The organism is Streptomyces sp. NPDC093064 (assembly GCF_044754605.1).
Classification (GTDB): Bacteria; Actinomycetota; Actinomycetes; order Streptomycetales; family Streptomycetaceae; genus Streptomyces.
Map to the genome: position 1 here is coordinate 113,089 of NZ_JBIVPK010000016.1, position 55,742 is coordinate 168,830.

Below are 55,742 nucleotides of genomic sequence, written 5' to 3' on the forward strand. Positions count from 1 at the left end.
GCCCCGGTCGGCAAGGTCTTCTTCGACTCGCCCCAGGGCTCGATGGTCTGCTCGGGCACGGTCGTCAAGGACGTCAACCACCCGGGCAAGTCCAACCTGGTGTGGACCGCCGGCCACTGCGTGCACGCCGGCCGGGACGGCGGCTGGTACCGCAACATCGCGTTCGTCCCGGCCTACAACGACCTCGGCAAGTCCGCGCCGCAGCTGAGCAACGTGAAGGCCTCCGAGGTCGCCCCGTACGGCGCCTGGTGGGCGGACTGGGCATCCACCTCCAACCAGTGGATCCAGGGCGGTGCGGAGACGGGCGGCGCGGGCGCCGCGTACGACTACGCCGTGCTGCACGTGAAGCCGGAGTCCGGTTCCCGCTCGCTGGAGGAGACCGTCGGGGCGGCGCTGGACGTGGACTTCTCCGCGCCGCCGGCGGCGCAGGTCGCCACGATGGGCGCCTGGGGCTACCCGGCCGCGCCTCCGTACAGCGGTCTGAACATGTTCCGCTGCGTCGACCGGCCGGGCCGGCTGTCGCTCAGCCCGTCGCTCCCGACGATGTACCGCATCGGCTGCACCATGACCGGCGGCTCCTCCGGCGGCGGCTGGTTCCGTGTGGTGGACGGCAGGACGAAGCTGGTGTCCAACACCTCGATCGGCCCGGCGGACCACACCTGGCTGGCGGGTCCGCAGCTGGGGCAGGGCGCGGAGGCGCTGTACCAGAACATGAGCAGGACCTACGGCGGCCGGTGACCCGGTGACGAAGCCGAGGGCCCGCCCCCTTCGACAGGGGGCGGGCCCTCGGGCCGTGCGGTTGTGGGTCAGAGCGCGGTGGCGGGCACGTACGGCGCCAGTTCCGCCGCGAGCTCCTCGTGCACCCGGGCCTTGAGCAGGGTGCCCTCCGCGGTGTGCTCCTCGGAGATCACCTCGCCCTCGGTGTGGGCACGGGCGACCAGCTTGCCGTGGGTGTACGGCACCAGCGCCTCGATCTCGACGGACGGCCGGGGCAGCTCGCTGTCGATCAGCGCGAGCAGCTCAGTGATGCCCTGCCCGGTGCGGGCCGAGACGACGATCGAGCGCTTCTCGATCCGCAGCAGCCGCTGGAGCACCAGCGGGTCCGCCGCGTCCGCCTTGTTGACCACGACGATCTCGGGTACGTCGGTGGCGCCGACGTCCCTGATCACCTCGCGCACCGCGGCCAGCTGCTCCTCCGGGTCGGGGTGGGAGCCGTCCACCACGTGCAGGATGAGGTCGGAGTCGCCGACCTCCTCCATGGTGGAGCGGAAGGCCTCGACCAGGTGGTGCGGCAGGTGCCGGACGAAGCCGACGGTGTCCACCAGCGTGTAGAGCCGCCCGCTCGGGGTCTCGGCCCGGCGCACGGTCGGGTCCAGGGTCGCGAACAGGGCGTTCTCGACCAGGACACCCGCGCCGGTGAGCCGGTTGAGCAGGGAGGACTTGCCGGCGTTGGTGTAGCCGGCGATGGCGACGGAGGGCACCTTGTTGCGGCGCCGCTCCTGGCGCTTGATCTCGCGGCCGGTCTTCATCTCCGCGATCTCCCGGCGCATCTTCGCCATCTTCTCGCGGATCCGCCGCCGGTCCGTCTCGATCTTGGTCTCACCGGGACCGCGTGTGGCGAGGCCGCCGCCGCTGCCGCCGCCCATCTGCCGGGACAGCGACTGACCCCAGCCGCGCAGCCTCGGCAGCATGTACTGCATCTGGGCGAGCGCGACCTGCGCCTTGCCCTCTCGGGACTTGGCGTGCTGGGCGAAGATGTCCAGGATCAGGGCCGTACGGTCGATGACCTTGACCTTGACGACGTCCTCGAGGTGAATCAACTGGCCAGGGCTGAGCTCACCGTCGCAGATGACGGTGTCCGCGCCGGTCTCCACGACGATGTCCCGCAGCTCGTTCGCCTTGCCGGAACCGATGTAGGTGGCCGCGTCCGGCTTGTCACGGCGCTGCATGACGCCGTCGAGCACGACCGCGCCCGCGGTCTCCGCGAGGGCGGCCAGCTCGGCCAGGGAGTTCTCCGCGTCCCGCGCGGTCCCCGAGGTCCATACGCCGACGAGCACGACCCGCTCCAGGCGGAGCTGGCGGTACTCGACCTCGGTGACGTCCTCGAGCTCGGTGGACAGGCCCGCGACACGGCGCAGCGCCGCCCGCTCGGAACGGTCGAACTGATCGCCGTCCCGCTCTCCGTCGAACTCGTGGCTCCAGGTGACGTCCTCTTCCATCAGGGCATCGGCCCGGAGACCTTCGGGGTAGGAGTGCGCGAGGCGCTTGCCGTCCTGGGACGCCTCAAACGACTGGGAAGAGGAAGAAGAGGAGGTCATTTGGTCCTTACGTGGTGGGAGAGTCCTTCACCGGTCACAACGTACGGGCGCCCCGGGAGATTCCCGTGGCCCCGTGCGGCGCCGGTCTGAAGATGGTCGCACGGTACGGCCCGTCTCGTCACTGCGTTATTCCTCCGGGTGCCACCATCGGGTTCCTCCATTCGCGTCCCGCCACGTCCATTCGCCTCCGTTCACGTCCACTCACTTCTTCGCCGCCCGAGGCGGCGGGGCGGGCTTCCAGTCGGGGTGGCCGGGCATCGGCGGGGTCTTCTCGCCGTACAGCCAGGCCTGGAAGAAGCCACTCAGGTCACGTCCGGCGATACCCGAGGCCAGGCGCTCGAAGTCGGCCGTGGTGGCCGTGCCGTCCCGGTGGGCCCGCACCCAGGCGCGCTCCAGGCGCTCGAAGTCCGGCTTGCCGATCTCCTGTCGCAGCGCGTACAGGACGAGCGCGGCGCCGTCGTAGACGTTCGCGCGGAAGACCCCGATCTTCTGGCCGGGCTTCGGCGGCTTGGGCAGCGCGGGCGGTCCGCCGGCCTCGCGCCAGCGGTCCGAGGCGCCGTAGGCGGCCTTCATACGGGTCTCCAGCGGCCTCTTCGCCTTCTCGTCGGCGTACAGGGCCTCGTACCAGGTGGCGTGGCCCTCGTTGAGCCACAGGTCGGACCAGGTGCGAGGGCTGACACTGTCGCCGAACCACTGGTGGGACAGCTCATGCACCATGATCGACTCGACATACCACCGGGGGAGGGCGGGTTCGGTGAACAGCTTCTTCTCGAAGAGGGACAGGGTCTGCGTCTCGAGTTCGAAGCCGGTGGCGGCGGAGGCCATGAGCACGCCGTACGTCTCGAAGGGGTACGCCCCGACCTTGCTCTCCATCCAGGCGATCTGGTCGGGGGTCCTGGCCAGCCACGGTTCGAGCGCCTCACGGTCCTCGGTGGGCACGACGTCGCGCAGGGGGAGGCCGTGCGGGCCGGTGCGGTGCACCACGGTGGAGCGGCCGATGGACACCTGAGCCAGCTCGGTGGCCATGGGGTGCTGGGTGCGGTACGTCCAGGTCGTCGTTCCGCCGGTCCGGGTGACACCGGCCGGGAGGCCGTTGGCGACGGCCATGTACCCGTCGGGCGCGGTGACGTGGAAGGTGAACATCGCCTTGTCCGAGGGATGGTCGTTGCACGGGAACACCATGTGGGCGGCGTCGGCCTGGTTGGCCATGGCGAGACCGTCCGCGGTGCGGACCCAGCCGCCGTCGCGGCCCTTCATGGGCACGGGGTCGCTGGTGTGGTGCACGGTGATGCGCATCCAACTGCCCTGTGACAGCGGGATCTTCGGGGTGACCACGAGATCCTCGCCCGCGGTGGTGAACTCGGCCGGCAGGCCGTCGACCTCGACGGCGTCGACCGTGCCGTGCGCGAAGTCGAGGTTCACGCGCTCCAGGTTCTCGGTGGCCCACGCGTCGATCGTGGTGACGGCCTGGAGCGGCTTGCCGTTGTCACCGCCATAGGTGAACGACAGGTCGTACGACGACACGTCGTACCCGGGGTTGCCCAGGTACGGGAAGAGCCGGTCACCGACGCCCAGCGGCTCGGCCGGAGCGCTCGCGGCGACGAGACAGACGGAGACGGCGGACGCGAGGAGTGTCGCCTTCAGGCGACGGGGGACACGTGATCCAAGGCTGAGCGGCATGGACCACGGCTACCAGCGGCCACCCGCCCCACAGCGCCGACGCGCGTCCAACCCACCCGAAAGAGCCCCACGGGAGCACGCCGAGGGCCGCGGAGGCGCGGGAGCCTACCGCTCACACCCCTGGCGGCTGAGGCTGGGTGCGGCTCACGTCGTAGACGCCCGGGACGTTGCGCATCGCGCGCATCAGGGCCGGGAGCCCGGCCGCGTCGGGGAGTTGGAGGGTGTACGTGTGGCGGACGCGCTGCTGGGCCGGCGGGGCCACGGTCGCGGAGACGATCTCGACGCCCTCGAGGGCGATGGCCTCGGTGAGGTCGGCCAGCAGGTGGGGGCGGCCGAACGATTCCGCGAGCAGCGTGACACGGCACGCGGCGGTCTCCCCCCAGCGCACGCCGAACTCCGCGCGCCCCGCGTTCCTCATCCGCGCGACCGCGGCGCACTCCACGCGGTGCACGGTCACCATTCCCCCGCGCACGGCGAACCCGGTGATCTCGTCGGGCGGCACGGGCGTGCAGCAGCCCGCGAGCCGTGCGGCCGCGTCGGGCCGGCCGACGACCACGACGCTCGCCGTGTCCGGCCCGAAGGCGGCCGGCACGTCGAGCCCGGCCGGCGGAGCCGCTCCGGCGGGCATCGGAATCGGCGGCGTGCCGGAATCCGCAGCGGCCCGCTCGGCCGCGGCGGAGCCGGCACGCACGGGGCTGTCCGCGGCCGGTGCGGCGTCCCCGGCGGCGTCCTGGGCCCGGTCCGGGGCGGGCTGACGGGTGGCCAGACGGCGTTGGATGGCGATGCGGGCGGCCGGGGTGTGGGCGTGGTCCAGCCATTCCTCGGACGGCTCGGAGGCCGGGTCCTGGCCCATCAGGAGCTGGACGGTGTCGCCGTCCTTCAGGACGGTGCTCAGCGTCGCCAGGCGGCCGTTGACGCGGGCGCCGATGCACGCGTGCGCGTCCTCGCCGTACTGGGCGTACGCGGCGTCCACGCATGTGGCGCCCTCGGGCAGGCCCAGGGTGCCCCCGTCGGGCCGGAAGACGGTGATCTCGCGGTCCTGGGCGAGGTCTTCGCGCAGGGTGGACCAGAAGGTGTCGGGGTCCGGCGCGGCCCGCTGCCATTCGAGGAGGCGGGAGAGCCAGCCGGGGCGGGTGGGGTCGGCGCGCTCGCCGTCGCTCGCGGAGTGCTCCTCCGCGGGAGGGGCGTAGGGGTTGCCGAGCGCGACGACCCCGGCCTCGGCGACCTTGTGCATCTGGTGGGTGCGGATGAGGACTTCGACGACCTGTCCGTCCTCGCGGGCCACGGCGGTGTGCAGCGACTGGTACAGGTTGAACTTGGGTACGGCGATGAAGTCCTTGAACTCCGAGACGACGGGCGTCAGGCAGGTGTGCAGCTCACCGAGGACGGCGTAGCAGTCGGCGTCCTCGCTCACCAGCACCAACAGCCGTCCGAAGTCGCAGCCGCGCAGCCGGCCGCGCTTGCGGGAGACCCGGTGCACGGAGACGAAGTGCCGTGGTCTGACGAGCACTTCGGCGGGAACGTCCGCCTCGCGCAGCACCCCGCGCACCTGCTCGGCGACCTCGGTGAGCGGGTCGCCCGGGCGGCCCGCGTTCTCCGCGATCAACTCCCGCGTGTGCGCGTACTCCTCGGGGTGCAGGATCGCGAAGACGAGGTCCTCAAGTTCGGTCTTGAGCGCCTGCACGCCGAGCCGTTCGGCGAGCGGGATGAGGACGTCCCGGGTCACCTTGGCGATACGGGCCTGCTTCTCCGGGCGCATCACGCCGAGGGTGCGCATGTTGTGCAGCCGGTCGGCGAGTTTGATCGACATCACGCGGACGTCGCTGCCGGTGGCGACGAGCATCTTGCGGAAGGTCTCGGGCTCGGCGGCCGCGCCGTAGTCGACCTTCTCCAGCTTGGTGACGCCGTCGACGAGGTAGCGGACCTCCTCGCCGAACTGCTCGCGGACCTGGTCCAGCGTCACGTCGGTGTCCTCGACGGTGTCGTGCAGCAAGGACGCGGTCAACGTCGTCGTCTCGGCGCCGAGTTCGGCGAGGATGAGGGTCACGGCGAGCGGATGCGTGATGTAGGGCTCGCCGCTCTTGCGCATCTGGCCGCGGTGCGAGGACTCGGCCAGGACGTAGGCGCGGCGCAGCGGTTCGAGGTCCGCTTCCGGGAAGTGCGCGCGATGGGCCTCGGCCACGTGGCCGATGGCGTCCGGCAGCCGGTCGCGGGCGGCCGGGCCGAGCAGTGCGGCACGGCCGAGCCGGCGCAGGTCGATCCGCGGGCGGGCCCTGCGCCGTGGCCCCACGGGAGCCACCGGGCCCGGGGCCGCAGGATTCGTGGCATCCGCACTCATGGGCACCTCCGGCTGCGTGGACCGGCGGACGGGGCGCCCCAGGGCGTACGCGGCACAGGGGTTGGCTACGGATCCCCCGTCCGGGCCGGTGATTGATGCTACCGAGCCCAGCACGCCCGACCGGCCGTCTCTCGGTGAGCGTGAAACGGATCACCCATTCGAGCGATGGCCAGGAGGTTTACGGCTTTCAGTCACCTGACAGGCGGTCAGCCGTGGATTCGCCGCCCGTACCCGCCTCCGGGCATACATATGACCTTCCCATGGGCCGTCCGGGCTGCGATACCCAGCCGACCGACCGTCAGCCGGCCGCTGTTTCCAGCCACTTCGCGTCGATCTCGCCCTCGGCGACGATCACGGCGGAGCCGGTCATCTCGATCTCGCCGTCCGGCCGCTCAGTGATCACCAGCGTTCCGCCGGGGAGGTCCACCGTGTACGTCGTCGGGGTCCCGGTGGCCGTCGGGTCGGCGCCGTCACGCCGGGCGGCCGCCACTGCGACGGCACACGCGCCCGTGCCGCACGAGCGGGTCTCGCCCGAGCCGCGCTCGTGCACGCGCAGGGCGACGTGGCGGGGACCGCGGTCGACGACGAACTCGACGTTCACGCCGTCCGGGTAGGCGGAGGCCGGACTGAAGGGCGGCGGGGAGAACAGGTCGCCGGCGTCGGCGAGGTCGTCGACGAAGGCGACCGCGTGCGGGTTGCCCATGTTCACGTTGCGCGCGGGCCAGCTGCGCCCGCCGACGCTCACGGTGACGTCCCCCTCGGGGAGCCTCGCCCTGCCCATGCCGACGGTGATGTCACCGTCCTTGGCGATGTGCACCGTCTTCACGCCTCCGCGCGTGGCGATCGCGAGGTCGCCCTCCGTCGTCTGTCCGGCGTGCTGGAGGTAGCGCGCGAACACCCGCACGCCGTTGCCGCACATCTCCGCGACGGAGCCGTCGGCGTTGCGGTAGTCCATGAACCACTCCGCCTCGGCCGCCATGCCGCGGGCCTCGGGGTGCGCGGCGGAGCGCACGACGTGCAGCACCCCGTCCCCGCCGATGCCCGCGCGGCGGTCGCACAGGGCGGTGACGGCCGCCGGGGACAGCTCGACGGCGTTCTCCGGGTCCGGGACGATCACGAAGTCGTTCTCCGTGCCGTGGCCCTTGAGGAAGGGGATGCGCGTGCTCATGGCTCGATCGTACGGGGTCGCTCCGGCGACCCGGTGATCATGTCCAGCGGCCGCGGGGCCGGTCCGCGGTACGGGCGGTGCCCGGGTCCTGGTGAAGCCGGGGGCCGGTGCGCGGCCTAGCGCAGCCGGGCGACCCGCCAGACGGCGAGCACCACGACCACGGTGACGACGAGGGCGTACGCGCCGATCACCCGCCAGTCCAGGCGCCGCCCGGAACCACGCGGCGGCAGGCCCGGCCAGGTGTGGCCGACGCGGCGGGCGGCCATCATGCCCCAGCCCGCCGAGCAGGAGCAGATCAGCAGCCCCAGCATGGCGATCACGGCGCCGTTGTCGCCGTCGAAGGCCAGCGGGAAGGCGAACATCAGGGAGCCGACGACGGCCAGGCCCACGATCGGGGCCAGCTGCCAGATGCGCAGCCGGCGCTGCGGGCGCAGCTCGACCTCCACCTCGGGCCCGGCGAACATCTCCTCGGGCCCGGGGCCGTCCGCGGTCACGCTGCCCTGCGTCTCGTCGGGCCCGTCGGGGCTCAACGAGCCGTCGTCCGGTTCCGCGCCGCCGCGTTCCACGGTGATGCGGTCGGTGTCTTGTGCGGTGTCGCGAGGGCCGGCCTCCATCGCCACGCGCCCTCCCAACTAGGTCTTCACTCGGTCGATCCGAGCTTGATGATGGCACGGCGCCGGAGGCCTGGATGACGGCCTGGGCGTCCCGATGCCATGACGTGATCAGGCTGTAACCGGTCGTTCGACCAACGCCAAGGCGAGATGCGGAAGTTCTGTGAGATCCGCCGCAGCCCCGCTCAGCCAGTGCACACGGGGGTCCCGCCGGAACCACGAGTCCTGGCGCCGCGCGAAGCGTTTCGTGGCGCGTACGGTCTCCGCGCGCGCCTCGTCGAGCGTGCACTCCCCCGCGAGCGCCGCGAGCACCTGCTGGTAGCCGAGCGCGCGCGATGCCGTACGCCCCTCGCGCAGGCCCCGCGCCTCCAGCGCGCGCACCTCGTCCACGAGCCCCGCCTCCCACATGCGGTCGACCCGGCGCGCGATGCGTTCGTCGAGTTCGGGGCGGGCGACGTCGACGCCGATCTGAACGGTCTCGTAGACCGAGTCGTGGCCCGGGAGGTTCGCGGTGAAGGGGCGGCCGGTGATCTCGATCACCTCGAGGGCCCGGACGATCCGGCGGCCGTTGCTGGGCAGGATCGCCTGCGCGGCCTCGGGGTCGGCGGCGGCGAGGCGGGCGTGCAGCGCGCCGGAGCCGCGCAGCGTGAGCTCGTCCTCCAGCCGGGCGCGCACCTCGGGATCGGTGCCGGGGAACTCCAGGTTGTCCACGGCCCCGCGGACGTACAGGCCGGAGCCGCCGACCAGGACCGGCCAGCGCCCCTCGGCGAGCAGCGCGTCGATCCGCTCCCGGGCGAGCCGCTGGTACTCGGCGACGGACGCCGTGACCGTCACGTCCCAGATGTCCAGCAGATGGTGCGGTATGCCACCGCGCTCCTCGGGCGTCAGCTTCGCGGTGCCGATGTCCATGCCTCGGTAGAGCTGCATGGAGTCGGCGTTGACGACCTCGCCGCCGAGGCGCTGGGCCAGAAAGACGCCCAGATCGGACTTTCCGGCCGCAGTGGGGCCGACGACGGCGATGACGCGGGGGGCGGAGGGTGCGCTGCTCACCGCACCAGTCTCCCAAACCCCGCAGGAGGTGCCTCGCACGAGTCGCGTGACGGCGGGTGACGGGGTAGGACGAGTAGGGTATCGAGTGAGTATGGGCGTTTTTGCGCGACTCCTTCGGTGGTCGAAGGGCCGGAGGGGAACTCGACCGCCGGGGGAAAGGAATCCGCCCCGTCAGGGAAGGTGAACCATGGGTCTGCTGGACAACATGAAGGCCAGGATCGGCCCGGCGAAGGAGAAGGTGTCGGATCTCGCCCAGCGCCACGGGGGCACGATCGGGCAGAGCCTCGACAAGGCCGCGAAGGTGGTCGACGAGAAGACCAAGGGCAAGTACAGCGACAGGATCCACGCGGGTACGGGCAAGGCCAAGGACGCCATGGACCGGCTCGCCCACAAGGGCGGGACGAGCCCGGAGACCCGTACGGCCCCGGAGGCGGGCACGAGCCCGGACCAGGGCACCGGCACGGAGCCGGGCGGCGCTTCCGCTCCGACGCCGCCGGAGGGACCGCCACCCACGTCCTGAGGGGCGTCGGCGGACGGCCGGGAGGCGCGATGCCTCCCGGCCGTCCGCCGTGTCCGCCGCGTTTCACTCACGACCAGGCCGCGACCAGGTACCCCACTCCGTACGGCGCGTCGTCGTAGAGCAGCGTGCCGGAGAGACCGGCGCCCTCGGCCGCGCCGGCCAGCACCTGCCAGGGGGCCCGGCCCGACGCCTTCAGTTCGTGCGCCGTCTCCACGTCGAGCGCCAGGAGAGCCGGTGTGTCGGCCTCCCCCAGTGCCCGGGCGACGCCCGCGTCGAAGGGTTCGGCCCGTTCGTCGAGATAGCCCGGCGCCTTGAGCGTGCGCCGCGCGCTGGCGTCGCCCATCACCAGCAACGCCACACGGCCGGCCCGGGCGGCGAGGTCCCGGCCGGCCGCCGCGCACCGCTCGGGTGCCAGTGCCTCCCCCACACAGAGTCCCTCGACGGGGATGTCGGACCAGCCGGTGCGCTCCAGCAGCCAGGCGGCGACAGCCAGCGAGGGCGGCAGCTCGCGCCCGGCCCCGGTACCCGTGTCCTGTCCGAGCCGTACCTCCAGGTCCACGCCGAAGCCGCGGAACGAGCCACGGGTGCCCTCCGGACAGACGCCGCGCCCGGAGGCCTCCGCGGGTCCGACGACCACCAGCAGGTCGGGCCGGGCGGCGGCGAGCACGCCCAGCGCGTCCGCGCAGGCGGCCCGGGCGGAGTCCAGCTCGGGTGCGGCTCCCGCGGCCACCTCGGGCACGAGGAGGGGCGGGCAGGGGCAGACAGCGGCGGCGACAAGCATGATCCGCAGGGTAACGGCGCCGGACGGCCGGTCGTCGGGCGGCCGGTCGCTCGACGGGTCAGTCGCAGCCGCAGCCGCTGTTCGCGGCGACCGGCAGCGGCTCGGGAACGCCCACCTTCGGCAGGCCGAGCATGACCCCGGCCGGCTGGGCGGCCTCGGCGGCGATGCGCTTCTCCCATGCGTCACCCGCGCGCGTGCGGCGCACACCGAGCACTGGACCCTCGGCAAGGAGGTGGTGCGGGGCGGCGTAGGTGATCTCGACCGTGACCACGTCGCCGGGGCGCACGTCCTGCTCGGGCTTGGTGAAGTGGACCAGGCGGTTGTCGGGGGCGCGGCCGGACAGGCGGTGGGTGGCGCCGTCCTTGCGGCCCTCGCCCTCGGCGACCATGAGCTCCAGCGTGCGGCCGACCTGCTTCTTGTTCTCCTCCCAGGAGATCTCCTCCTGGAGCGCGACCAGCCGCTCGTAGCGCGCCTGGACGACCTCCTTGGGGATCTGGTCCTCCATCTCGGCGGCCGGGGTGCCGGGACGCTTGGAGTACTGGAAGGTGAACGCCTGCGCGAAGCGCGCCTCGCGCACGACGTGCAGCGTCTGTTCGAAGTCCTCCTCGGTCTCGCCGGGGAAGCCCACGATGATGTCGGTGGTGATCGCGGCGTGCGGGATGGCGGCGCGGACCTTCTCGATGATCCCGAGGTAGCGCTCCTGCCGGTAGGAGCGGCGCATCGCCTTCAGCACCGTGTCGGAGCCGGACTGCAGCGGCATGTGCAGCTGCGGCATGGCGTTCGGGGTCTCGGCCATCGCGGCGATCACGTCGTCGGTGAAGTCGCGCGGGTGCGGCGAGGTGAAGCGGACCCGCTCCAGGCCGTCGATGTTCCCGCAGGCCCGCAGCAGCTTGCTGAACGCCTCGCGGTCCCCGATGTCGGAGCCGTAGGCGTTGACGTTCTGGCCGAGCAGCGTGATCTCGGAGACGCCCTCGGCGACCAGGGCCTCCACCTCGGCGAGGATGTCGCCGGGGCGGCGGTCCTTCTCCTTGCCGCGCAGCGCGGGGACGATGCAGAAGGTGCAGGTGTTGTTGCAGCCGACAGAGATCGAGACCCAGGCCGCGTACGCGCTCTCGCGCCGCGTCGGCAGCGTGGAGGGGAACGCCTCCAGGGACTCGGCGATCTCCACCTGCGCCTCCTGCTGCACGCGGGCGCGCTCCAGCAGGACCGGCAGCTTGCCGATGTTGTGCGTGCCGAAGACGACGTCCACCCAGGGCGCCCTCTTCACGATGGTGTCCCGGTCCTTCTGCGCCAGGCAGCCGCCGACCGCGATCTGCATCCCGGGCCGCTTCGCCTTCTGCGGCGCCAGGTGGCCCAGGTTGCCGTACAGCCGGTTGTCGGCGTTCTCCCGGACGGCGCAGGTGTTGAAGACGACGACGTCCGCGTCGCCGTCCGCCCCCTCCGGCGCCCGCACGTAACCGGCGTCCTCGAGCAGGCCGGCCAGCCGCTCGGAGTCGTGGACGTTCATCTGGCACCCGTAGGTGCGGATTTCGTAGCTCTTGGGTCCTTGAACGTCCACTGCGGGGCTCCGGTCGCTGCTGCTGGTCATGCATCAAGGGTAGGTGGTTCCCGGACGGCCCCGGGACGGCGGAGCGTCACGCCCTCCAGGCCGGGGCGTCACGGACTTCCAGGCCGGGCAAGGCCGTGCACCGCGCGGATCCACGGGAGCGGCGGCCCGGCCGGAGGGCTTTGCGCCCTCGTGACGGCGACACGACCGGCCACTTCCTCCCTCATGGGGGCAACTGGCCCAAAATGACACGCGTGACGGAGCTTCGTGACGCCCTGCGGGCACCCGCGCCGGAAGTGTCCCCGACCGCGGTGCTGCGCGCATGGCTGCTGCGGCCGGCCGGTCCTGTCCCGGTCGCCCTCCTCGCCGTCGTCCTGTGCGCATGCGCCGCGCGCGTGGCCGTCATGTTCACCCGGGGAGGCATGGACAATGCCTTCGTCGTCCATGCCGGGCAGATCTGGCTGGGCGGCGGCGCTCCGTACGCCGACCGGCGCTTCCTGTACCTGCCGAGTGCCGTGCTGTTCGCCGCCGGGCAGGCCGCGCTGCCGACGGCCGTGGTGCGCGTCGCCGCGCCGCTGGTCTGCGTGGCGCTGATCGCGGGCGGCTGGTGGTGTGCGGTGCGCCTGTTCCGGGGGCCGGCGTGCAGCCGGTTCGCGGTGCTGGGGCTGCTGGGGCTGGTGCTGTGCTGGGCGCCGGTCGGCCACCTGGTGAACCTGGGGAACTGGACGGCGGTCAGCGCCCTGGCGTTGCCGCTGGCGCTGCTGCTGGCCGACCGGGGCCGCTGGGACCTGGCCGGGGTGGTCCTGGGCCTCTCGGTGGCGGTGAAGCCGCTGCTGCTGCCCGTGGTCGTCCTGCTGGTGCTGGCCCGGCGGTGGCGGGCGCTGGCCTGGATGGTGGCGGTGCCCCTGGCCCTGTCGTTGGGCGCGGCCCTGATCATGCCGGACCCGGGCGGCTTCTTCACCCGCACCCTGCCCTTCCTGCTCAAGGGCGGGGACGGTCTGATGCGGCCGTTCGACTCCTCCCTGCCGGCGGTGCTGCCCCGGCTGGGGCTGCCGCCCGTTCCGGCCCAGGTGCTGGCTTTGGCCGCTGCGGCGGCGGGTGTGCTCTGCGCCCGGCTGCGCTGGCGGCGCGCCGATCCCGGTCCGGCGCGGCTCGCGGACACGGCCGCGCTGCTGATGCTGGCCTCCTACCTGGTGTCCCGGCCGTCCTACGACCACTACCTGGTCGTCGTGGTGCCGCTGCTGGTCGCCGGGGCGCTGGAGGCGGACTCGGTGACGCGTTCGCCGTGGTTCTGGGTCGCGCTCGTCCCGCAGGTGCCCCAGTTCGCCTTCCCGCAGCTGGACGCCTCGACCCGCCGGGCGTTCAAGGACGCGGCCACGCTGTCCGGGCTCGCGGTGGTGCTCGCCGTGCGGTGCGCCCGGTCCTCCCCGCGATGGCCCGCCGGCTCGGACGTACGCAGCCCGCGTCAGGCGCCGTCGGGGACCCAGCCCTGCCGACGCAGCACGGCCGACACGTCGGGCGCCACGTAGTGCTCCCCCTTGAGCACCTTGCCGTCGGCGCGGCGGGCGACCCGGCCGTCCGGGCCGAGCTTGGTCATGTTGGCGCGGTGGATCTCGGCGATCACCTCGTCGAGGTCGATGCCGTGCACCAGGGCGGTGCCGTACGCCACGTACACGACGTCCGCCAGCTCGTGCGCGAGCTGGTCGAGCGGGCCGCCGACCGAGACCTCCGCGACCTCGGCCGCCTCCTCCGCGAGCAGTTCCCCGCGGTGGGCGGCGAGCTCCGGCGGCACCCGGGTGGGCGTGGGGCGGGCGTCGAGCCCGAAGGCACGGTGGAACTCACGGACCAGTTCGGCGGGCGAGGAACTCATACCCGCGAGGTTAGCCGCAGGCTCGGACTGCACCGGCCGCCCGCCGGACCGCTCGCCCCTGGTCAGCGGGGCGTCCCGCTGGCAGGATCGCGCGCATGCCAAAGCCGTTCCCCCGCATCGGACGACGCGGCCTCCAGGGCACGGCCGCCGGGGTCGTGGTCCTCGGACTGCTGCTGTGGTGGCTGCTGCCCCTGGGCGACGCCCCGCCGAGCGGGACGATCACCTTCAGCACGGGAACCCTGCGCGGGGTCTACCAGGAGTACGGCGTGCGGCTGCGCACCGCGTTCGCCAAGGACATGCCCGATCTGGAGGTGCGGCTGCTGACCAGCGACGGCTCGCAGGAGAACGTCGCGCGGGTGGCGACCGGCCGGGCCGACTTCACCATCGCCGCCGCGGACGCGGTGGAGACGTACGAGGTGAACCACGGCCCGGGTGCCGCGCGGCTGCGCGGTGTGGCCCGCCTCTACGACGACTACGTGCAGCTCGTCGTCCCCAGCGACTCGCGCATCCGCTCCGTATCGGACCTGCGCGGCAAGCGGGTGTCGGTCGGGCCGCCGGAGTCCGGTGTCCGGCTGATAGCCGAGCGGGTGCTCAGGACGGCCGGGATCGACCCGGAGTCGGACATCCGCCCGTTGGGCGACGGCATCGGCACCGCTCCGGACCGCCTGCGGCGGGGCGAACTCGACGCGTTCTTCTGGTCGGGCGGACTGCCGACGGACGGTCTGCGGCGGCTGGCCGAGAAGTTCGCGTTCCGTTTCGTGCCGATCGAGGCCGAGCTGGTGGCCAGGCTGCACGCCGAGGGCGGCGCCACACGCTACTACCGCGCCACCAACATGCCGGAGTCGGCGTACCCGTCGGTCCAGAAGGGCCAGACCGTCCCGACGATCGCCGTGTCCAACGTGCTGATGACGCGCAAGGACATGGACCCGAGGCTGACGGAGTGGGTGACCCGCACCGTCATCAAGAGCCGCGACGGCATCGGCGCCCACGTCCACTCCGCCCAGCTGGTCGACCTGCGCACCGCGATCTACACCGACCCACTGGCTCTGCACGAGGGCGCGCGGCGCTACTACCGCTCGGTCAAGCCGTAGGCACCGACCTCGGCACAGCCACGGTCACCCGCAGTCCGCGCGGCTCCTCCTCCCGGTGCCGGGCGTAGGAGATCGAGCCGCCGCCCGCCGCGAGCAGCGCGCGGGAGATGGACAGGCCGAGTCCTGAGCCGTTGATGTTCTGGTGGCGCCCGCTGCGCCAGAAGCGGTCGCCGACGCGGGCGACCTCCTCGTCGGTGAGGCCGGGACCGTGGTCGGCGACCACGATCGTCGACGTGTCGCGGTGGAAGGAGACCGTCACCTCGACGCTCTCGCCGCCCGGTGTGAACTTCACCGCGTTGTCGATCACCGCGTCCAGCGCGGAGGACAGTGCCACGGGGTCGGCCCAGCCCGTGGTGGCCGGGCAGTCGCCGGCCAGCCGCACCCCCTTGGCCTCGGCGGCCGGCGCCCAGGCCGCCACCCGCTCGGCGGCCAGCTCCCCGATGTCGATGAGCTTCAGATCCGGCTCCGCGTGCTCGGCGAGCGCCAGGTCGAGCAGATCGTCCAGGACCTGGGCCAGGCGCTTGCCCTCGGTGCGCACGGAGGCGATCTCCTCGTTGTCCTCGGGCAGTTCGAGGGCGAGCAGCTCAATGCGCAGCAGCAACGCGGAGAGCGGATTGCGCAACTGGTGCGAGGCGTCGGCGACGAAGGCCCGCTGCTGCTCCAGCACGTCCTCGACGTTGTCCGCCATCTCGTTGAACGACCGGGCGAGCCGCTGCAGTTCGGGCGGCCCACCGGCGGCCGCCACCCGGGACTTCAGCCGCCCGGTGGCGATGTCGTGGGTGGTGGCGTCGAGGATCCGCACGGGTCTGAGCACCCAGCCGGTCAGCCGCAGCGCCGCGCCGACGGCGAGCAGCATCGCGGCGATCTCGCCGGTGCCGACGAGCAGCCAGCCGTGCAGGGTCCGCGAGCGCATCTGCCCGGTCGGCGAGTCGGTGACGACGACCGCGACGACGTCGCCGTCCCGGATCACCGGGGAGGCGACCACGAGCCGATGGCGCTGCCAGGGCCAGACCTGTTCCGGGTCGTGGCTGCGCCGGCTCAGCAGCGCCTCGTCGAAGGCGTCGCGGACCTCGCCGAACTCGGGCAGCGACCAGTCGTCCGGGGCGTTGGCCATCGGGACGCCGGTCCGGTAGAAGACGCCGGCCCGGATGCCGTAGACCCCGTGGTAGCTGCCGAGTTCGCGGCGGAGGGTCTCCAACCGCTCGTCCGGGACCGTGCGCCGGGAGCCGCTGGCCCTGTCCGTGACGAACTGGGCCAAGGCTGCGAAGCGCGCGGTGTCGTCGATGCGGTCCACGACCGCCTTCTGCTGCTCGGCGCCGGCGACGCTGACGGCGAGCGGGACGCCGAGGGCGAGCAGGACGGCCGCCATCAGGACGATGAGCAGCGGCAGCAGACGTGAGCTCACCCGTCCCCGCTAGGCGGCCGGGGCGACGAGGCGGTAACCGACGCCGCGTACGGTCTCGATGAGCGCCGGTGTGCGCAGCTTGGAGCGCAGGGAGGCGACGTGCACCTCCAGGGTCCGTCCGGTGCCCTCCCAACTGGTCTGCCACACCTCGCTGATGATCTGCTCCCGCCGGAAGACCACCCCGGGGCGCTGGGCGAGCAGCGCGAGCAGGTCGAACTCCTTGCGGGTGAGCTGGACGACCGCGCCGTCCACGCTGACCTGACGGGTGGGCAGTTCGATGTGCACGGCGCCGAGGCGCAGCGTGCTCTCGCTGCCGGCGTTCGCGTCCTCGTGGGCGGTGCGGCGGCTGACGGCGTGGATACGGGCGAGCAGTTCGCCGGTGTCGTAGGGCTTCACCACGTAGTCGTCGGCGCCGAGGTTGAGGCCGTGGATGCGGGAGCGGACGTCGGAGCGGGCGGTCACCATGATCACGGGGATGCTGGTGCGCTTGCGGATCCTGGCGCAGACCTCGTAGCCGTCCTGGTCGGGCAGGCCCAGGTCGAGCAGGACCACGCCGAAGCAGGCGCTCTCGGGGACGAGCGCCTGGAGGGCCTCCTCGCCGCTGCGGGCGTGCGTGACGTCGAACCCGTGCCGCGCCAGGACCGCGGACAGGGCTGCGGCGACGTGGTTGTCGTCCTCGACGAGGAGCAGTCGCATTCCGGCCCCCTCCGGTTCATGTGTCATACGGTCACGGCATGTAAACGTCGTGCACGGGCGCGTGCACCATGGCAGTGACGCCGATGGACGAGGACGGCGTCAAGAGGGTTCCGGTTGCGCACCGTGTGTCGTTATCCAGCCGGTACGCGCCCCGCCCGGTCACGCTACGACATGTGTGCGGCCGCTACCGGATCGTGATGCTCAGATCTCCCTCAGATGTAATGACGCTGGTCGCATCGGTCGTTACTGTCCCCCGAAACCGAGGAGGACGGAGCCTGAAAGCGATGACCGAAGTATCGATGGCCAAGGAGGACGTGGCCTCGACCGCCGATCTGGTCGTCCTGAAGAGCGTCAACAAGCACTTCGGCGCGTTGCACGTACTCCAGGACATCGAGTTGACGATCGCCCGCGGCGAGGTCGTCGTGGTCATCGGGCCCTCCGGGTCCGGCAAGTCCACCCTGTGCCGCACCATCAACCGTCTGGAGACCATCGACTCGGGCACCATCTCGATCGACGGCAAGCCGCTGCCCCAGGAAGGCAGGGAGCTGGCCCGGCTGCGCGCCGACGTGGGCATGGTCTTCCAGTCCTTCAACCTCTTCGCGCACAAGACCGTGCTCGAGAACGTGATACTCGGCCAGGTCAAGGTCCGTCGCGCGGACAAGAAGAAGGCCGAGGAGCGGGCCCGGGAACTGCTCGACCGGGTCGGAGTGGGCGCGCAGGCCGACAAGTACCCCGCGCAGCTCTCCGGCGGCCAGCAGCAACGCGTGGCCATCGCGCGGGCGCTGGCCATGGACCCGAAGGTGATGCTCTTCGACGAGCCGACCTCCGCGCTCGACCCGGAGATGATCAACGAGGTGCTGGAGGTCATGCAGCAGCTCGCCCGGGACGGCATGACGATGGTCGTCGTCACCCACGAGATGGGTTTCGCCCGATCGGCTGCAAACCGGGTGGTCTTCATGGCCGACGGCCGGATCGTCGAAGAGGCTGCGCCCGACCAGTTCTTCAGCAACCCGCGCAGCGACCGGGCCAGGGACTTCCTTTCGAAGATCCTGCACCACTGACGCGACGGCCCGCCGGTGGCGCCGTGCGCCACCGGCCCGTGATTGTGCCGTCGCCGTGCCGACGGCTCCGCATCTCCTCAACACCGAAGGAAGTTCACATGAAGCTCCGCAAGGTCACCGCCGCCTCGGCCGTCGTCCTCGCCCTCGCCCTCTCGGCGACGGCGTGCGGCTCGAACGACAAGAAGGACGAGGGGTCGTCGGGCGGTGGCGGCAAGGTCAAGGTCGGCATCAAGTTCGACCAGCCCGGCCTGGGCCTGAAGCAGCCCGACGGCTCCTACGCCGGTTTCGACGTGGACGTGGCCACCTACGTGGCCAAGGAGCTCGGCTACAAGCCCGACCAGATCGAGTGGGTCGAGACCAAGAGCGCCGACCGTGAGAACGCGCTGGCCCGCGGCGACGTGAAGTTCATCGTGGCCACGTACTCGATCAACGACGAGCGCAAGCAGAAGGTCGACTTCGCCGGCCCGTACCTGCTGGCCCACCAGGACCTGCTGGTCAAGGCCGACTCGGACATCTCCAAGGGCACGGACCTCAACGGCAAGAAGCTGTGTTCCGTGACCGGCTCCACCTCGGCGCAGAACGTGCAGAAGTCGATCGCCCCGAAGGCCAACCTGAAGGAGAACGCGGGCTATTCGGAGTGCATCGCCGGCCTGCAGAGCGGTGCCGTCGACGCGGTGACCACCGACGACTCGATCCTCGCGGGCTTCGCCTCCCAGGACAAGTACAAGGGCCAGTTCAAGCTCGCCGGGCTCAAGCTGAGCAACGAGAACTACGGCATCGGTGTCAAGAAGGGCGACACCGCGACCGTGGACAAGATCAACTCCGCGCTGGAGAAGATGGTCAGCGACGGTTCGTGGGACGCCGCGGTCAAGAAGAACCTCGGCCCCGCCGACTACAAGAACGAGCCCGCGCCGAAGATCGGCAACATCGTCAAGTGACCCGGCTCGTCCGGTAAGCAGGGATCCGCAGGCATAGCAGGGTTCCAATGGGCGCGCCGCCGCCCGCCGCGCTCACGGCGGCGGCGCGCCACGCCCTCCTCGTAGGCCACACACCCGGAAGCGCGGGAGATCGTGTTCGACTTTCTTCAAGGTTACGACGTCCTAGGGGCGTTCTGGATGACGGTGAAACTCACCGTCCTCTCCGCCCTGGGCTCGCTGGTCTGGGGCACCCTGCTGGCCGCGATGCGGGTCAGCCCGGTTCCGTTGATGCGCGGCTTCGGCACCGCCTACGTCAACATCTTCCGGAACATCCCCCTGACGGTGCTCATCGTCTTCACCTCCCTCGGCCTCGCCGACATCTTCGGGGTGACGATGGGCGCGTCCGACTTCAAGATCCAGGGCTTCCGGCTGGCGGTGCTCGGGCTCGCCGCCTACCACGCGGCGTTCGTCTGCGAGGCGCTGCGCTCCGGCATCAACACCGTGCCGGTCGGGCAGGCGGAGGCGGCGCGCGCGATCGGGCTCAACTTCAGCCAGTCCCTGCGGCTCATCGTGCTGCCGCAGGCGTTCCGCGCGGTGATCGGACCGCTGGCCAACGTGCTGATCGCGCTGACCAAGAACACGACCGTGGCGGCCGCGATCGGTGTGGCCGAGGCCGCCTACCTGATGAAGGCAATGATCGAGAACGAGGCCCAGCTGGTCGCCATCGGCGCCGTGTTCGCCTTCGGATTCGTGGTTCTGACCCTGCCCGTCGGCCTCTTCCTCGGCTGGCTCGGCAAGCGACTGGCGGTGAAGCGATGAGCTCCGTTCTCTACGACGCCCCCGGCCCCCGGGCCAAGCGGCGCAATGTGGTTCTCTCCGTGGTCTTCGTCGTCCTGCTCGCACTGTTCGTGTGGTGGATCTGGTCGACGATGAACGACAAGGGCCAGCTCAACTGGTCCCTTTGGCAGCCCTTCACCACCGCCGCGGCCTGGACGACCTACCTGCTGCCCGGCCTGGCCAACACCCTGAAGGCCGCGGCACTCGCCATGGTCATCGCTCTTCCGCTGGGCGCGGTCTTCGGCATAGCGCGGCTGTCCGACCACCGGTGGATCCGGGTTCCGGCCGGAGCGGTGGTCGAGTTCTTCCGGGCGATCCCGGTGCTGCTGATGATTCTGTTCGCCAACGAGTTCTACGTCCGCTCCACGGGCATCCCCAGTGACGAGCGGCCCCTGTACGCGGTCGTCACCGGCCTGGTGCTCTACAACTCCTCGGTTCTCGCCGAGGTCGTACGTGCCGGCATTCTGGCCCTGCCCAAGGGACAGACGGAGGCCGCCTACGCGATCGGTCTGCGCAAGGGCCAGACGATGAGCGGCATCCTGCTGCCGCAGGCGGTCACCGTCATGCTGCCTGCCATCGTCAGCCAACTGGTCGTCATCGTGAAGGACACCGCGCTGGGCGGCGTGATGCTCGGATTCCCCGAGCTGCTGAGCGCCCGCAGCACACTCGCGGCCAACTACGCCAACGTCGTGGCCAGCTTCATCGTGGTGGCCGTCATCTTCATCCTGCTGAACTTCGCCCTCACCAGCTTCGCGAGCTGGCTCGAGCGCAGGTTGCGCCGCAGCAAGCGCAGCACCGGCGTCGTCCTTGCCGCGGATGACGAGGAGATCAACCCCGCCCAGGTCGGCGGCACCTACGGAACGGGTGCGGGCGGCTCGACCTGACGGGGCGTTCTGGCCCTTTTGAGGCACCCGATGGGGGTGTGGTGGCTCGTGCCGCCGCACCCCCATCCGCGTTCTGGACCGAGAAGGAGCACGGCGGTCGGCCGCGCTCACGAGCCGCTGCGCGGCGCACGCCACCGCGCACCTGGAGTACCGGCGTGCGTCCCGCTTGACCGGCTGGCGCCCAGTCTGTTGCATACGTTCTGTGATCGTGCACCGTGCTCCGGCTTCCTGTTCACCTGTGACCCCCAGGACACCACTGCTGGCAGGGGGCGCCGCGCCGTGGACCCGGTGATCGTTGTCGGAGCGGGGCCCGTCGGGCTCACGCTCGCCCTGGCGCTGGCGCGTCAGGAGGTGCCCTCCGTCGTGCTCGACGAGGGACCCGGCACGGACGCGCCGCGCGCCGCGCGCACGGTCGTCCTGCGCGAGGACACCGCCGCGCTCGTGGAGCGCCTGGCCGGTACGCCGCTCGGCGGGGCCGGGCTCCGTTGGACCGGATGGCGGTCGTTGCGGCGCAAACAGGTGATGCGCGACATCGCCTTCGCCGATGACGACCCCGCACCGCTGCACATCGCCCAGCACGTGCTGACCGGCGCCCTGCGCGCCGCCGTCGCCCGCGAACCGCTGGTCGAACTCGTCGTGGACAGCCGCCTCGACAGCATGGAGCAGGAGTCCACGGGGGTCACCGTCCACACCCGCGACCCGGGCGGCACATGGTGGCGCGGCAGTTACCTGGTCGGCTGCGACGGCCCGCGTTCGACCGTGCGCAAGCTCCAGGACATCCGCTTCCCCGGCCGTACGGCCGTCGAGCGGCACGCCGTCGCCGCGGTGCGCTCCGAACTGCCCCGGCCCGGCGAAGCGTTCCTCCACCGGCTGCCGCCGTGGCGGACGACCGGCCCCTTCGCCGGGGAGATCGCCGCCCGTCCGCTCCCGGACGACGTGTGGCGGCTGGACTGGCTGCTGCCGCCCGGCAAGGACCTGGTCACACCCGAACTGCTGCTCGCCCGCATCCGGGAGACCCTCATCGGCTGGACCGGCGAGACCTCCCCGTCGTACGAACTCCTCGACACCGGAGTCCACACGGTCCACCACCGGGTGGCCCGCCGCTGGCGCGCCGGGCGGATCTTCCTCGCCGGGGACGCGGCCCACCTGCTGGGCGCGCTCGGCACCCAGGGTCTCGACGAGGGCCTGCGGGACGCCGACAACCTCGCCTGGAAGCTGGCGCCCGCCTGGCACCACGGGCCGCACGAGGGACTGCTGGACAGCTACCAGACCGAGCGGCGCGCGATCGTCGCCGCCCGGCTGCGCGCCGCCGACCAGCTGCTGCCGGTGCTGCGCGGGGGCGGCGGACTGCGGACTCTGGTGCCCGGGTCCGGCCGTGGACACGACGCCCTGCTGATGGATGGCCATCTGGGGCGCGGGGCGCTGGGCGCGCCGGGGGCGTACGCGGACTCGCCGCTCACTCCCCCGCCCCTCGACGGGGAGATCCTCGTGGACACACCGGCCGGCGCCCCGGTCGCCGACGTGCTGGTGACCACGGAGGACGGCTCCTTCGTGCCGCTGCGCGAACGGCTGGGCCGGGGGGCGCTGCTCGTGGTGCTGATCGCACCGGGTACGGGCGTGTGGGAGCGCCGGCACTGGGTGAGCGCCGGCATCATGCCCCGGCTGGCCGCCGCGGTGACCGCGCTGCCGCACCCCGCCGAGCTGCTGGTCGCCGAGAGCTACCCGGGCGCCGCTCCCCACACCGTCCTCCTGGTACGGCCCGACGGGCACCTGGTCACCGCGCTGAGCGGGGTGCGCCCGGCCGACCTGTACACCGCGGCGGAGACGGCGCTGGGCGGCGCCGGACATGCCGAGGACCGTGCCGAGGCGAGCGCGCGCTGACCGCCGAGCCCCGTGGACCGTACGCGCCGTGCGGTCCACGGAGAGACGACGAGTTGACCGGCCGGTACCGCCGTGGTCTACTCCGGAACGTGACCGACACCGATGTGCGCCTGTGGCGGAGGGTCCACATGGACCTCGTCCGCTATGCGGGCTGCGTGTGTCGTCCGGCCTGTTGAACTCGCCTTCCCTCCACCGGCGCGCCGCCTCACTCGCACACTCCCGTACGTCCTTCGTCCGTACCCTGTGCCGCCGCGCGCCTTTCGCGAACGCTCTTCAGGACGGTGCACGTGTCTGTCTCGCCCCTCGGACCCCCGGCTCAATACCTCTCCCCCGACTTCTCCCCTGACACCTCCTCACCCGCCGGGTCCGCGCCCTCCGTGCAGGCGCCGACACAGGCGGAACTCCTCGACTTCGTACGGCGCGCCGCCGCCGACGCCGGGCTGATCGCCTCGCTTCCGCTCGACCCGGAGGGCCGCACCTGGGTGCGCCTGGAGGGGCCCGGCGGCAGTGAGGCCTGGCTGATCGGCTGGCCGCCCGGCACCGGCACCGGCTGGCACGACCACGCCGACTCGGTCGGCGCCTTCGTCACCGCGGCGGGCGAGTTGAAGGAGAACTCGCTCGCGGCCCGGCTGCCCACCGATGGGTGGAAGACCCTCGAACTCACCGAGGGGGTGGACCGCGAACGGCGGCTCCCGGCGGGGCGGGGCCGCTCCTTCGGCCGCCACCACGTGCACGAGGTGCTCAACGAGTCCACCGACCGGCACGCCGTCTCCGTGCACGCCTACCATCCGCCGCTGCCCCGCATCCGCCGCTACAGCCGCACCGGGCAGACACTGCGCCTGGAACAGGTCGAGCGCCCGGAGGACTGGCAGTGAGCACACCCCAACCACCCGTCGGAATCGACGAGTTCCTGGAGCGGGTCCGCCAGGGCTACGAGCGCGTCGAGGCGCGCGAGGCGTACGCGGCCGCCCGCGCCGGCGGCGCCCTCCTGGTGGACATCCGCTACGCCGCGCTGCGTTCGAGGGACGGCCTGATACCGGGCGCCCTCGTCGTGGAGCGCAACGAGCTGGAGTGGCGGCTGGACCCGCTGGGCAGCCACCGAGTCGCCGAGGCCAGCGGCCACGATCTGCGCGTGGTCGTCGTCTGCAACGAGGGCTACGCGTCGAGTCTCGCGGCTGCTTCCCTGCACCAGCTGGGGTTGCTCCGGGCGACCGACCTGGTCGGCGGATTCCAGGCCTGGCGCTCGGCCGGACTGCCGGTGACGCCGTGGGACGGCCGAGGATGAGCGGGCCGCCGTGGGTGTTCGTGGCGCCGGGCCGCAGGCCGCAGCCGCCGAGCAGCAGGCCGGCCGCCAGGAGCCGGACGACGACCAGCGGTCTCCGGGAGGGTGCGGGCACAGGCACGGACGGGCCGCCTGCCGAGCAGAGGACGAGGGGACCGGCCGAGGCTGTCGTCGGCCCGCACCGTCGGCCCCTCCCGGAATCGCACGCTGAGCCTGCGCACCCCGTGGTGTTCGTGTTCCCCGCGCCGGCCGCCCGGCGGGCGCCGGCTCAGTACCCCTCGTCGGCCAGGAAGTCCGTGTCCTCGCCCTCCTCCTCCAGCGCCTGCCGGACCACGCGCAGGGCCAGGCCCTCGGAGTAGCCCTTGCGGGCGAGCATCCCGGCGAGGCGGCGCAGCCGTTTGTCGCGGTCGAGGCCGCGAGTGGAGCGCAGTTTGCGGGCGACGAGTTCGCGCGCGGTGGCCTCCTCCTGATCGGCGTCGAGCCGGCCGACCGCCTCGTCGATCAGTGCCGCGTCAACGCCCTTGGTCCGCAGCTCCCGGGCGAGCGCGCGCCGGGCCAGTCCGCGCCCGTGGTGCCGGGACTCCACCCAGGCGTCCGCGAACGCGCTGTCGTCGATCAGCCCGACCTCCTCGAACCTGGACAGGACCTCGTCCGCCGCCTCGTCCGGGATCTCCCGCTTGCGCAGGGCGTCCGCGAGCTGCTTGCGGGTGCGCGGGGTCCCGGTGAGCAGGCGCAGGCAGATGGCGCGCGCCCGCTCCACCGGGTCCCCCGGAGGCTCCCCCTGCTCAGCCCTCGGCAAGGAGAAGGTGCCCCCGTCCTCGGCGGACGCCTCGCCGAAGCCGCGCCGACGGCGTCCGCGTCCACCCTGCGACCCGCCGTCACGCGAGCCGCCCCGGCGCGCACCACCCACGGGTGGGCCACCCGCGCGCCGCTGTCCGTCGTCGTCCCAAGGCACACCACCGTCCGGCTCGGCATCCCCGTGCACGCCGTCTCCGTCCGTGCCCGAGCCGAGCGCGTCCCCGGTGCCCCTCCCCCGTGGGGCACCGAAGGCGGCGTGTTCGTACGCGTGCTCGTGCTCGTACTCGGCCCAGTCGGTTCGCCGCGTCACGGGTCAGCTCTTGGCCGAGGCGGCCTTGGGCTTGGTGGCCTTGGCGGGTGCCGTCTTGGCCGCCTCGTCCGCGGTGGTGGTGACCGCGGCGTCCGTGCCCGGCTCCGCGGCCGGCTCCTCCGGCCGCACGCCGACGCCCAGCTTCTCCTTGATCTTCTTCTCGATCTCGTTGGCCAGGTCGGGGTTGTCCTTGAGGAAGTTGCGCGCGTTCTCCTTGCCCTGGCCGAGCTGGTCGCCCTCGTACGTGTACCAGGCGCCGGCCTTGCGGACGAAGCCGTGCTCCACGCCCATGTCGATCAGACCGCCCTCGCGGCTGATGCCCTGGCCGTAGAGAATGTCGAACTCGGCCTGCTTGAAGGGCGGCGCGACCTTGTTCTTGACGACCTTGCAGCGGGTCCGGTTGCCGACCGCCTCCGTGCCGTCCTTCAGGGTCTCGATACGCCGAATGTCGATGCGCACCGAGGCGTAGAACTTCAGGGCCCGGCCACCGGTCGTGGTCTCCGGGGAGCCGAACATCACGCCGATCTTCTCGCGGAGCTGGTTGATGAAGATCGCGGTGGTCTTGGACTGGTTGAGCGCGCTGGTGATCTTGCGCAGGGCCTGGCTCATCAGCCGGGCCTGGAGACCCACGTGGCTGTCGCCCATCTCGCCCTCGATCTCCGCGCGCGGGACGAGCGCGGCGACGGAGTCGATGACGATGAGGTCGAGGGCGCCGGAGCGGACCAGCATGTCCACGATCTCCAGGGCCTGCTCGCCGTTGTCCGGCTGGGAGAGGATCAGGTTGTCGATGTCGACGCCGAGCTTCCTCGCGTACTCGGGGTCGAGGGCGTGCTCCGCGTCCACGAACGCGACCTGGCCGCCCGCCTTCTGCGCATTCGCCACCGCGTGCAGGGTCAGGGTCGTCTTACCGGAGGACTCCGGTCCGTAGATCTCCACGACTCGGCCGCGCGGCAGGCCACCGACGCCGAGGGCCACGTCGAGCGCGGTCGATCCGGTCGGGATGACCTCGATCGGCTCCCTCGACCGCTCGCCCATGCGCATGACCGCGCCCTTACCGAATTGTCGTTCAATCTGTGCGAGCGCGGCGTCGAGCGCCTTCTCGCGGTCGGTTCCTGCCATGGGTTCCACCCGGTTTGCTTGAGTCGATCGCTTCACGTCAAAGACGCTAACGCCTGCCACTGACAATGCGCCCCGACGCACGTCCGGCCTGTGGATAACTCAGGCACTTCTCCCCCCGAACGGGGCGAAATCCCCTCCGTTGAGCCTCGCCGGAGCTCCCATAAGAATGGATGTTCGATTTTCGTGTCAAGCGCACCGACGGCACCGGAGCACGCCCGTCCTTCGTGGGGACGCACATCGGCAGGGCGCCGCAACGCCCTGCCGATCACGTCCTGCCTCGTACGTCCTGCCGAGTACGCCCTACCGGGCCCGCCACAGCCGGCGCGCGCGGTCGAGCAGGCCCGGCACCGGACCGCGTCCGCGGTGGCCGTGGACGCGGGGGTCGTCCGTGACGGCGTACCGCTTCACATAGGCGCCCAGGAAGGCCTGGAGGGTGGCGACCGCGGGAATGGCGATCAGCGCGCCCACGGCGCCGAGCAGGGCGGTGCCGGCGATGACCGAGCCGAAGGCGACCGCGGGGTGGATGTCCACGGTCCGCGCGGTCAGCTTGGGTTGCAGCATGTAGTTCTCGAACTGCTGGTAGACCACCACGAAGACCAGCACCCACAGCGCGTACCAGGGGTCGACCGTGAAGGCGATCAGCATCGGCAGGGCGCCCGCGAGATAGGTCCCTATGGTGGGGATGAACTGCGAGACCAGGCCCACCCAGACACCGAGCACGAGCGCGTACGGCACTCCCAGGGCCTGGAGCAGGACGTAGTGGGCGATCCCCGAGACGAGCGCCATCAGGCCGCGCGAGTACAGATAGCCGCCGGTCTTGTCGACCGCTATCTCCCACGCGCGCAGCACCTCCGCCTGGCGGGCGGGCGGCAGCAGGGAGCAGATGGTGCGGCGCAGCCGCGGACCGTCGGCGGCGAAGTAGAACGAGAACAGCGCGATCGTCAGCAGCCGGAACAGGCCTCCGAGCACCTGGGCGGACACGTCGAGCACGCCCGCGGCGCTGTTCTGTGCGTACTTGCGCAGCCAGTCGGAGTGGAGCAGGCCCTCCTGCACGTCCACCCGTCTGACCTCGGTGTGGAACGTGGTGTTGACCCAGTTGATGACGGAGTCGAGGTACTCCGGGAAGCCCTCGACCATCTTGATGATCTGCCCGGCGAGCATCGAGCCGAGCAGCGTCACGAAGCCCGCGGACGCGATCGCCAGACCGAGGAAGACCAGGAAGGTCGCGAGCCCCCGCCGCATCCCGCGGTCGGCCATGCGGCTGACCGCGGGCTCGATGGCGAGGGCCAGGAAGAACGCGATGAGGACGTTGAGGAGCAGGCCGGTCAGCTGGTGGAAGGCCCAGTTGCCGAGCTGGAAGGCGGCGACGAGGCCGACCGCGAGCACCATGGCCCGCGGCAGCCAGCGGGGCATGCGGGCGCCGGGCCCTGCTGCGCCCTCGGCCGGTACCGGAGACCGGGGAGGCGGCGTCGTAGCGAACGGGGATGCGTGCGGGGCCGTCTGCCCGGTCTCGTCAGTGGGTGCCACGGTGCAAGTCTCTCCGACGCCGCCGGCGGCCCGGCACCGGCCCGCGGTCCTCGGGCCCGGTCAGTGCCTCTCCCGTGGAACGTTCATGACCTGGCACACCACGCGCCACACGTCCTTCGCGTCCCAGCCGGCCGCCAGCGCCTCGTGCACCGTGCGCCCGCCGAGCTCCGACATCACGTGGTCGCGCGCGAAGGTGTCGGCATACCCCGTGCCGAAGTGCTCCGCCATCCGCTCCCAGAAGACCGTCAACCGCATGATCCCAGTATCCCGCCCCTGCGGGTGACCTCGTTCCGGGGCCACCGGGCGAGACCGCTTTCCGCCCTACGGTCGGACGCATGGCCGAGACCGGAACTCCCCCTTCTCCCCCGCCGCCCCCGTCGTCCTCCCCGCTGTTCCGCGCCGAGCACTTCGTATGGCTCACCGCGCGCGTGCTGGAGCAGCGGCTGTTCGCGTACCACTTCCTGAACGGCGGCGCGGATCCGGTGGAGACCGCGCTGGACGCCTACCGCAACGAGGACGGCGGGTACGGTCACGCGCTGGAGCCCGATCTGCGCGGCCCCGTCAGCCAGCCGCTGCACACCGCGCACGCGCTGCGTGTGCTGGACACCGTCGGCCGCTGCGGCGGACAGCGGGTGGAGCGCGTGTGTCGCTACCTGACCTCCGTCTCCACTCCCGACGGCGCGCTGCCCGCGGTCCATCCCGGCCAGCGCGGCTATCCGGCGGCCCCCTTCGTGCCGATCGTGGACGACCCGCCGAGCGACCTCCTGGCCACCGGACCGGTGGTGGGCCTGCTGCACCGCAACGAGGTGTGGCACGCCTGGCTGTTCCGGGCCACCGACTTCTGCTGGCAGCGGGTCGAGTCCCTGGCTACCTCCCACCCGTACGAGATCGAGGCGGCCGTCACCTTCCTGGACTCGGCACCCGACCGCACCCGCGCGCGTGCGGCCGCCGACCGGCTCGGCCGTCTGGTGCGCGATCGGCGCCTGGCGCTGCTGGACCCGGAGCGGCCGGAGGCCTACCCGGTCGCACCCGGCTACGCCCCCGGGGAGCACCACTTCCCGCACGACTACGCGCGGACACCCGGCTCCCTCGCGCGCGCGTGGTTCACGGAAGAGGAGATGAAGCGCTCCCTGGACCACCTGGCCGGCCGCCAGGAGGAGGACGGCGGCTGGCCGGTCACGTGGCAGCAGTGGGCTCCGGGCACCGCGCTGGAGGCACGCCCCATGGTCACGATCGAGGCGCTGCGCACCCTCAGGGCCTACGGCCGGCCCATCGGCTGAACCACCGCCGGTACGCGCCCCGGCTCACCCCGGCTCACCCCGTCAGGGCCCGCACCCCGGCCGTCACCAGCACGGCCGCCCCGACCACGACCAGGAACGGTGCCCGCAGCAGCAGCGCCACGGCGGCGGCCGCGACCCCGGCCGCCCGCGCGTCCAGCACGAGCGTGTGCCCGTCGGCGAACGTCTGCTGGGCGGTGAGCGCGGCCAGCAGGGCGACGGGCAGCAGCGCGGCGAGCCGCTTCACCAGCGGCCGCTCCAGGGCACCCGCCGGAACGAGCAGCCCGGCCAGCTTGACGGCGTAGCAGCCGACAGCGGTCACCGCGACCGCGATCCAGATGTTCAACGATCTCCCTCTCGTACGTCGTCACGGCCGCCGCTCCCGCGGCGACCCCGCAGGTACAGCACGGCCGGCGCGGCGAGCGCGGCCGCCAGGACCGGCACCCCGGCCGGCAGCACGGGCAGCAGACCGAGCCCGAGCATTACGGCCAGAGCGGCGACGGCCCGCTCGGTGGCGGTCTTCAGCATCGGCGCCAGCAGGGCCAGGAACACGGCCGGCCCGGCCGCGTCCAGGCCCCACGCGTCGGTGTCGCCGAGGGCCTTGGCGCCCAGCGCGCCCAGCAGCGTGGTGAGGTTCCACAGCACGTAGAGGGTGACCCCGGTGACGGTGAAGCCGATCCGCGCGCTGCGCCGCGTGGGCTGGGCCAGCGTCACCGCGGTGGTCTCGTCGATGACCCATTGGGCCGCGAAGGGCCGTACCGCGCGCGGGAGGGCCAGCAGCTGCGACAGGCGCAGCCCGTAGAAGGCGTTGCGCACGCCCAGGAAGAAGGCGCCCGCGGCCGCCGTGTACGGGTTGCCTCCGGCGGCCAGCGCCCCCACCAGCGCGAACTGGGAGGCCCCGGTGAACACCAGCAGGCTGAGCGCGCACGTCTGCCAAAGCGTGAGCCCGCTGCCCGCCGAGGTCACCCCGAAGGCGAACCCGGACAGTCCTACGGCGACCCCGACTCCCAGGGCGTCCCGTACGACGGCGGCGTCGGGCTTTCCTCCGTCGTCGGCGCGTATGTCTGCGAGAGCTGTCTGTTCTGCCACGGCGTCGAGGGTAGGAAGAGCCGGGCCCCGGAGTCTTGTACGTTCTTGCGCTCGCGCTGGTAGGCGCCCGGGGGCACGCCCACGATCCGGGTGAAGTGCCGGCTCAGGTGCGACTGGTCGGTGAAGCCGACGGCGACGGCGGTCTGGGAGGGCGCGGTGCCCGCGTCCAGCAGCCGTCTGGCCCGGCGCACCCGGGCGTCGGTCAGCCAGGTGTGCGGCGGCATTCCGTAGGCGTTGCGGAAGGCCCGCAGCAGCGCGAACGGGCTGCTGCCCAGGTCGGCCGCCAGCCTCTCCAGGCTGGGCGGCTCGGCCATCCGCTCCTCCAGGACGGCACGCGCGCGTGCCGCGGTCCTCGCGCCCGCCGTCCGTATCTCCCGCTGCGGCAGCGTCCCGCCGTTGAGCCGCAGCAGCCGCGTCACGGCGACCCGCAGCAGGGTGTCGGCGGCCAGCGCGTTGCCCTCGTCCGTGGCGCGCAGCACCTGGTGCACCAGTCCGACGGCGTACGGATCGTCGAACACGGGACGGACGAAGCCCGGCGTTCCGCGAATGCCCGTGGTCTCCGCGGCGATCCCGGCGACCAGCTCCGGCGACGGATACACAGCGCCATACCGCCACCCCTCGGGCACCGCCGCCCGTCCGGTGTGCGGGGTGTCGGGATTGACCAGCGCCAGCATCCCCGGGCCCGCGTACTGGTCGGACCCCCCGTGGTGGAACACCTCCACGCCCTCGACGACGGCGGCGATCACGAAGTGCTCGTGGGTGTGCCGCACGAACTCCTTGCGGACGTAGCGGGCCCGCAGCAGATCGACACCCGGCAGTTCCTCGTACTGCCAGTGCCGCGCCCGCTCCTCACCCGCTGCCGCCATACCCCCGATTCTCCGTTGTCGGCGCGGCTCCACCAGTGTCGGGGCCGCCTCGGACGACCGAGGGCACGCCCAGGTCGCAGGGCGTTGTCAGTGGCCGGGTGCACGATGGATTCATGGTCAGCGACGCACTCCGGGCCCTCGACGGCTTCTCCCCCGCGACCCGCGGCTGGTTCACGGGGGCCTTCTCCGCGCCCACCGCCGCCCAGGCGGGGGCGTGGCAGGCCATCGGCGAGGGCTCGGACGTGCTGGTGGTCGCCCCGACCGGCTCCGGAAAGACCCTCGCCGCCTTCCTCGCCGCACTCGACCAGCTCGCCTCCATCCCGCCCCCGGCCGATCCGAAGAAGCGCTGCCGGGTGCTGTACGTCTCCCCGCTCAAGGCCCTCGCCGTGGACGTGGAACGCAACCTGCGCAGCCCGCTGACCGGTATCCGCCAGGAGTCCGTCCGCCGCGGCCTGCCCGAACCGGAGGTGAAGGTCGGCATCCGCTCCGGCGACACCCCGGCGGCCGAGCGCCGCGCCCTGTCCACCCGCCCGCCGGACATCCTGATCACCACACCCGAGTCGCTGTTCCTGATGCTGACGTCGGCCACACGGGACGCGCTGACCGGTGTGGAGACGGTGATCCTGGACGAGGTGCACGCGGTGGCCGGCACCAAGCGCGGCGCGCACCTCGCGCTGTCCCTGGAGCGCCTGGACGAGCTGCTGCCGAGGCCCGCCCGCCGCATCGGCCTGTCCGCGACGGTCCGCCCGGTCGACGAGATCGCCCGCTATCTGTCGCCCCGCCGCAAGGTGGAGATCGTCCAGCCGGAGTCCGGCAAGGAGTTCGACCTGTCGGTGGTCGTCCCCGTCGAGGACCTGGGCGAGCTGGGCGGTTCCCCGGTCGCCGACGGCGGCGACCGGGCGGAGCGGCCCTCGATCTGGCCGCATGTCGAGGAGCGGATCACCGACCTGGTCCAGGCGCACCGCTCGACGATCGTGTTCGCCAACTCCCGCCGGCTCGCCGAGCGCCTGTGCAACCGGCTCAACGAGATCGCCTACGAGCGGGCCACCGGCGAGTCCCTGGACGAACACCACTCTCCCGCCGAGCTGATGGGCGGCTCCGGCGCGGCGCACGGCGCGCCGCCGGTCATCGCCCGCGCGCACCACGGCTCGGTCTCCAAGGAGCAGCGCGCCCTGGTCGAGGAGGACCTCAAGGCGGGCCGGCTCCCCGCGGTGGTCGCCACCTCCAGCCTGGAGCTGGGCATCGACATGGGCGCCGTCGACCTCGTCGTCCAGGTCGAGTCCCCGCCGTCCGTGGCCTCCGGACTGCAACGGGTGGGCCGCGCGGGACACCAGGTCGGCGCGGTCTCCACCGGCGTGGTCTTCCCGAAGTACCGCGGCGACCTGGTCCAGGCCGCGGTGGTCACCGAGCGGATGCGCTCCGGCTCCATCGAGTCCCTCAAGGTGCCCGCCAACCCGCTGGACGTCCTCGCCCAGCAGCTCGTGGCGATGACGGCGATGGACACCTGGCAGCTGGACGACCTGCTCGCCCTGGTCCGCCGGGCGGCGCCGTTCGCCTCACTGCCGGAGTCGGCGTTCACGGCCGTCCTGGACATGCTCGCCGGCCGCTACCCGTCCGACGCGTTCGCGGAGCTGCGCCCGCGCGTGGTGTGGGACCGCGTCGCGGGCACGATCACCGGCCGTCCCGGCGCGCAGCGCCTCGCCGTCACCTCCGGGGGCACGATCCCCGACCGCGGCCTGTTCGGGGTGTTCCTCGCCGGCTCGGACCCCAAGAAGGGCGGCGGCCGGGTCGGTGAGCTGGACGAGGAGATGGTCTACGAGTCCCGGGTCGGCGACGTCTTCACGCTCGGCACCAGCTCCTGGCGCATCGAGGACATCACGCGCGACCGGGTCCTGGTCTCGCCAGCGCCGGGCGTGCCGGGCCGACTGCCGTTCTGGAAGGGCGACCAGTTGGGCCGCCCGCTGGAGCTGGGTCGCGCGGTGGGCGCGTTCCTGCGCGAGGTCGGCTCCCTGGCGGAGGAGGACGCCCGGCTGCGTCTGCTGGCCGCCGGCCTCGACGCGTGGGCCGCGGACAACGTCCTGTCGTACCTGGAGGAGCAGCGCGCGGCCTGTGGGCATATCCCCGACGACCGGACGATCGTCGTGGAGCGCTTCCGCGACGAGCTGGGCGACTGGCGGGTCGTGGTGCACTCCCCCTTCGGCGCCCAGGTGCACGCCCCCTGGGCGCTGGCGCTCGGCGCCCGCCTGTCCGAGCGGTACGGCATGGACGCGCAGGTGATGCACGCCGACGACGGCATCGTGCTGCGCCTGCCCGACGCCGATCTGATGGGCCTGGACCTGCTCGACCAGGAGCCGGTGAAGGCCGGCCTGGAGTACGACGCGGAGCAGGCGCCCGTCGGGGCCGCGGACGTCACCTTCGACAAGGGCGAGGTCGACCAGGTCGTCACCGACCAGGTCGGCGGCTCGGCCCTGTTCGCCTCCCGCTTCCGCGAGTGCGCCGCTCGCGCGCTGCTGCTGCCGCGCCGCAACCCGGGCAGGCGCACCCCGTTGTGGCAGCAGCGCCAGCGCGCCGCCCAACTGCTCCAGGTGGCGAGCGAGTTCGGCTCGTTCCCGATCGTGCTGGAGGCGGTCCGCGAATGCCTCCAGGACGTCTTCGACGTGCCGGGCCTGGTCGAGCTGATGGGCGACGTCGAGTCGCGCAGGGTGCGCCTGGTCGAGGTCACCACCCCCGAGCCGTCCCCCTTCGCGCGATCGCTGCTGTTCGGGTACGTCGCCCAGTTCCTGTACGAGGGTGACTCGCCGCTCGCCGAGCGCCGCGCCGCCGCGCTGTCGCTGGACTCGCGGCTGCTGGCCGAGCTGCTGGGCCAGGCGGAGCTGCGCGAACTGCTCGACGCCGAGGTACTGGTGGAACTGGAGCGCGAGCTGCAGTGGCTGACCGAGGACCGCCGTGTGAAGGACGTCGAAGGCGTCGCCGACGTACTGCGGCTGCTCGGGCCGCTCTCGGAGGCCGAGCTGGCCGAGCGGGGCGCCGAGCCCGGCTGGGCGCGGGAGCTGGCCGGGGCCCGCCGTGCCATCCGGGTCCGGATCGCCGGAGCCGACCACTGGGCCGCGATCGAGGACGCGGGCCGGCTGCGCGACGCGCTCGGCACCGCCCTGCCGGTGGGCGTCCCGGAGGCGTTCACCGAGCCGGTGAAGGACCCCCTGGGCGACCTCCTGGCGCGCTACGCCCGCACCCACGGCCCGTTCACGTCGGCGGTGGCCGCGGCCCGCTTCGGCCTGGGCGTGGCGGTCACCGAGGGCGCGCTCCAGCGGCTCGCCGCGGGCGGCCGTGTCGTACAGGGCGAGTTCCATCCGGCCGGCATCGGCCAGGAGTGGTGCGACGCGACCGTGCTGCGTCGGCTTCGCCGGCGCTCGCTGGCCGCGCTGCGGCACGAGCTGGAGCCGGTGCCGCCGGCCGCGCTCGCGCAGTTCCTGCCCCAGTGGCAGCACATCGGCAAGGGGCACGGACTGCGCGGCGTCGACGGACTGGTGCGCGCCGTCGAGCAGTTGCAGGGCGCGTCCGTACCCGCCTCCGCGCTGGAAAAGCTGGTCCTGCCGTCCCGCGTGGCGAACTACACCCCGTCGATGCTGGACGAACTCACCGCGGCCGGCGAGGTGGTGTGGGCGGGCGCGGGCGCGCTGCCCGGAAAGGACGGCTGGGTCTCCCTGTACCTGGCGGACACGGCCCCGCTGCTCCTGCCCCCCTCGCACCCGCTGGAGCCGACCGCGCTCCACCAGTCGGTCCTGGACTCCCTCTCCGGCGGATACGGCCTGTTCTTCCGTCAGATCGCCGACCAGGTCCGCGCGACCACCCACCCCGAGGCCACGGATCCCCAACTGGCCGACGCGCTGTGGGACCTGGCGTGGTCCGGACGGCTCACCAACGACACGCTCGCCCCGATGCGCTCCCTGCTGGGCTCGGGCCGCACCGCGGGTTCCACCGCGCACCGGGCCAAGCGCGCGGTCCCGCGCGGGCGTTACGGATCGCTGACGGCCGCCGCCCGGACCGCGTCCCGCAGCGGCCCGCCGACCGTCGCCGGCCGCTGGTCGCTGCTGCCGGTCCGCGACCCCGACCCCACCGTGCGCGCCCACGCCCTGGCCCGTACGCTCCTCGACCGGCACGGCGTGATCACGCGGGGCGCGGTGGGGGCGGAGGGCGTCGAGGGGGGCTTCTCGGCGGTGTACCGGGTCCTGTCCGCCTTCGAGGACAGCGGCCAGGCCCGGCGGGGCTATGTGGTGGAGGGCCTGGGTGCCGCGCAGTTCGCGATGGACGGCGCGGTGGACCGACTGCGCGCGGTGGCGAACGCCCGTGAGCGGGGCGAGGGCCTGCCCGGCGCGGTCTCCGGGGGCGGTGGTCCCGACGGCTTCGGCTCCCCCGACGGCTCCCGGGGCCCCGGTGGCCTCGACTCCGGCTTCCCCGCCGCCGAACTCGGCGATGACTTCGACGGTGACCTCGGCGGCGACGTCGGCGGCGACGTCGACTGGCTGGACTCCGGCCGCCCGGCCCCCGGTGACTACGTCTCGCCCCGGGACCTCGCCGCACCGGGTCGCGGTGGCCCGAGGGGCGGCGGGTCGGCCTTCCCGTACGGCAACGGCTTCGGTGACCACCGTGCCCGTACCGCCGCCACCGGGCCCCGAGGGGCCGTCCTCGCCGCCGCCGACCCCGCGAACGCCTACGGCGCCGCCCTGTCCTGGCCCGAGCCGCCGACCGGCGCGGGACACAAGCCGGGCCGCAAGGCCGGCTCCCTGGTGGTGCTCGTCGACGGCGAACTGGCGCTGTACATGGAGCGCGGCGGCAAGACGCTGCTGGCCTGGCCGGCCGACGCGGACGGCGCGGCCGGTGACGACTCGCGTCTGCGGGCGGCCGCCGAGGCGCTCGCCGCGGCCGCCCGCGCGGGCTCGCTGGGCACGGTGACGGTGGAGCGGATCAACGGGGCCTCGGCCCTGACCTCCCCCCTCGGCGCCCTCCTGGAAGGAGCGGGTTTCATAGCGACCCCGCGCGGACTGCGCCTGCGCGCCTGATCCGGGCCGCGGGAGCCACCCCCACGCGCACCCGTACGTGTCGCCCACCCGCACGTGTCACCCTTGACCCATGCCCGAAGGCGACACGGTCTGGCAGACCGCGAGGCGGTTGCACGACGCCCTCGCGGGCAAGGTGCTGACCCGCAGCGACTTCCGGGTGCCGAAGTACGCCACGGTCGACCTCACCGGCCGGGCCGTCCTGGACGCCGTCTCCCGCGGCAAGCACCTGCTCACCCGTTTCGAGGGCGGTCTGACGCTGCACTCGCACCTGCTGATGGAGGGCGCCTGGAAGGTGTACGGCACCGGCGAGCGTTGGAAGGGCGGCCCCGGCCACCAGATCCGCGCCGTGCTCGGCACCGCCGACCGCGCGGCCGTCGGCTACCGCCTCCAGGTCCTGGAACTGCTGCGCACCTCGGAGGAGGACCGCACCGTCGCCCACCTCGGCCCGGACCTCCTCGGCCCCGACTGGGACCCCGACCTGGCCCTGGCCAACCTCCTGGCCGACCCGGGCCGCCCGCTCGGCGAGGCCCTGCTGGACCAGCGCAATCTCGCCGGCATCGGCAACGTCTACAAGAGCGAGCTGTGCTTCCTGCTCGGCGTGACCCCGTGGCTGCCTGTGAGCGCCCTGCCCGCCGACCGCGCCGCGAAGCTGCCCGCCCTGGCCAAGAGGCTCCTGGAGGCCAACCGCGACCGCGTCGTCCGCCGGACCACCGGCCTGCGAGGCCAGGACCTGTTCGTGTACGGCCGGGCGCCGCGCCCGTGTCTGCGCTGCGGCACCTCCGTCCGGGTGGCCGACCAGGGCGACGGCTCCCAGGAGCGGCCCACGTTCTGGTGTCCGAGCTGCCAGGCAGGCCCCGCACCGCCGCCGGGCACCGCGCAGAGGTGGCGGGACCGCTATCACCGCGCCACGGGCTGATATCGCCGCGCCACCGCTTGACCAGTCCCGTCCTTCACGACGTCCCGGGTTCCTCGTCCGAACGGTGAGGCGGCGATGACGTCGCGGCGCCGAACGGCCATCCCCCGCCGGCGGACGGCGGCCCCCCGAAGACGCCGTACGGCCACTCTCCGGAGGCGGGAAACAACGCCCCACCGCCGTCCGCGGGCGCCGACGCCTCAGGCCCCTTGTCCACCTCCACGTCCGGCCCCACGTCCGGCCCCACGTCCGCCCCCACGTCCGCCCCCACGTCCGGCTCTTGTTTCGGCCCCACCTTGCGGCCCTCCTTGGGCACGCAGTGCACGGGCAGCAGGCTCAGACCCCATCCCCCGGCTGTGACAGCCCCCTCCAGCACCCCCGCCTCGCCCGACAGCAGCAGCCGCAGCACCGCCCACCACCACACCGCGCCGAGCCCCAGAGCGGCCCCCCAGCGCACTATCGGCCCCGCCATCGCACCCACCGCCACCTCCAGCCGACGCCGGACCGCCGCACTGGCCTCCACGATGGCGGCACCGCCCGGCACCGGCAAACGGGCGCGGCGAAACCCGCCGTAAACCCCCGGACAAGGTGAAGGCCCCGGCCGTGCCCCTCCGGGTCTCCCCGAAGAAGCCCCGACCGGGGCCTCACTCACGTGTGCGTAGGTTCACGCGCGCGTGCGACTGGTCACGCGGCGACCACGTCCACCGCCTCGGCGGCGGGCGCCTTGATGGTCACCCGTTCCGGTGGCACACCGGTCACCGACACGGAACCCAGCATCGGGCGAACCGGCGTGGGCACGGGCTCGGTGGCCGCAGCAGACTGGGCCAGCTCGGCGAGGGCGAGCTCGTCGCTCACTTCCCGCATGAGCTCGGACATCCGTACGTCCAGCGCGTCGCAGATGGCGGCGAGCAGCTCGGAGGACGCCTCCTTCTGCCCCCGCTCCACCTCGGATAGATAGCCGAGCGAGACTCGGGCGGACGAGGAGACTTCGCGCAGAGTACGGCCCTGGCGCTGGCGCTGCCGACGCAGCACGTCACCCAGCAGGCGACGGAGCAGAATCATCGGTGGCTCCCTCCTCGGACCGCGTAGCCGCATCCTTCACGCCCCACCGTACCGCCTTGCGCCGCGGCCGTGCGGGGAGCGATGTCGTGTTCACTCAGGGCTGCAAACATCAAAACCCCCCGTTCCGTTCCGTATCCTGTGCCCGCTCATTTCCGGTCTGTTCGCCCGCGATCTGCTCCAAAAGCAGTGCGAGCACGCTCCGTACACTCTCCATACGAATTTCCGCCCGGCCGCCGTTCAACCGCAGTGCGGACGTTTTCCCGCCATGTTCGGCGCCGGTTTCCGTCACGCGCGGACCGGCCACGGCCACGAAGACCGTCCCGACCGGCTGCCCGTCCTGGGGGTCGGGACCGGCGACGCCGGTGGTCGCGATGCCCCAATCGGCTTCCAGGGCCTTCCGCACCCCGGCCGCCATCTGGGCCGCGACCTGCGGATCCACCGCTCCCCGCTCGGCCAGCAGGGTGGCGTCGACGCCGAGCAGCCGGTGCTTGAGCTCGGTGGCGTAGGCGGTGACCGAGCCCCGGAACACCTTCGATGCCCCCGGCACCGCGGTGATCTCCGCCGCGACCAGGCCACCGGTCAGCGACTCGGCCACGGCGACCGTCTCGCCCCTCACCGTGAGTAGTCTCACTACATCGACGGCCGGCGAACTCACGCTTGCGACTCCTCCAACGCGGCACGCTGCTCGGCGATTCCCCGCCTGCGCAGCACGATGGCCTGTCTCACATAGTCGAGGCCCGTGACCACGGTCAGCACGACCGCCGCGGCCATCACCCAGAACCTCAACGTGGCCAGCCAACCCGTCAGCGCCAGTACGTACATCCCGACGGCCACGCCCTGCGTGAGCGTCTTCAGCTTGCCGCCGCGGCTCGCGGGGATGACGCCGTACCGGATGACCAGGAAGCGCAGGAGCGTGATCCCCAGTTCCCGGCCGAGGATCACCCCGGTCACCCACCAGGGCAGATCGCCGAGCCCGGAGAGGCAGATCAGCGCCGCCCCCATGATCGCCTTGTCGGCTATGGGATCAGCGATCTTCCCGAAGTCGGTGACGAGGTCGTACGTCCGCGCCAGATGGCCGTCGAACAGGTCGGTGATCATGGCGATGGCGAAGGCCGCCCAGGCCAGCGACCGCCACGCCGGGTCGTACCCGCCCTCGGCCAGCATCAGGGCCACGAAGCAGGGCACGAGAAGCAGCCGGAGCATGGTCAGCAGATTGGCGACGTTCCACACACTCGCCTGGTTCACGGCGGCGGCCGCGATCTTTCCGCCCCGCGGTGCCTTGCCGGAGCCCTGCGCCGTCGCGGTCTCACCCGTCGCGTCCGTCGCACCGGAATCGGCAGGAGTGGCGGAAGCGGCAGGACGGGAGACCTGGGAGGCGCGGGAAGCGCCCGAAGCCCCGTCGGCACCGGCGCGGCGCGAAGCCGCCCCTGTGGCCCTCCCCTGTGCGCTCGAGGAGCCGCCCGCGGCGGATGCCGGGACTCCCGTCATCTGCCCGCCTCCTCGCTCCACGCGAACGCGCCCGCCAGCGGCTCGGCCACCAGGTCGACGCCTTCCGTACCGACCACCTTCGCCTCGACCATACGACCCACGTCCAGGTCCTCACCGCCGGCGAGCACCACCTGGCCGTCCGTCTCCGGTGCCTGGTGCGCCGCCCGGCCGCGGACGCCCTCCTCGGCGTCCACGGACTCGACCAGCACGTTCACCGTCTGACCGACGCGCTCCTCGGCCCGCTGGGAGACGAGCTCCTCGGCCAGCCGGGAGACACGCGCCAGCCGCTCGGCGACGACGTCCTCGTCGAGCTTGCCGTCGTACGTCGCCGCCTCCGTGCCCTCCTCGTCGGAGTAGCCGAAGACGCCGATGGCGTCCAGCCGCGCACCGTTCAGGAACCGCTCGAGCTCGGCCAGGTCGGCATCGCTCTCGCCGGGGAAGCCGACGATGAAGTTGGACCGCACGCCGGCCTCGGGGGCCTTGGAGCGGATGGTGTCGAGCAGCTCCAGGAAGCGGTCGGTGTCGCCGAAGCGGCGCATGGCGCGCAGCACGCCGGGCGCGGAGTGCTGGAACGACAGGTCGAAGTAGGGGACGACCTTCGGGGTGGAGGTCAGGACGTCGATCAGCCCGGGACGCATCTCGGCCGGCTGGAGGTAGCTCACCCGCACCCGCTCGATGCCCTCGACCTCGGCGAGCTCGGGCAGCAGGGACTCCAGGAGGCGGATGTCGCCGAGGTCCTTGCCGTAGGAGGTGTTGTTCTCGGAGACCAGCATGACCTCCTTGACGCCCTGCTCGGCCAGCCACCGCGTCTCGTTCAGCACATCGCTGGGGCGGCGGGAGATGAACGAGCCACGGAAGGACGGGATGGCGCAGAAGGAGCAGCGCCGGTCGCAGCCGGAGGCGAGCTTGACCGAGGCGACCGGGGCGCCGTCCAGGCGGCGGCGCAGCGGCGCGCGCGGGCCGGAGGCCGGGGCGACACCTTCCGGGAGGTCCGTGGGGCCGTGCCCCGGAATGGCCACCTCCGTGCCGGCGTCCTGCCGCTCGGCCGGGCTGATCGGCAGGAGCCTGCGGCGGTCGCGCGGGGTGTGCGCGGCGTGGATACCGCCGCTCAGGATCGTCTGGAGGCGGTCGGAGATGTCCGCGTAGTCGTCGAAGCCGAGCACGCCGTCGGCCTCCGGGAGGGCCTCGGCGAGCTCCTTGCCGTACCGCTCGGCCATGCAGCCGACCGCGACCACCGCCTGCGTTCTGCCGTGGTCCTTGAGATCGTTGGCCTCGAGGAGGGCGTCGACGGAGTCCTTCTTGGCGGCCTCCACGAAGCCACAGGTGTTGACCACGGCGACGTCCGCTTCCGCGGCGTCCTCCACGAGCTGCCAGCCGTCCGCCTCCAAACGGCCTGCGAGCTCCTCCGAGTCCACCTCGTTACGGGCGCAGCCGAGAGTGACGAGTGCGACGGTACGGCGTTCAGGCATGGGCTCAAGACTACTTTGTCTCTCCGACCGCCCAAGTCGACGGGGTTGGCCGATCTTGGCCAACCCCGTACTTGCCTGTCTGTTCGGCCCTTTGTGTACGGGCCGCTCGCCTACCGCTACCCGACCTGCGGGTCGCCCTTGGTGTACGTGAGGCGTTCCACGGCGCCCGGCTGGAACTGGTCCTCGATCTTCTTGCCGTTGACGTACAGCTGGACCGAGCCTGCGTCGCCGAGGATCAGGTTGATCTTGGAGCTGTCCTGGAAGGTCTTGGACTCGCCCTTCTGCAGGAGCCCGTCGAAGAGCATCCGGCCGTTGTGGTCCTTGGCCGAGATCCAGCTGCGCCCGTTGTCGGCGCTGACCTGCACGGTGACCTTGTCCTGCGGCGCGGCCGCGATGGCGCTGTCGGACGGCGCCGGTGCCGGATCGGCGGACTTGGTGCTCTTCGGCGTGGGCGAGGCCGACCTGCCGGCCGTGGGCGTGGAGCCCTCGCCGATCTGCCCCTTGGCGCCGGTGTCGTCACTGCCGCCCTTGACGGCCGTGAAGCCGACGAAGCCGATCACGACGACGATCGCCGCGACCATGGCCGCGGTCCAGTTGGGCCCGCGCCGCTCCGGGCGGATGCGTTCCGCCTCGAACAGGGGGGCGGCCGGGGTCGGGGCGGGGCGGCCGCCGTGCTCGGCGTCGAAGCGCGCGATCAGCGGGGCCGGGTCGAGCCGCACGGCCTTCGCCAGGTTCCGGATGTGACCGCGGGCGTAGACGTCGCCACCGCAGGGCGCGAAGTCGTCGGCCTCGATGGCGTGCACGATGGCGACGCGGACCCGGGTGGCGCTGCTGACGTCGTCGACGGTCAGCCCGGCGGCCAACCGCGCCTCCTTCAGGGCACGGCCGACGGAGGGGCGGGCTTCCTCGGAAACGTCTTCGAAGGGACGCTCGTCTTCAGGGGAGTTGCCGATGGACACGGGGGCGCCTTTCGAGCGTGTAGCCGCCTGTGCTGGAGGTTCAGTCTAGAGATGTGCCAAAGGGTGAAGCGACCCGGCGGTGGGACTTTGTACGCCATCGGAATGGCCGGACAAGCCGATGGTGGGACAGATGTAGCGTCCAGGGCGGGACCCGCACCGGTCCACTCGCTCAACTTGACGTACGCCCAGGCGAAACGGTTGCTCGTCGCTCGCTAACGGGTGGATCACGGTCCACGCGTCCACCCGCGGCGAGCACATCCGCCGGACGGCGTCTTCCTGCTACCCCTCAGACTCCCCGCGAATCACGGCAAGCACGCCGTCCAGCTCGTCGGGCTTCACAAGAACGTCACGCGCCTTGGATCCCTCGCTGGGTCCGACGACGCCGCGGGACTCCATGAGGTCCATCAGCCGTCCCGCCTTGGCGAAGCCGACGCGCAGCTTGCGCTGAAGCATGGACGTCGAGCCGAACTGCGTGGAGACGACCAGCTCGGCCGCCTGGCACAGCAGGTCGAGGTCGTCGCCGATGTCCTCGTCGATCTCCTTCTTCTGCTTGGTGCCGACGACGACGTCGTCCCGGAAGACCGGCGCCATCTGGTCCTTGCAGTGCTGGACGACCTCCTGGACCTCCGCCTCGGTCACGAACGCGCCCTGAAGACGGGTCGGCTTGCTCGCCCCCATCGGCAGGAACAGCCCGTCGCCCTTGCCGATCAGCTTCTCCGCGCCGGGCTGGTCGAGGATGACGCGCGAGTCGGCCAGCGAGGAGGTGGCGAACGCGAGCCGCGAGGGCACGTTCGCCTTGATCAGACCGGTGACCACGTCGACCGAGGGGCGCTGGGTGGCGAGGACCAGGTGGATGCCGGCGGCGCGCGCGAGCTGGGTGATGCGCACGATCGCGTCCTCCACGTCGCGCGGCGCGACCATCATCAGGTCGGCGAGCTCGTCCACGATCACCAGCAGGTACGGGTACGGCTTCAGCTCCCGTTCGCTGTCCTCCGGCGCCTTGACCTTGCCGTTGCGCACGGCCTCGTTGAAGTCGTCGATGTGCCGGAACCCGTACGCCGCCAGGTCGTCGTAGCGCAGATCCATCTCGCGCACGACCCACTGCAGAGCCTCGGCGGCCCGCTTGGGGTTGGTGATGATCGGCGTGATCAGGTGCGGAATGCCCTCGTACGCGGTCAGTTCGACGCGCTTGGGATCGACGAGGACCATGCGCACGTCCTCCGGGGTCGCCCGCATCATGACCGAGGTGATCAGGCAGTTGATGCAGGAGGACTTGCCGGAACCAGTGGCGCCGGCGACGAGGATGTGCGGCATCTTCGCGATGTTGGCCATCACGTAGCCGCCCTCGACGTCCTTGCCGAGCGCGACGAGCATCGGGTGGTCGTCCCCGGCGGCGTCCGCGAGGCGCAGCACGTCCCCGAGGTTCACCATCTCCCGGTCGGTGTTGGGGATCTCGATGCCGACCGCGGACTTGCCGGGGATCGGGCTGATGATCCGCACGTCCGGGCTGGCGACGGCGTACGCGATGTTCTTGGTCAGCGCAGTGATCCGCTCGACCTTCACGGCGGGCCCGAGTTCGACCTCGTAGCGCGTGACCGTCGGGCCGCGGGTGAACCCGGTGACCCGGGCGTCGACCTTGAACTCGGTGAAGACGTTGGTGAGCGAGTCGACGATGGCGTCGTTGGCCGCGCTGCGCGCCTTGCCCGGACCGCCCCGCTCCAGCAGGTCCAGGGAGGGGAGGGAGTAGGTGATGTCGCCGGAGAGCTGGAGCTGCTCGGCGCGCGCCGGCAGGTCGCGGGGCTGGGGCGGCGGGGTCTTCGTGAGGTCGGGGACCCCGGACTGCTTCTGTCCGGCGGGACGACGGGTCGGCGGGTCCTGTGCGGACCCCCCGCTCCGGCCGTCCTGGCCGGGGCGCGCGGAGGGCACGGGCGTCGGGGTGGTGCTCTCCCCGCGGTCGCCCACGCCGACGCCCTGGGTGAGGTCCGCGACGATCGGCGAGGGCGGCATGCCGTGCAGCACCGCGCCGTCGAGTGCGGCGGCGGCAGCGGCGGCGACGTCCACGGCGTCCATCCGCCGTTCCATGTCCGGCTGCGGCACCGCCGAGCGACGGGGACGGGTACGCCGCTTGGAGAGGGCCTCCTGCTCCGCCGCGTCGGGGTCGTAATCCTGGGGGGCGCTCGACTGCTTGCGGGAGCGCGCGGGCAGCGCCTCGCGCCACTGCTCCTCGTAGCGCGCGTCGTCGTCGCTGTACTCGTCGGCCTCCGGGTCGTGCACGATGCCGAGCCGCACGCCGAGCAGCCGCAGCCGCTGCGGGATCGCGTTGACCGGGGTCGCGGTGACGACCAGCAGGCCGAACACCGTGAGCAGCACGAGCAGCGGTACGGCGAGGACCTCGCCCACGGCGTAGGTCAGCGGGGTCGCCGCGCCCCAGCCGATGAGCCCGCCGGCGTCCCTTATCGCCTGCATGCCGTCGCTGCGGGCGGGCGAGCCGCAGGCGATGTGGACCTGCCCCAGCACGCCGATCACCAGGGCGGACAGTCCGATGACGATCCGTCCGTTGGCGTCGGGCTTCTCGGGATGCCGGATGAGGCGGACGGCGATGACCGCGATCAGGATCGGCACCAGCAGGTCCAGCCGGCCGAAGGCACCGGTCACCAGGATCTCGACCAGGTCGCCGACGGGCCCGCGCAGATCGGCCCAGGTGCCGGCGGCGACGATCAGGGCGACGGCGAGCAGCAGCAGGGCGATGCCGTCCTTGCGATGCGCGGGGTGGAGGTTCTTGGCGCCCTGCCCCACTCCGCGGAAGACGGCGCCGACGGCGTGCGCGAGCCCGAGCCAGAGGGCGCGCACCACCCGGTACACGCCCCCCGTCGGACTGGGCGCCGGCCGGGCCGCGGGTTTGCCCGCGGCCTTTTTGGCCGGCGCCTTCCTGGCGGGGGACTTCTTCGCGGCGGCCTTCCTCGCCGGAGCCGCCCCGGAAGCGGCGGCCTTCTTCGCGGGCTGCTTCTTGGCTGCGGAGGGACGTGAGGCCATGGGTGTGAGGTTACCGGTGGAGACGACAGTGGACACGTGCGCCCGTTGCTTCACCCGTTCGTGTCGGGTCGGGAGAGGAGCCGAGCTGACACGCCCTCAAGAGCTGTACGTCACGGGGAGCATGGCCCGATCCCGCCGCTCGCCGCGTGGGCCGGGCCTGCGCCCCGGATTCGGACTCAGCCCTGCGAAGGCACCGAGGATGTGCTCCCCGCGCCCGGCTCCAGCGCGTCCAGGGCACGTCGCAGACCTGTCAGCTTGCGCTCCAGGTGGGCCGCCGTGGCCACCGCCGCCGCGTCGGCGGACTCGTCGTCCAACTGCTTGGACAGGGCCTCCGCCTGCTCCTCGACGGCAGCGAGGCGGGCGGAGAGTTCGGCGAGCAGACCGGCCGACTCCTTGCCGTCGCCCACCGCGCCTTTGCCGCCGCCCTCCAACTGGAGCCGCAGCAGGGCCGCCTGCTCCTTCAGCTGACAGTTCTTCATGTACAGGTCCACGAAGACCGAGACCTTCGCGCGCAGCACCCACGGGTCGAACGGCTTGGAGATGTAGTCCACCGCGCCCGCCGCGTAGCCGCGGAAGGTGTGGTGGGGGCCGTGGTTGATCGCGGTGAGGAAGATGATCGGGATGTCCCGGGTCCTCTCCCGCCGCTTGATGTGCGCGGCCGTCTCGAAGCCGTCCATGCCCGGCATCTGGACGTCCAGCAGAATGACCGCGAAGTCGTCCGTGAGCAGCGCCTTGAGCGCTTCCTCCCCGGACGATGCCCGCACCAGCGTCTGATCGAGCGCAGAGAGGATGGCCTCCAGCGCCAGCAGATTCTCCGGCCGGTCATCGACCAGGAGGATCTTGGCCTTCTGCACCATGGCCCGCCCTCCTCGCCCCGGCTTGGGGCCGCCCCTGTCCGCAGGAACCGGGGAGGCACCGGCGGGTGCCGCCCCCGGGGACGACTCCCTTGCGCCGCCCGTCCTTGTGCCGGTCATCGTAGCCGCACCCCGCCCGTCGCCACACCCTGTCACCGTGATGTCACTGTGCACCTGGCGGAAACGCCGCGGGAGACCAGAAGGTTCCCCGGATTCCGCACCTCTACACGGCTTCCGGGCCTCCGAGTCGACAACGCCCCACACCCTCCGAACGTTCCGGTCACCGGTCCGCCGTCACTCCCCGCTCATCCACTGCCCCATCACGCTCAGCAGATGATCGGGGTCCACGGGCTTGGTCACGTAGTCGGAGGCGCCCGACTCGATCGCCTTCTCCCGATCGCCCTTCATCGCCTTCGCGGTCAGCGCGATGATCGGCAGCCCGGCGAACTGCGGCATCCGCCGGATCGCCGTGGTCGTCGCATAACCGTCCATCTCGGGCATCATGATGTCCATCAGGACGACCGCCACATCGTCGTGCTGCTCCAGCACCTCGATGCCCTCGCGGCCGTTCTCGGCGTACAGCACGGACAGGCCGTGCTGCTCCAGGACGCTGGTCAGGGCGAAGACGTTGCGGATGTCGTCGTCGACGATGAGCACCTTCTCGCCGCCGAACCGGATGTCACGGTGCCCCTGCGGGACGGTCTCCGGCTCCGCCGGGCCCGACGACGCCACCACCCACTGGTCCTGGAACGGCCGCCCGTGCCGCGCCGGCCTGTGGTCGACGGTGGGCAGGGCCTTGCGGCGGCGCCGGAAGAGCGCGGCGGGGCCGCTCTGCGTCTCCTGGTACGACTTCACCTCCGCCGGCGTCTCGACGTGCGCGGCGGCCTGCCCGGACGGGCCCGGTTCGGGGGCGGCGACCAGTTCGCCGGCGTCCAGCACGGAGCCGGGCTGCTGGTAGCCCTGCGGCGGCAACTCCCCCGGGTGCAGCGGCAGGTACAGGGTGAACGTCGAGCCGCGGCCCGGCTCGCTCTGGGCGTGGATCTCACCGCCGAGCAGTTGCGCGATCTCCCGCGAGATGGACAGCCCGAGGCCGGTACCACCGTACTTGCGGCTGGTGGTGCCGTCGGCCTGCTTGAACGCCTCGAAGATCACCCGCATCTTGCTGGCCGCGATGCCGATTCCGGTGTCGGTGACGGAGAAGGCGATCAGGCCCGCGTCCGGGTCGGCCAGCGAGCCGGCCTCCAGCAACTGCTCGCGGATCGGCTGCGGAACGTCGTCCCGGGCGGGACGGATGACCAGCTCCACCGACCCGGAGTCGGTGAACTTCACCGCGTTGGACAGCAGGTTGCGCAGTACCTGGAGCAGCCGCTGCTCGTCGGTGTGCAGGGTCACGGGCAGCTCCGGCGACACCCGTACGGACAGGTCGAGGCCCTTCTCCGCGGTCAGCGGGCGGAAGGTGGCCTCCACGTAGTCGATGAGCTGGACGAGCGCGATGCGCGTCGGGGAGACGTCCATCTTGCCCGCCTCGACCTTCGACAGGTCCAGGATGTCGTTGATCAGCTGAAGCAGGTCGGAGCCGGCGCCGTGGATCGTCTCGGCGAACTCGACCTGCTTCGGGGAGAGGTTGCCCTCGGCGTTGTCTGCGAGCAGTTTGGCCAGAATCAGCAGGGAGTTGAGCGGCGTACGCAGCTCGTGCGACATGTTGGCCAGGAACTCGCTGCGGTAGCGCATGGAGACGGCGAGCTGTTCGGCGCGCTCCTCCAGGACCTGCCGGGCCTCCTCGATCTCGGAGTTCTTCGCCTCGATGTCGCGGTTCTGCTGGGCCAGCAGCTCGGCCTTCTCCTCCAGTTCGGCGTTGGATGCCTGAAGCGCCTTCTGCCGCTGCTCCAGCTCCTCCGACCTCAGCCGCAGTTGCTCGGTCAGCTCCTGCGACTGCTTCAGCAGCAGTTCGGTCTTGGTGTTGACGGAGATGGTGTTGACGCTGGTGGCGATCATCTCCGCGATCTGGTTCAGGAAGTCCTTCTGGATGTGGGTGAACGGCGTGAACGAGGCCAGCTCGATGACGCCGAGCACCGTCCCCTCGAACAGCACCGGCAGCACGATCACCTGCGCGGGCGGCGCCTCGCCGAGCCCGGAGGAGATCTTCAGATAGCCGCTGGGCGCGTTCTCGACGAGGATGGTCCGCTTCTCCTCCGCGGCGGTCCCGATCAGCGCCTCGCCCGGCCGGAACGACGTCGGCATCGAGCCCAGCGAGTAGCCGTAGGAACCCAGCATCCGCAGCTCGTAGGAGTCGTCGCCCTCGCTCCCGAGGTCCGTGTCGTCGGCGAGCGGCATGGCGACGAAGAAGGCGCCGTGCTGTGCCGAGACCACCGGCGTCAGCTCGCTCATGATCAGCGAGGCCACGTCCTGGAGGTCGCGGCGGCCCTGCATCAGCGCGGAGATCCGGGCGAGGTTGCCCTTGAGCCAGTCCTGCTCCTTGTTGGCGATCGTGGTGTCGCGCAGGTTGGCGATCATCTTGTTGATGTAGTCCTGGAGCTCCTGGATCTCGCCGGAGGCGTCCACGTCGATCTTCAGGTTCAGGTCGCCGCGGGTGACCGCGGTCGCCACGCGCGCGATGGCGCGCACCTGCCGGGTGAGGTTCCCGGCCATCTCGTTCACGGACTCGGTCAGGTCCCGCCAGGTGCCGTCGACGTCACGCACGCGTGCCTGGCCGCCGAGCTGGCCCTCGGTGCCCACCTCGCGGGCGACCCTGGTGACCTCCTCGGCGAAGCTGGACAGCTGGTCGACCATCGTGTTGATGGTCGTCTTCAGCTCCAGGATCTCCCCGCGCGCGTCGATGTCGATCTTCTTGGTCAGATCGCCCTTGGCGATGGCGGTGGTGACCATGGCGATGTTGCGCACCTGACCCGTCAGGTTGGACGCCATCTGGTTCACGGACTCGGTGAGGTCCTTCCAGGTGCCGGCCACCCCCGGGACGTACGCCTGGCCGCCGAGGATGCCGTCCGTGCCCACCTCGCGGGCCACCTTGGTGACCTGGTCGGCGAACGAACTCAGCGTCTTCACCATGGTGTTGAACGTGTCCGCGAGCTGCGCGACCTCACCGCGCGCCTCGATGGTCACCGTCCGCGTCAGATCGCCGTTGGCGACCGCGGCCGCGACCTGGGAGATGTTGCGCACCTGCATGGTCAGGTTGTTGGCCATCAGGTTGACGTTGTCGCTGAGGTCCTTCCAGATGCCCACGGCACCGGCCACGTGCGCCTGGCCGCCGAGGATGCCCTCCGTGCCCACCTCGCGCGCCACCCGCGTGACCTGCTCGGCAAAGGACGACAGCTGGTCGACCATCGTGTTGACGGTGGTGACGAGCTCGAGGATCTCGCCCTTGGCGTCGACGGTGATCTTCTTCGACAGGTCGCCCTTGGCGACGGCGGTCGTGACCTCGGCGATGTTGCGCACCTGGCTGGTCAGGTTGTTCGCCATGAAGTTCACGGACTGGGTGAGGTCCTTCCAGGTGCCGGAGACGCCCTGGACCTCGGCCTGACCGCCGAGGATGCCCTCCGTGCCCACCTCACGGGCCACCCGCGTGACTTCCTGGGCGAACGAGGAGAGCTGGTCGACCATCGTGTTCAGGGTGTTCTTCAGCTCCAGGATCTCCCCGCGCGCGTCCACGGTGATCTTCTGCGAGAGGTCACCGCGGGCCACGGCGGTGGCGACCTGGGCGATGTTGCGCACCTGGGCGGTGAGGTTGCCGGCCATGCCGTTCACGGAGTCCGTGAGGTCCCGCCACACACCGGCGACGCCGGGCACCTGCGCCTGACCGCCCAGACGCCCCTCCGTGCCCACCTCGCGGGCGACCCGGGTGACCTGGTCGGCGAAGGCGGAGAGCTGGTCGACCATCGTGTTGATGGTGTTCTTCAGCTCCAGGATCTCCCCGCGCGCGTCGACGTCGATCTTCTGCGACAGGTCGCCGCGGGCCACGGCCGTCGTCACCTGGGCGATCTGGCGCACCTGGGAGGTGAGGTTGCCGGCCATGAAGTTGACGGAGTCGGTGAGCTCCTTCCAGGTGCCGGACACACCGTCCACGCGGGCCTGACCGCCCAGGCGGCCCTCCGTGCCCACGTCCCGGGCCATCCGGGTCACCTGGTCGGCGAACGACGACAGCTGGTCCACCATCCTGTTCACGGTGTTCTTCAGCTGGAGCATCTCGCCGGAGACGTCCACGGTGACCTTCTGCGACAGATCACCGTTGGCCACGGCCGTCGTCACCTGGGCGATGTTCCTCACCTGCCCGGTGAGGTTGCGGAACGCGGTGTTGACGGAGTCGGTGAGGTCCTTCCAGGTGCCCGCGGCGCCCGCCACCTGCGCCTGACCGCCCAGCTCGCCCTCGACCCCGATCTCCCGCGCCACCCGCGTGACCTCGGCGCCGAAGGACGACAGCTGGTCGACCATGCCGTTGACGGTGTTCTTCAGCTCCAGCATCTCGCCGGCCACGTCGACGGTGACCTTCTGCGACAGGTCGCCGCTGGCGACGGCCGTCGTCACGGTGGCGATGTCCCTCACCTGTGTGGTGAGGTTCCGGAACACCGTGTTGACGGAGTCCGTCAGGTCCTTCCAGGTGCCGGCCACCCCCGGCACGTTCGCCTGCCCGCCCAGGCGGCCCTCGGCGCCGACCTCGTTGGCCACCCGTGTGACCTCGTCCGCGAAGATGCGCAGCGTCTCGGTCATCTGGTTGATCGTGTCGGCGAGCTGCGCGACCTCGCCACGCGCCGGAACGGTCACCTTCTGCGACAGGTCGCCGTTCGCCACGGCGGTGGTGACCTGGGCGATCCCGCGCACCTGCGCCGTCAGGTTGCCGGCCATCAGGTTCACCGAGTCGGTGAGTTCCTTCCAGGTGCCGTCGACCCCGGGCACATGCGCCTGACCCCCGAGGATGCCGTCCGTGCCCACCTCACGGGCGACCCGCGTCACCTCGGAGGAGAACGCGGAGAGCTGGTCCACCATCGTGTTGACGGTGTTCTTCAGCTCCAGCATCTCGCCGGCGACGTGGACGGTCACCTTCCGTGACAGATCGCCCTTGGCCACCGCCGTGGTGACCAGCGCGATGTCCCGCACCTGCGCCGTCAGCCGGGACGCCATGGTGTTGACGGAGTCCGTGAGGTCCTTCCACGATCCGGACAGACCGCGCACCCGCGCCTGCCCGCCCAGCTTGCCCTCCGTACCCACCTCGCTGGCCACGCGCGTGACCTCGTCGGTGAACGTCGACAACTGGTCGACGAGGTTGTTGACGGTCCGTCCGACCTTCAGGAACTCGCCGCGCAGCGGATGCCCGGCCCCCTCCGGCACCTGCGTGCGCAGTTCCATGCGCGGCGACAGATCGCCCTCGGCGACCGCGGTGAGGACCCGGCCGACCTCGGAGACCGGTCGTACGAGATCGTCGACCAGCGCGTTGGAGTGGTCGATCGCGGTCGCCCAGGAGCCCTCGCAGGCGCCCGTCTCCAGCCGCTCGGTGAGTTTTCCCTCACGTCCGACCATGCGCCGCACCCGCGACAACTCGCCCGTCAGATGCAGATTGCGGTCGGCCACCTCGTTGAAGACGGCCGCGATCTCCGACATCACGCCGTCCCCGGACACCGTGAGCCGCCTGCGGAAATTGCCGTCACGCATCGACACCAGAGCGGCCAGCAGTCGGTTCAGGGAAGCCGTGTCCACCTCGGTGGTCCCGTTGCGCGTCGTGCGCCGGTTCTTCGGGGACTGTCCGCCTTTCGCGCGCGGCTTCGTGCCCCGCGTCGCTGCGCCAGACTCCACTGTGTCCCTCCCGCAGGGGTCGACCGTTACCGCCGTGCTGCGGTACGCCTGGTCGCGTACCGGTTACTGCTGCGTATTCCTGTCCGATGTAATCAGCCCACAGGGAGAGCTGCTGCCCTGGGTGCAGAGAACACACTCAGCCTGCCCGGACCTTCACCAGAAGCCTGCCCAGTGTTTCACCCCGGTCGAACCAGGCCATAACAGTTCGGCAGCTTCGCACACCCTCCGCACACCTTTGGGGCGGAAACACTGGCGACCGGCATCCGCGTGGACGGTGAAGGTAAGTAACCTTGCATGGGGCTGTCCAGCCGCACCGGTCCGTCCGGCCTGGACGGTGGCACGGGAACGAGCGGGCATCGGAGGGCGGCCGCAGACATGACCACCGGAGTGATCCCCGGGGGACAGCCCCCGGAGCCACAGCCGAACGGCCCGCAGCTGCCGGAACAGCGGCGCGAGCCCATCGGCCACCAGGGTCTGCACGTCGACGACCGGACAAGGAGTTCTGTGATCACCGCGCGCGCGGCCGCCAGTTTCGATCCCCTGGGGCGTTCGGTCGCGACCGCCCGGTCCTTCGTCCGCGACACCCTCCAGGGATGGGGCTTCGGCGACATCGTCGACGACGCCGTGGTCCTCACCAGCGAACTGGTCACCAACGCCGTCGTCCACGCCGGAACCGCGGCCGACGTGCTGTGCCTGCGCAGCGACGACGGAGCGCGCATCGAGGTGTCCGACCGCTACCCCGAACGCGAGCTCCCCGTGCAGAGCTCGGCGATCAACATGGGCAGCCCCGACCGCGAGGGCGGCCGCGGCCTGCAACTGTGCGCGGCCCTGGCCGGCCGCTGGGGCGTGGAGTACACGCCGACGCACAAGAAGGTCTGGTTCCAACTGGACCTGCCCGAGCGCCCGGTCGGTGCCCGCACCGCCGGCCCCTGCCTGCCCGCCGACCTCCTCCCGCTCGCCGACAGCCGGGTCCGTGTGGCCGTCGTCCAGATCGAACGCAGCGGCTCCATCAGCGCCTGGAACGAGGACGCCGAGGAGCTGTTCGGCTACGCCTCCAAGCAGGTCACCGGCAGGCCGCTCACCGACCTCGCCGCCTGGCCGCACACCCCCGGCACCAGCACCGGCATCGCCGAGGCGCTCCAACTCTCCCGTTGGGAGGGCAGCTACGGCATCCGCGGCGCCCACGGCCGCGTCATCCCCGTCTACGCCTCCCACCTCCGCGTCCGCGACACCGACGGCGAGCCCTCCACGGTCTGCCTGCTCGTACGGGACCACGAACGGGCCGTACTCCAGACCCCGTTGCGCCTCCCGGCGTCCGCCGACGCGGGCAGCGCCACCGAGGGCCCCAGCGCCGACCCCTTCGAGGTCTTCATCGGCTCTCCCGCCCCTGACGACCTCGACGGCCTGCTGCAACGCACGGTGGAACGCGCCCGCGACATGCTCGACGGCGACGCCGCCTTCCTCCTACTGGCCACTGACGACGAAACGGAGTTGGAGGTCCGCGCCTCCACCGGCCTGCCCTCCGCGCGCCAGCGTTTCGCCCGCGTCCCCGTCGAGGCGGGCCCCGGCCGCTACGGCTCCGCACGGATGCCGGCCGTCCACGACGACCTCACCGCCGTCCCGGGCGCCGTCCCCCTCCTCAACAGCACGGGCATGCGCTCGGTCGTCACGGTCCCGCTGAAGGTCGAGGGCCGCCTCACCGGCTCCCTCGGCGTCGCCGCGGAGGCACCCGGCCGGTACTCCAACGAGGAGGCGCTGCGCCTCCAGTTCGCCGCCGACCGCATCGCCCTGGCCGTCGAGTCGGCCCGCCTGGGCGAACTGGAGCGGCTGCGCCGCGGCTCCCTCAGCTTCCTCGTCGAGGCCTCCGACCTGCTGGCCGGCACCCTGGACCGCGACCAGACCCTCGCCCTGATGGCTCAGATGACGGTCCCGACCCTGGCCACCTGGTGCGCCGTCTACACGATCGCCGACCAGGCCTCCGACCCCTACCTGTCCTATGTCCTGCACGAGGACGAGGAACTGATCGACGGCATCAAGTCCCTGCTGTCCAAGATCGCCCCGCCGGACCCGGTTCCCACGCCTGGAGCACGCGTGTGGACCGCTCCCGGCGAGGCCGCCCACCAGGCGGCCCTGCGCAGCTCCATGCGCAGCCTCAGCCTGGGCGACTCCCACCACCACATCGGCACGATCATCGGACCGACCCTCGCCACGGCCTCCGCGGTCGGCGGCGAGACGGTCGTCCTGCCGCTGGTCGCCCGCAACCGCGTCATCGGCATGCTCACCCTGGGCAAGCCCACCGACGAGCACTTCCGCCAGGAGATCCTGGAACTGGCCGAGGACCTGAGCCGCCGTGCCGCCCTCGCCCTGGACAACGCCCGCCTGTACTCGGAGCGCACGGCCATCAGCCAGTCGCTTCAGCGCAGCCTCCTGCCGCCGGGGCTCCCCGACGTCGAGGGCGTGGAGGTCGAGGTCATCTACCGAGCGGCCGGTGAGGGCAACGAGGTCGGCGGCGACTTCTACGACCTCTTCCCCATCCGTGACGGCGCCTACGGCTTCGCCATCGGCGACGTCTGCGGTACGGGCCCGGAGGCGGCCGCGGTGACCGGCCTGGCCCGGCACGCGCTCAGGCTGCTGGCCCGTGAGGGCTTCGGCGGCCCGGCGGTGCTGGAGCGCCTGAACTCCGCGATCCTCGACGAGGGCGCCCGCAGCCGCTTCCTCACACTCCTGTACGGCGAGTTGTGGCCGCAGGAGGACGGCAGTGCCCGGCTGAAGGTGGTCTGTGCCGGCCATCCGCTGCCGCTACGTCTGCGTCAGGACGGCACGGTGGAGCCGGCCGCCGACCCCCAGCCGCTGCTCGGCGTCATGGAGGACCTGGAGCTGTACGAGCAGACGATCACGCTGGACCCGGGCGATGTGCTGCTGTGCGTCACGGACGGCGTCACCGAGCGCCGTGAGGGCACCCGCATGCTGGGCGACGACGGTCTCGCCGACGTGCTCACCACCTGTACGGGCCTGACGGCCGGTGCGGTGGCGGCCCGCATCATGCGCGCGGTGGAGCGCTTCGCCTCGGACGCCCCGTCCGACGACATGGCGATCCTCGCGATGCGGGTGCCGGGTCTCCAGCAGTAGGGCGCCACAGGGCATGGAAAAGGCCCTCACCCGATGGGTGAGGGCCTTTTCCGTTGGAGCCCCCAAACGGAATCGAACCGTTGACCTTCTCCTTACCATGGAGACGCTCTACCGACTGAGCTATAGGGGCCTGTCGCCTTTTCGAGGTTTCCCCCGCGGCAACGGAATAGATCATACCCCGAACAGGGCGGTGCTCCCAACCATGATCGGTCCGCCGAGCGCGTTGCACACCGAGACGATCCGCTGCATCTCCCGCCGCGTCAACGAGGCGTCCACGGGCAGCGCGAGCGTCTCCTCGGCGGCCCGCTCGGTCTCCGGCAGAGACACGCACCGACGGAACTCCGGCAGCCGGTGCACGGGGGTCTTCACGGGCACCCGGCAGTCAACTCCCCTGGCCCGTATGGCGCGTGCGTAGGCGTCCCGGTCCGGCCGGCCGTTCCCCGGCACCCGCACCACGTACTGCTGATAGGTGTGCCCGTCACCACCGTCGGGCATCCGCACGCCCCGCAGCTTGGTGTCCAGATAGGCGGCACGCTCCCTGCGCCGCGCCATCTCGTCGTACGGCGCCTCGGACTCGCCCTGCTCCAGTACCAGCAGCCCGTGCCGCCGGCCCATCTCGTGCAGCCGCCCCATGTCGGCGGATCGGCCGAAGCGATGCACGACGACCACGGCCACCGTGCGCGAGGTCAGGGCCTGTTCGATGGTGGAAACGTCGAGGCAGTACGTCATCGGGTCTATGTCGGCGAACACCGGCAGCGCGCCTACCTGTGTCACGGCCTCGGCGACTTCCACGTTACCGAACGCCGGCACGACGACCTCGTCACCGACTCCGACGCCGGCGGCCCTGAGCAGAGCAGCAATACCCATGAGGCGGATGCTGGTTGCGCAACATGAACTTCAAGTAACGGAAAACAAAAAAGGGTTGGACCCGGAACCGAAGTTCGGGGTCCAACCCTTTTAAAATTTGTTCGGCGGCGTCCTACTCTCCCACAGGGTCCCCCCTGCAGTACCATCGGCGCTGTGAGGCTTAGCTTCCGGGTTCGGTATGTAA

Annotated in this window: 44 protein-coding genes, 1 tRNA gene, 1 rRNA gene and 1 pseudogene (1 of these 47 running past the window's edge); 16 read left to right on the plus strand and 31 right to left on the minus strand. The window is 71.7% G+C overall.

The genetic code is table 11. From position 1 onward, the window contains the following. Positions 1–738: the 3' portion of a trypsin-like serine peptidase gene (locus ACIQFZ_RS21070; RefSeq protein WP_402691869.1), read on the plus strand. Its footprint begins 480 nt before the window's first position; the window shows 738 of its 1,218 coding nt (coding positions 481–1,218); its start codon lies off the left edge, out of view; it ends in the stop codon at positions 736–738. Between the two features lie 68 nt (positions 739–806). Here the strand turns inward: ACIQFZ_RS21070 and hflX are convergent, their stop codons facing one another. The 6 genes from hflX to miaA all read right to left on the minus strand — a co-directional run bounded on the left by hflX (position 807) and on the right by miaA (position 9,165). After that, positions 807–2,318, minus strand: a complete 1,512-nt coding sequence (hflX, locus tag ACIQFZ_RS21075; protein WP_402691870.1) for a GTPase HflX — start codon at positions 2,316–2,318, stop codon at positions 807–809. A gap of 201 nt (positions 2,319–2,519) precedes the next feature. Next, positions 2,520–3,998, minus strand: a complete 1,479-nt coding sequence (locus tag ACIQFZ_RS21080) for a M1 family metallopeptidase (RefSeq protein ID WP_383061437.1) — start codon at positions 3,996–3,998, stop codon at positions 2,520–2,522. Between the two features lie 112 nt (positions 3,999–4,110). Next, positions 4,111–6,336 carry a RelA/SpoT family protein gene (locus ACIQFZ_RS21085; protein ID WP_402691871.1) on the minus strand — a complete coding sequence of 742 codons (2,226 nt, stop codon included), beginning with the start codon at positions 6,334–6,336 and terminating at the stop codon, positions 4,111–4,113. Positions 6,337–6,634: 298 nt separating this feature from the next. Then, entirely contained in the window at positions 6,635–7,504 is an 870-nt protein-coding gene (gene dapF / locus ACIQFZ_RS21090; RefSeq protein ID WP_365776368.1) for a diaminopimelate epimerase, read from the minus strand. Between the two features lie 116 nt (positions 7,505–7,620). Beyond that, positions 7,621–8,118, minus strand: coding sequence for a hypothetical protein (locus ACIQFZ_RS21095; RefSeq protein WP_365423889.1), 498 nt, complete (start codon positions 8,116–8,118; stop codon positions 7,621–7,623). Between the two features lie 108 nt (positions 8,119–8,226). Beyond that, positions 8,227–9,165, minus strand: coding sequence for a tRNA (adenosine(37)-N6)-dimethylallyltransferase MiaA (gene miaA / locus ACIQFZ_RS21100; protein WP_365423874.1), 939 nt, complete (start codon positions 9,163–9,165; stop codon positions 8,227–8,229). Between the two features lie 187 nt (positions 9,166–9,352). Between miaA and ACIQFZ_RS21105 the strand changes: the two genes are divergently transcribed. Then, the gene (locus ACIQFZ_RS21105; RefSeq protein WP_402691872.1) at positions 9,353–9,685 is read left to right on the plus strand and encodes an antitoxin; all 333 of its coding nucleotides are present in this window, start codon (positions 9,353–9,355) and stop codon (positions 9,683–9,685) included. Positions 9,686–9,752: 67 nt separating this feature from the next. On the opposite strand, the gene ACIQFZ_RS21110 is transcribed toward ACIQFZ_RS21105, so the two are convergent. Next, positions 9,753–10,466: a class III extradiol dioxygenase subunit B-like domain-containing protein gene (locus ACIQFZ_RS21110; protein WP_365423869.1), complete on the minus strand. Its 714-nt coding sequence runs from the start codon at positions 10,464–10,466 to the stop codon at positions 9,753–9,755. A gap of 58 nt (positions 10,467–10,524) precedes the next feature. After that, a complete protein-coding gene (miaB, locus tag ACIQFZ_RS21115; protein WP_402691873.1) occupies positions 10,525–12,054 on the minus strand; it encodes a tRNA (N6-isopentenyl adenosine(37)-C2)-methylthiotransferase MiaB in 1,530 nt (509 codons plus the stop codon). Between the two features lie 212 nt (positions 12,055–12,266). Here miaB and ACIQFZ_RS21120 point away from each other — a divergent pair, with 212 nt between their 5' ends. After that, the gene (locus ACIQFZ_RS21120) at positions 12,267–13,541 is read left to right on the plus strand and encodes a glycosyltransferase family 87 protein (protein WP_402691874.1); all 1,275 of its coding nucleotides are present in this window, start codon (positions 12,267–12,269) and stop codon (positions 13,539–13,541) included. Here ACIQFZ_RS21120 and ACIQFZ_RS21125 read toward each other — a convergent pair. Further along, positions 13,478–13,882, minus strand: coding sequence for a MazG nucleotide pyrophosphohydrolase domain-containing protein (locus ACIQFZ_RS21125; RefSeq protein ID WP_365423863.1), 405 nt, complete (start codon positions 13,880–13,882; stop codon positions 13,478–13,480). The two genes, ACIQFZ_RS21120 and ACIQFZ_RS21125, sit on opposite strands and share 64 nt — an antisense overlap. Positions 13,883–13,977: 95 nt before the next feature. Between ACIQFZ_RS21125 and ACIQFZ_RS21130 the strand changes: the two genes are divergently transcribed. Continuing rightward, entirely contained in the window at positions 13,978–14,973 is a 996-nt protein-coding gene (locus tag ACIQFZ_RS21130) for a TAXI family TRAP transporter solute-binding subunit (RefSeq protein ID WP_365423860.1), read from the plus strand. On the opposite strand, the gene ACIQFZ_RS21135 is transcribed toward ACIQFZ_RS21130, so the two are convergent. Together ACIQFZ_RS21135 and ACIQFZ_RS21140 are read right to left on the minus strand one after the other, a co-directional pair. Continuing rightward, positions 14,963–16,378 (minus strand): sensor histidine kinase, encoded by a 1,416-nt coding sequence (locus tag ACIQFZ_RS21135; protein ID WP_402691875.1) that lies wholly within the window; start codon positions 16,376–16,378, stop codon positions 14,963–14,965. The two genes, ACIQFZ_RS21130 and ACIQFZ_RS21135, sit on opposite strands and share 11 nt — an antisense overlap. Before the next feature lie 9 nt (positions 16,379–16,387). Next, complete coding sequence (locus ACIQFZ_RS21140) at positions 16,388–17,074, minus strand: response regulator transcription factor (protein ID WP_361415196.1); 687 nt, start codon at positions 17,072–17,074, stop codon at positions 16,388–16,390. Positions 17,075–17,358: 284 nt separating this feature from the next. On the opposite strand from ACIQFZ_RS21140, the gene ACIQFZ_RS21145 reads away from it, so the two are divergent. From ACIQFZ_RS21145 to ACIQFZ_RS21180, 8 genes are all read left to right on the plus strand, one after another. Next, on the plus strand, positions 17,359–18,135 hold the full coding sequence (locus ACIQFZ_RS21145; RefSeq protein WP_402691876.1) for an amino acid ABC transporter ATP-binding protein: 777 nt from the start codon (positions 17,359–17,361) through the stop codon (positions 18,133–18,135). Between the two features lie 98 nt (positions 18,136–18,233). Further along, on the plus strand, positions 18,234–19,073 hold the full coding sequence (locus tag ACIQFZ_RS21150) for a glutamate ABC transporter substrate-binding protein (protein ID WP_365423852.1): 840 nt from the start codon (positions 18,234–18,236) through the stop codon (positions 19,071–19,073). 132 nt (positions 19,074–19,205) lie between these two features. Then, on the plus strand, positions 19,206–19,871 hold the full coding sequence (locus ACIQFZ_RS21155; protein ID WP_365423849.1) for an amino acid ABC transporter permease: 666 nt from the start codon (positions 19,206–19,208) through the stop codon (positions 19,869–19,871). Beyond that, entirely contained in the window at positions 19,868–20,773 is a 906-nt protein-coding gene (locus tag ACIQFZ_RS21160; RefSeq protein ID WP_376652884.1) for an amino acid ABC transporter permease, read from the plus strand. Before ACIQFZ_RS21155 ends, ACIQFZ_RS21160 begins: the two co-directional genes overlap by 4 nt. Positions 20,774–21,052: 279 nt before the next feature. Then, the gene (locus ACIQFZ_RS21165) at positions 21,053–22,654 is read left to right on the plus strand and encodes an FAD-dependent monooxygenase (protein ID WP_402691877.1); all 1,602 of its coding nucleotides are present in this window, start codon (positions 21,053–21,055) and stop codon (positions 22,652–22,654) included. 104 nt (positions 22,655–22,758) lie between these two features. After that, positions 22,759–22,830, plus strand: coding sequence for a putative leader peptide (locus ACIQFZ_RS21170; RefSeq protein ID WP_324838480.1), 72 nt, complete (start codon positions 22,759–22,761; stop codon positions 22,828–22,830). A gap of 111 nt (positions 22,831–22,941) precedes the next feature. Next, on the plus strand, positions 22,942–23,529 hold the full coding sequence (locus tag ACIQFZ_RS21175) for a cysteine dioxygenase (RefSeq protein WP_402691878.1): 588 nt from the start codon (positions 22,942–22,944) through the stop codon (positions 23,527–23,529). Continuing rightward, complete coding sequence (locus ACIQFZ_RS21180) at positions 23,526–23,939, plus strand: rhodanese-like domain-containing protein (protein ID WP_402691879.1); 414 nt, start codon at positions 23,526–23,528, stop codon at positions 23,937–23,939. Before ACIQFZ_RS21175 ends, ACIQFZ_RS21180 begins: the two co-directional genes overlap by 4 nt. 265 nt (positions 23,940–24,204) lie before the next feature. Here ACIQFZ_RS21180 and recX read toward each other — a convergent pair whose 3' ends face one another. From recX to ACIQFZ_RS21200, 4 genes are all read right to left on the minus strand, one after another. Further along, positions 24,205–25,044 carry a recombination regulator RecX gene (gene recX / locus ACIQFZ_RS21185; protein ID WP_365432073.1) on the minus strand — a complete coding sequence of 280 codons (840 nt, stop codon included), beginning with the start codon at positions 25,042–25,044 and terminating at the stop codon, positions 24,205–24,207. Between the two features lie 3 nt (positions 25,045–25,047). Continuing rightward, positions 25,048–26,163: a recombinase RecA gene (gene recA, locus ACIQFZ_RS21190; protein WP_365432076.1), complete on the minus strand. Its 1,116-nt coding sequence runs from the start codon at positions 26,161–26,163 to the stop codon at positions 25,048–25,050. A 300-nt stretch (positions 26,164–26,463) separates the two neighbouring features. Further along, a complete protein-coding gene (locus ACIQFZ_RS21195) occupies positions 26,464–27,690 on the minus strand; it encodes an AI-2E family transporter (protein ID WP_402691880.1) in 1,227 nt (408 codons plus the stop codon). Positions 27,691–27,750: 60 nt separating this feature from the next. Continuing rightward, positions 27,751–27,945 carry a DUF3046 domain-containing protein gene (locus ACIQFZ_RS21200; RefSeq protein WP_361415174.1) on the minus strand — a complete coding sequence of 65 codons (195 nt, stop codon included), beginning with the start codon at positions 27,943–27,945 and terminating at the stop codon, positions 27,751–27,753. An 80-nt stretch (positions 27,946–28,025) separates the two neighbouring features. Here ACIQFZ_RS21200 and ACIQFZ_RS21205 point away from each other — a divergent pair, with 80 nt between their 5' ends. Beyond that, the gene (locus ACIQFZ_RS21205) at positions 28,026–28,970 is read left to right on the plus strand and encodes a hypothetical protein (protein ID WP_402691881.1); all 945 of its coding nucleotides are present in this window, start codon (positions 28,026–28,028) and stop codon (positions 28,968–28,970) included. A 34-nt stretch (positions 28,971–29,004) separates the two neighbouring features. On the opposite strand, the gene ACIQFZ_RS21210 is transcribed toward ACIQFZ_RS21205, so the two are convergent. From ACIQFZ_RS21210 to ACIQFZ_RS21220, 3 genes are read right to left on the minus strand one after another with little or no spacing between them, the layout of a single operon-like run. Continuing rightward, entirely contained in the window at positions 29,005–29,313 is a 309-nt protein-coding gene (locus ACIQFZ_RS21210) for an AzlD domain-containing protein (RefSeq protein WP_100570754.1), read from the minus strand. Further along, positions 29,310–30,056, minus strand: coding sequence for an AzlC family ABC transporter permease (locus ACIQFZ_RS21215; protein WP_402691882.1), 747 nt, complete (start codon positions 30,054–30,056; stop codon positions 29,310–29,312). Before ACIQFZ_RS21215 ends, ACIQFZ_RS21210 begins: the two co-directional genes overlap by 4 nt. Beyond that, a complete protein-coding gene (locus ACIQFZ_RS21220) occupies positions 29,957–30,922 on the minus strand; it encodes an AraC family transcriptional regulator (RefSeq protein ID WP_365427084.1) in 966 nt (321 codons plus the stop codon). Before ACIQFZ_RS21220 ends, ACIQFZ_RS21215 begins: the two co-directional genes overlap by 100 nt. A gap of 113 nt (positions 30,923–31,035) precedes the next feature. Here ACIQFZ_RS21220 and ACIQFZ_RS21225 point away from each other — a divergent pair, with 113 nt between their 5' ends. After that, positions 31,036–35,982, plus strand: coding sequence for an ATP-dependent helicase (locus ACIQFZ_RS21225; RefSeq protein ID WP_402691883.1), 4,947 nt, complete (start codon positions 31,036–31,038; stop codon positions 35,980–35,982). 70 nt (positions 35,983–36,052) lie between these two features. After that, positions 36,053–36,898 (plus strand): Fpg/Nei family DNA glycosylase, encoded by an 846-nt coding sequence (locus tag ACIQFZ_RS21230; protein ID WP_402691884.1) that lies wholly within the window; start codon positions 36,053–36,055, stop codon positions 36,896–36,898. A gap of 34 nt (positions 36,899–36,932) precedes the next feature. On the opposite strand, the gene ACIQFZ_RS21235 is transcribed toward ACIQFZ_RS21230, so the two are convergent. The 9 genes from ACIQFZ_RS21235 to ACIQFZ_RS21275 all read right to left on the minus strand — a co-directional run bounded on the left by ACIQFZ_RS21235 (position 36,933) and on the right by ACIQFZ_RS21275 (position 51,562). After that, positions 36,933–37,367, minus strand: coding sequence for a hypothetical protein (locus ACIQFZ_RS21235; protein WP_402691885.1), 435 nt, complete (start codon positions 37,365–37,367; stop codon positions 36,933–36,935). 212 nt (positions 37,368–37,579) lie between these two features. Further along, complete coding sequence (locus ACIQFZ_RS21240; protein ID WP_100570760.1) at positions 37,580–37,957, minus strand: helix-turn-helix domain-containing protein; 378 nt, start codon at positions 37,955–37,957, stop codon at positions 37,580–37,582. A gap of 109 nt (positions 37,958–38,066) precedes the next feature. Then, entirely contained in the window at positions 38,067–38,612 is a 546-nt protein-coding gene (locus tag ACIQFZ_RS21245; protein WP_365776385.1) for a CinA family protein, read from the minus strand. After that, complete coding sequence (gene pgsA / locus ACIQFZ_RS21250) at positions 38,609–39,445, minus strand: CDP-diacylglycerol--glycerol-3-phosphate 3-phosphatidyltransferase (protein WP_365776387.1); 837 nt, start codon at positions 39,443–39,445, stop codon at positions 38,609–38,611. The genes ACIQFZ_RS21245 and pgsA overlap by 4 nt, the downstream gene beginning before the upstream one ends. Further along, complete coding sequence (gene rimO, locus ACIQFZ_RS21255; protein ID WP_365427070.1) at positions 39,442–40,914, minus strand: 30S ribosomal protein S12 methylthiotransferase RimO; 1,473 nt, start codon at positions 40,912–40,914, stop codon at positions 39,442–39,444. Before rimO ends, pgsA begins: the two co-directional genes overlap by 4 nt. Before the next feature lie 116 nt (positions 40,915–41,030). After that, the gene (locus ACIQFZ_RS21260) at positions 41,031–41,873 is read right to left on the minus strand and encodes a RodZ domain-containing protein (protein WP_365427067.1); all 843 of its coding nucleotides are present in this window, start codon (positions 41,871–41,873) and stop codon (positions 41,031–41,033) included. Between the two features lie 279 nt (positions 41,874–42,152). Continuing rightward, complete coding sequence (locus ACIQFZ_RS21265; RefSeq protein WP_402691886.1) at positions 42,153–44,906, minus strand: DNA translocase FtsK; 2,754 nt, start codon at positions 44,904–44,906, stop codon at positions 42,153–42,155. A gap of 176 nt (positions 44,907–45,082) precedes the next feature. Continuing rightward, entirely contained in the window at positions 45,083–45,763 is a 681-nt protein-coding gene (locus tag ACIQFZ_RS21270; protein ID WP_141357735.1) for a two-component system response regulator, read from the minus strand. Between the two features lie 291 nt (positions 45,764–46,054). Then, positions 46,055–51,562, minus strand: coding sequence for a HAMP domain-containing protein (locus ACIQFZ_RS21275; protein WP_365429653.1), 5,508 nt, complete (start codon positions 51,560–51,562; stop codon positions 46,055–46,057). Positions 51,563–51,937: 375 nt separating this feature from the next. Between ACIQFZ_RS21275 and ACIQFZ_RS21280 the strand changes: the two genes are divergently transcribed. Next, on the plus strand, positions 51,938–54,691 hold the full coding sequence (locus tag ACIQFZ_RS21280) for a SpoIIE family protein phosphatase (protein ID WP_365429651.1): 2,754 nt from the start codon (positions 51,938–51,940) through the stop codon (positions 54,689–54,691). Positions 54,692–54,745: 54 nt separating this feature from the next. Here the strand turns inward: ACIQFZ_RS21280 and ACIQFZ_RS21285 are convergent. The 4 genes and pseudogenes from ACIQFZ_RS21285 to rrf all read right to left on the minus strand — a co-directional run. Further along, a tRNA-Thr gene (locus ACIQFZ_RS21285) sits at positions 54,746–54,821 on the minus strand. Positions 54,822–54,862: 41 nt separating this feature from the next. Further along, a complete protein-coding gene (locus ACIQFZ_RS21290) occupies positions 54,863–55,243 on the minus strand; it encodes a DegT/DnrJ/EryC1/StrS family aminotransferase (protein WP_402691887.1) in 381 nt (126 codons plus the stop codon). Positions 55,244–55,333: 90 nt separating this feature from the next. Further along, a pseudogene (locus tag ACIQFZ_RS21295) lies at positions 55,334–55,558 on the minus strand (DegT/DnrJ/EryC1/StrS family aminotransferase); the annotation flags it as partial. Between the two features lie 99 nt (positions 55,559–55,657). Beyond that, positions 55,658–55,742: ribosomal RNA gene (gene rrf / locus ACIQFZ_RS21300) — 5S ribosomal RNA — on the minus strand; the annotation flags it as partial.

What these genes read in the sequence shown, in the direction of transcription:
- ACIQFZ_RS21125 (WP_365423863.1), bottom strand. Translation starts at nt 13,882, where the DNA reads ATGAGTTCCTCGCCCGCCGAACTGGTCCGTGAGTTCCACCGTGCCTTC.
- ACIQFZ_RS21105 (WP_402691872.1), top strand. Translation starts at nt 9,353, where the DNA reads ATGGGTCTGCTGGACAACATGAAGGCCAGGATCGGCCCGGCGAAGGAG.
- recA (WP_365432076.1), bottom strand. Translation starts at nt 26,163, where the DNA reads ATGGCAGGAACCGACCGCGAGAAGGCGCTCGACGCCGCGCTCGCACAG.
- ACIQFZ_RS21095 (WP_365423889.1), bottom strand. Translation starts at nt 8,118, where the DNA reads ATGGAGGCCGGCCCTCGCGACACCGCACAAGACACCGACCGCATCACC.
- ACIQFZ_RS21240 (WP_100570760.1), bottom strand. Translation starts at nt 37,957, where the DNA reads ATGATTCTGCTCCGTCGCCTGCTGGGTGACGTGCTGCGTCGGCAGCGC.
- ACIQFZ_RS21280 (WP_365429651.1), top strand. Translation starts at nt 51,938, where the DNA reads ATGACCACCGGAGTGATCCCCGGGGGACAGCCCCCGGAGCCACAGCCG.
- miaB (WP_402691873.1), bottom strand. Translation starts at nt 12,054, where the DNA reads ATGACCAGCAGCAGCGACCGGAGCCCCGCAGTGGACGTTCAAGGACCC.
- ACIQFZ_RS21290 (WP_402691887.1), bottom strand. Translation starts at nt 55,243, where the DNA reads ATGGCGCGGCGCAGGGAGCGTGCCGCCTATCTGGACACCAAGCTGCGG.
- ACIQFZ_RS21130 (WP_365423860.1), top strand. Translation starts at nt 13,978, where the DNA reads ATGCCAAAGCCGTTCCCCCGCATCGGACGACGCGGCCTCCAGGGCACG.
- ACIQFZ_RS21270 (WP_141357735.1), bottom strand. Translation starts at nt 45,763, where the DNA reads ATGGTGCAGAAGGCCAAGATCCTCCTGGTCGATGACCGGCCGGAGAAT.
- dapF (WP_365776368.1), bottom strand. Translation starts at nt 7,504, where the DNA reads ATGAGCACGCGCATCCCCTTCCTCAAGGGCCACGGCACGGAGAACGAC.
- ACIQFZ_RS21160 (WP_376652884.1), top strand. Translation starts at nt 19,868, where the DNA reads ATGAGCTCCGTTCTCTACGACGCCCCCGGCCCCCGGGCCAAGCGGCGC.
- ACIQFZ_RS21150 (WP_365423852.1), top strand. Translation starts at nt 18,234, where the DNA reads ATGAAGCTCCGCAAGGTCACCGCCGCCTCGGCCGTCGTCCTCGCCCTC.
- ACIQFZ_RS21205 (WP_402691881.1), top strand. Translation starts at nt 28,026, where the DNA reads ATGGCCGAGACCGGAACTCCCCCTTCTCCCCCGCCGCCCCCGTCGTCC.
- ACIQFZ_RS21200 (WP_361415174.1), bottom strand. Translation starts at nt 27,945, where the DNA reads ATGCGGTTGACGGTCTTCTGGGAGCGGATGGCGGAGCACTTCGGCACG.
- ACIQFZ_RS21085 (WP_402691871.1), bottom strand. Translation starts at nt 6,336, where the DNA reads ATGAGTGCGGATGCCACGAATCCTGCGGCCCCGGGCCCGGTGGCTCCC.
- ACIQFZ_RS21145 (WP_402691876.1), top strand. Translation starts at nt 17,359, where the DNA reads ATGACCGAAGTATCGATGGCCAAGGAGGACGTGGCCTCGACCGCCGAT.
- ACIQFZ_RS21230 (WP_402691884.1), top strand. Translation starts at nt 36,053, where the DNA reads ATGCCCGAAGGCGACACGGTCTGGCAGACCGCGAGGCGGTTGCACGAC.
- ACIQFZ_RS21225 (WP_402691883.1), top strand. Translation starts at nt 31,036, where the DNA reads ATGGTCAGCGACGCACTCCGGGCCCTCGACGGCTTCTCCCCCGCGACC.
- rimO (WP_365427070.1), bottom strand. Translation starts at nt 40,914, where the DNA reads ATGCCTGAACGCCGTACCGTCGCACTCGTCACTCTCGGCTGCGCCCGT.
- ACIQFZ_RS21110 (WP_365423869.1), bottom strand. Translation starts at nt 10,466, where the DNA reads ATGCTTGTCGCCGCCGCTGTCTGCCCCTGCCCGCCCCTCCTCGTGCCC.
- ACIQFZ_RS21140 (WP_361415196.1), bottom strand. Translation starts at nt 17,074, where the DNA reads ATGCGACTGCTCCTCGTCGAGGACGACAACCACGTCGCCGCAGCCCTG.
- ACIQFZ_RS21265 (WP_402691886.1), bottom strand. Translation starts at nt 44,906, where the DNA reads ATGGCCTCACGTCCCTCCGCAGCCAAGAAGCAGCCCGCGAAGAAGGCC.
- ACIQFZ_RS21220 (WP_365427084.1), bottom strand. Translation starts at nt 30,922, where the DNA reads ATGGCGGCAGCGGGTGAGGAGCGGGCGCGGCACTGGCAGTACGAGGAA.
- pgsA (WP_365776387.1), bottom strand. Translation starts at nt 39,445, where the DNA reads ATGACGGGAGTCCCGGCATCCGCCGCGGGCGGCTCCTCGAGCGCACAG.
- hflX (WP_402691870.1), bottom strand. Translation starts at nt 2,318, where the DNA reads ATGACCTCCTCTTCTTCCTCTTCCCAGTCGTTTGAGGCGTCCCAGGAC.
- ACIQFZ_RS21080 (WP_383061437.1), bottom strand. Translation starts at nt 3,998, where the DNA reads ATGCCGCTCAGCCTTGGATCACGTGTCCCCCGTCGCCTGAAGGCGACA.
- ACIQFZ_RS21235 (WP_402691885.1), bottom strand. Translation starts at nt 37,367, where the DNA reads ATGGCGGGGCCGATAGTGCGCTGGGGGGCCGCTCTGGGGCTCGGCGCG.